Raw genomic sequence first — 56,098 nt, 5'->3', positions numbered from 1 at the left:
TCGGCGGTACCGCGCACTTTTTCTGCTGCAGCTTTGAAAGTTCCATGCGCCGGTTGTATGAAAAAGTGGACACCGTGATTTTTGAAGGCCCCCTGGACCAGGAGAGCCTGGACCACGTCGCCCGGATCGGTCAGACCCCGGACCCGGACTCTCCCCGACTGATGGAGGCCATGACCGAGGACGAAGTGCGCAAACTGGAGCGGGTGGTCAACGGACCGCGCGGCTTCTGGGCCAGACTGCTGGGCACGGAGGATCCCAACCCCATTGACATCCGGCACTACCTTGCCGACAAGCGCCACTGGTACGCCTTTTTCTCGCTCTGGACCCACTTCCTGCGCCGCAACGACTGGAACCACTCCGTGGACCTGGAGGCCTGGCACCTGGCCCATGACATGGGCAAGGAAGTCCGGGCAATGGAAACCATCCCCGAACAGATCGAAACCCTGGAAAGCGTGCCCGTGGACCGCATCGTACGTTTCTTTCGCCAGTGCGGCCTCTGGAAGGGGTTCATCCGCCGGAACATGCGCGCCTACCTCAAGGGCGACCTGGAGGCCATGATGGGCACCAGCGCCGAATTTCCCTCCCGCACGGATCTGGTCATCGATCGTCGCGACGCGCTGTTTCTGGAACGGATGCTCCCCCGCGTCGAAACGGGCCGCTGCGCCGTGTTCGTGGGCTCGGCGCACATGTTCAATCTGCAAAATATGCTGGCCGACGCCGGGTTTGCGGTTCGCAAGCTGCGAAAGATCTGATGATCGGCCCGGACCGTCTGGATCATGTTGCCGCGGATGCCGTGGTTCCGGAACAGCTTGTCTGCTACGTCCGGGCCGTGGCCGGCAGCACGCCGCGCCGGTTCGATTCCTGCCTGGGCTACGAATCCCCTGACGACCTGGTGCTCATCGGCTATCCCCTGCACGATCCACAGGACGAACAGGCTCTGCTTCGCTCGGTGGATCTGGCCCTGGAATCCGCTCCGGCTCCGAAGATTACTGTGCTTGCGGCCACGCGACCAAAACAGGCCCCGCCGCAATCAGCGGACCATGATCATGCTTCCCGAAGTTCTGAAGAAGAAAATGACGCCTACCTGTCGTTGCCCATTCCCGCGCCGCTTCCGGGCCAAAAGCTGCGCAACCTGCTGCGCCGGGCCCAGCGGGAGGTGGTTCTGGATCAAGGCCAAACCCTGGACCAAAGCCATCTGGCCCTGATCGACCGCTACCTGGAAACCCGTGATCTGGAATCGGGAATCCGCCACATTTATCGCCGCATTCCGGAGTACGTACAATCCTGCCCGGGCGCTCTGGTCGTCTCGGCCCGCATGTCGGATCAAGAAGCGTCCAGGGCGACTGATATCCAGCCGCTGGCGGGCTTTGCCGTGGGAGACTTCACTTCCCTGAGCACGGCCTTCTACATGTTCGCCTTTCGCAACCCGGACCTCGCCCCGCCGGGCACCGCGGACCTGCTCCTGCACGCCCTGCTCCAGGAAGGCCAAAACCGCGGCCAGACACGCATGAACCTCGGCCTGGGCATCAATCCGGCCATCCGCTTCTTCAAGCAGAAATGGGGGGCAGAGGTCTTTCTGCCCTGCGTGGAAACGACCTGGAACCTCCGCCCGAAAGGATGGCTGGCGCGGTTGCGACATTGGGGAAATTTGTGAGGCCGCAAAATCAAGCACTCGGACCTCAGTTCAATAGTACAAGCTGAAAAGGAGCAACAAGGCCCATGGCCACAGGCATCGAGCAAAACTACCAGATGATCTGGGATCATGAGCAGCGGTTCGCCAGGGAGCTGGCCCAACAGGTGGTGGAAAAGCCCAGGCTGACCATCTGGCGAGTCCTGTTCCCTCCTCTGTTGATCTATCATTACCGCAAGATCCAGGAGTACAAGTCGGATCTGGAGATCTTCAGCAAGGGAGTGCTCCGATCCAAAATCCTGGCCATGGAATCAGCCCTGGAGGAGATGACCACGGGCAAGAAAGATACCGGATACAAAAGCGCCTTTGTTGCCATGGGACCGGAGGCGGCGCCCGGCGAACTTCGCCTGCGAAACGCCCAGATCGCCGAAGTGGAGCTGCTCAAGGGGCATTACCTGCGGATTCTGCGAAATCAGGGTTCTTCCTTCCCGACCCTGATCCGGAAGACATACAAGACCAGCGGCGAATACCGCCGGTTTCTGACCGATCTGACCCAGGCCGAAAAGGCCGTCCAGAAAGAGGTCCTGCACCTCCACCAGACCAGCGAACCAGCCCGGGACGTCAGCCGCAAGATGCGTGAGATTGCCAAGACCTTGCGGGACGCGGAGGTGAAAACCTTCTTCGGGTGATCCAGAGCTTCATTAAATGATGAGGTGGCGCAGTCGAAACAGGCCTGCCGGAATCGTTGGATTGTGATTTTATGAAGGGAGATGGAACAAAACCCAAATCCTTCTTATTCCAACTCGCATTTGACACATCTCTGACACATATTAAATGCATACTTGAAGCATATATCAAAGGAGTCCCTAATCATGCGAACGACTTTGAACATCGAAGACGCTCTGATTGAAAAAGCATCCAAGCTGACGGGAATAAAGGAAAAAACGACCCTGGTTCGCAAGGGTCTCGAGACCCTGATCAGTCTCGAGAGCAGCCGGCGTCTGGCTGAACTCGGCGGGACGGAGAAAAAGATTGATATGCCGAGACGCCGAAGGTCAGAGTCTTGAAATGATCCTTGTAGACACAAGTGTTTGGATCCACCACTTCAGGAAAAAGGATCTGGAGCTTGTTGATCATTTACATACCGGATCGGTCGCATGTCACCCTTTCATTATCGGAGAATTGGCTTGCGGCAACTTTGGCAACCGTTCGGAAATTTTAATGTTGCTTCGAGCCTTGCCTCCCACGCCAGTTCTTGAGCCCAGCGAAATTCTTTATTTTATCGAAAAAAACTCGCTCATGGGTCGGGGACTTGGCTATGTAGATATTCATCTCTTGGCTTCCGCAATTCTTGGGAATGTTGTTTTATGGACTGCTGATCGTCGTCTCCGTGAAGCCGCAACGGAACTTGGGCTCTCGTTTCCAACTGGCTGACAAGGTTTCCTCCGCAACTCCTTTCCTTCCTGATGATGAAACCGGCCGTTTTTAGTCCGGCAATAACGAAGCATTTTTCTCTGGTTCTTCTACGTTTGATTGTGGAATGAGCGTAGAATCCGACATTACGCTATCCCTGTTCGAAGCCCCTCCAGATGCATCCCCTACATGGGTAGTCCTATCTCCCGATTTGGCATCTCAAACCTTCATGAACGGCAATCCGGGCCGCATGATCTTCGTCGTCGAACAGCACATCGATCTCTTTGCGCCGCTGGAAAGGCCCGTTCTATCCGATTTCTAACCAAGGTTATGGCACAAGGATATGACATTCAGAAATGAGAAACGGCAGACGCGATTACAGCATACTATAGCCCATAACCATTCCCTACATAAAGAGGAGAGTAATGATGCGGAAAACAAGATGTTTACTGGTCTCTGCTTTTTTTGCTTTTTTCATGTTATTTTTTTCATTCCACAATTCAAATCTGTATTCAAGTGAGTATTGGGAACTCGTAGAAACACAATATCACGCATCTGGTAATTATGCGAACTATGGCTACAACTGGAATCGTCCACCTGTTTGGTCCGATACGCAGAATTGGGCACCTCAAGGTGTTCTTCTTGGAACAACCAATGTAAGTGCTAGACCTGGAAGCGTAGAGGTTTCTCTAAGAGGTTACCATGCGCCTAGCAACCCGGATATGCTTGGAAAGTTTACATGGAGTGCCCCACCTCAAAGAGTCTACCCTGGACAGTTCGTTTCTATTCCTGTAAATTTGCAAGTTTTCCGTGATTTCACCGCTACTCCTGGTAACGGAGTTCCTCATGCAGCCATTTCGCTTCAGGTAAGCACGACCCCTCTTCGCAACACTATTGCAAGTCATAAACCTTACATAAGCTCTCCTAGTGCCTGTTCCTATAAAAATAACCCGGCAATGTCAGAATACATTTGGTTTGGAAACTCTTTTAATTTGACTGCTTGCAATCACAATTCGTTGCCAAACGGCAATGCGGTTTATACTCTCCAAGAAACTTTTGACAACAAACGCGAAGTAAACATAGATGTCTGGATTAACGCTGGCATGATCAATGTAACTGAGCGATACAGGTACGAATTGCGGGAAGCTCGGTTTACGGATCGAGAAAAGGCGGACATGTTGTTCAACTGGATCGAGTCCCTGGCACCGCAGATGCTGCCTTCGGGTTTTCCGACATTGACGCTTACTGGTATCATTTATCGACATTATCCAAGCAGCAATGTCTTCCTGGCAACCTACCAAGGCAAGCTGTTTTTTATCGACCCACATGGAAGGACGCTTGACTTCGGTGATGTAGATGACTGGCTGCCTTATGTGATGGAAGCTCCATAGCCGTAGTCCGCTTACCTGGTAGGCAAGAACAAGCAGGGCATCTGCTCTAGGGGGTAGGGAAGGATTTCTCCTCCCCTCCCTCCGAACCGTACGCGCGGTTCTCCCGCACACAACTCCAGTCGGTCCTTTCCTCATCGGTATTGGCTTGCCAAGACTCGGGCTTCTTTCACGGTGAAAAACCCAAGCTTGGTGAAAAAGCTATTCTGCCAGCTTTTATGATTTTTCAGGCATCTTCCCGTTCCTCGGCTCTGTCTTTATGTTTCCGGAGCATCGAACATAATCATCGTTTTGCAAAACCCTCGACGATGGAAACGTTGGTATCAGCCTGCTCGGAGTATCCAAACCAGCCACGCAACATTGAATCCCAGACTATTAAAGGCCCGCTCCCTCATCGCTTCATACGCCACAGCCAGCGTGAGGGCGATTTTCGGACTACGTCACGAATGGGAAGACTCGTTCGCACTGCAAACCAAACAAGGCTTATTGAAGGACCGCCAGTTCGTCTCCGGTTGCTCTCCACCCCACCTCACGGTGACGCAGTTACATTCGACATCGGGGAGTGCCATACCCCAAGGTGGACTTGCACCACCTGACAAAGCGCCATCACGGGGCGCACTCAATCCCGCGAAGGCGGGAATCCGGAACATGCTTGCCATGATTCTTGAAAGCTGACTTTTTCCAGCCCAAGCTGAGTTTGCTGGAATTAGGATTGCATTTCCAAAAAAATGCCCATATTTCATGAATGCAATCCTAATAAGGAATTTTCTTCAAGGATGAGGTGACGCATGTCGAAACAGGCTGCCGGACTTATCTATGCGGTGCGCTTTACGGTCCTGGGCAAGTACTTTGGACAGCTTTGTCTCGTCGTTGCCGTATTGACCCTGTTACCGCTCCTGGTATCGCTGGGCTATGGTGAGACGCATATCTCCATACGCTATGCGATTGTCATTGGAATCTTGGCGGCATGCGGCGTAGTTCTCGGGAAAATGCAGGCTCCACGCGCGGTGCAGGTCAATGAGGCTATGGTCCTGGTGGCCCTGATGTTTCTCTTCATCCCGCTGTTGATGACGTTTCCCATGATGGCTTCCGGGTTGAGCTTTTCCGATGCGCTCTTTGAAACCATTTCGGCAAGCACCACCACCGGTCTCACAACGGTGACGGATCTGGAGAGCATGACCCGAACGTTTCTGGTTTCCCGGGCCTGGATGCAGTGGTATGGGGGACTGGGAATCCTGGTTTTCTCCCTCGCCTTGCTTTTCCGGCCAGGACTCGCGACGAAGCAACTTGCCGTCACCGAGGCCAAGGATGAGGGCCTGGTCGGTGGTACAAAGATTCACGCCCGCCACATTCTGATCATCTATTCCACCCTGACGGGAGTCGGTCTCGTGTGGTTGCTGGCCCTCGGAGTCAGGCCATTCGATGCCGTTCTCTTCATCATGGCTTCCGTCTCCACAGCCGGTTTTGCGCCGTATGACGCCAGTCTCGCCGCATTGGACAGCGGAATCGCTCAATACTCGGTTATCCTGATTTGTGTCCTGGCCGCGATCCCCTTGATTTTCTACCGCCGCCTGTTTCTGAAGAACAGGCAGCCCACCACGGATGGTCTGCAACTCGCCTGGCTCCTTGTCTTGGGAGGTTTCGCGAGTCTGCTGCTTGGCGTTTTCATGATCGCGTTGCAGGATGCCGAGTGGCTGGATGCATTGTATCATGCTCCCCTCCTTGCTTTTTCCGCGCAGTCCACGGCAGGCTTTGCAAGCACGGATCTTTCGGAATTTCATGCTGCTTCCAAGCTTGTGCTGATCATGGCCATGGCTGTGGGCGGCGGTGTCGGTTCAACATCCGGAGGGCTGAAGATCCTGCGCTTGCTGATGTTGCTCAACCTGCTCCGGTTGCTTCTCCGAAAATTATCCGCCACCAGACATGCGGTTGTTACCCCCAGTTTGGCCGGCAAGCGAGTTGAAGACGCGGAAATTCAGGAAGCGTTGCTCATTATCGGGCTCTTTGCACTGGTAATAATTTTTTCATGGCTGCCCTTCGTGGTGATGGGTTATGATCCCATGGATTCCCTTTTCGAAGTGGTATCAGCCACCGGAACGGTAGGATTGACCGTCGGCGTGGTCGACTCAGGAATGCCGATTTTGCTCAAGGGAATCCTTTGCGTGGACATGCTCCTGGGAAGGTTGGAAATCCTTGCCTGGTTGGTGATGGTCTATCCGAAAACATGGATTGGCAGGAGGTTGCAGGGATGAGAATCGCTTTTGTCGGTGCCGGAGAAGTCACCATCAGGACGACGGAGTTATTGACGGCGAGGGGTCATGAGGTGGTCATCATTGAACATGACCAGTCGAAAATTGATGATGTTTCCGAATCGTTGGATTGTGATTTTTTGAAGGGAGACGGAACAAAACCCGAAATCCTTCGCGAGGTAGGACCAGAACAGACGGATGTGCTCTTCTGTCTGACGGACAGCGACCAGACAAATTTGATTGCAAGCCTGGTTGGTCGAACCTTGGGCTTCGCGCGGGTCATTCCAAAACTTCAAGATCCTGAATTTGAGGAAATCAGCATTGAACTGGATCTCAAAGATGCAATTCTGCCTTCTCGGACCATCAGCCGATACCTGGCCGACATGGTGGAGGGCATGGATATCCTGGAACTTTCCACGGTGATCAAGGGAGATGCCAGATTTTTCACCTTCATCGTCGATGCGGAAAAAGGAAAGTCCATAGCTGAACTTGATCTTCCCAAGAATTCCAGATTGATATGTTATTATCGCAAAGGGCAGTTTAACCTGGCCGAAGAGAACGACACGCTTCGCAAGGGAGATGAAGTTGTCATTTTGACCACGAGTGATTCACTCCAGGATTTGAATGACAGGTGGCGTCCAAAACAGGCAAACCATGATGAAGATGAGGAAACAGAGTCATCCCGCAACAATGCTGGTTAACTCGCCTTGCAATGGAACTATCTCTTCAATACCTGACCATCCCTCATGGGCTTTCGGAAGCTTTTTCCTTTTCCTCGCCGACGATCTTCTCCTGCTCCTGGACGGCCTGCTGATGCTTGATTTCTCCTTGCCTCCCCTTTCTGCGCTGGTCTATGTCCTTGATGGCTTGAATCCGGCCGTAGATGACCAGGCTGTCCCCTTCCTCGATGGAGTCATCCCCTCCAATAACGCCTATATAGGTCCCGTCGGGTTTCTTGATCCCCAGCACATTGATGCCTTCCTCCCGCAATCTGGCCTCGGCGAGTTTTTTTCCCTCTATCCAGTCGCCTTTTTCAATTCTCAACTCCGCCAGACGGTAATCGCCGGTCAGTTGAAGAAGATCCGCATAATCCGTGACATCCAGAGCAGTGTACTTTTTCAGAAGCTTGGTGACGGCTCGAGCGAGCAGATGGTCGACCCACCTGCTGGTGGCCAGGGCCCACAAAAGCACGATTCCGGTGACAAGCGAGACGATACGGAGGGTCAGGCTTGCAGCGTCCCCCTCCTGGACGAACGTCAGGATAAGAGTGGAGATGGCGGCCACGATTCCGGCATTGCCCGCGAGAATGAGCATCATGACAATTTTTCGCCGCACCGGGTGATTGACCACGGATTCTGATTCAGCGGTCGTGAAGCCCGCTCCGGAAAAGGCCGAGCGGGCCTGAAACCTGGCCGAGGCCCGGGTCATGCCCGTATGTGTGAGAGCAATGCTGGCGATCCGGGTAAAGAGGAGCGACAGAAAGATCACGATCAACAAGGATACTATGGCGATCAAAACGTATTCCTGGGGTTGCACGGTTGATTGTAAAACTGAAAATGTAACAACTCAGTACACGCTCTTTCTCTGGTACTCGGTATTGGGGTCGGGGTCGGATTTGGTTTGCAAAACATTTGATGTCCCCCCCACTTTGGCTTCGCTTCGGATACCGACTCCGATACCGACACCGATTTCGATTTCGATTTCGATTTCGATTTCGATTTCGATTTCGATTTCGATTTCGATGCCAACAACGGTATTATTGCTGAATAGGTAACTAATCAGCAAATACGGTGCATGATCATTCTCCAGCACTGGATTCCGGCTTTTGCCGGAATGACGTATCTGGGCAAGCCTTTCCCACGCTAGTCATACCGGCGAAGGCCGGTATCCAGGTCTTTTTCTGGCTCTGCTGAGAAGTTATAAATCAAGTAACATGGGCCATGTCCGCAACCTAACTGGAAGTATTGAAACCCGCCCGCTGTTTTCTGTACTGAAAAAATTCACCTCTTCCGCTTCGGACAATTCCGACAGATGGCCGCGGGGTGGTTCTTGTTCAGGCCTTCCCGGAACTGCTCGTATGGCTTGCTTCGCCAGATTGCGGGCAACAGTTCGTTGTTGACGTTGCCGAAGGTCACCCGACTGTACGGCGCGGGCTGGCCTTGGCGGGCGTATTCGGCATGGTCCACGGGCACGTTGGCGTAGACGCAGGGAGAGACTTCCCCGTCCGCGGAGACGAACAGGGCCCGCTGGACGTTCTCGGCGCAGACCGGCTCGTCTTCCCCCTTGGGGGCAAAGCTTGGAGTGTGGATGATCACGCCCAGTTGGGCGGCTGCTTCGCGCAATTTGGCGAACCGCTCCTCCAGGGCATGGCGTTCCTGTTCATCTTTGGGCGCGAGCACCTCCGCGGACAGTTCCACGCCCGGCTCGAAATCCAGCACGCTGACGACAGCCTGTTCCGCGCCATGATCCACCATCAGCCGAGGCAATCCTTCCAGGTCGTCCAGTCCGGAACGCAGCAGCATGTAGGCGATATGCACCGCAGGTCTGGAAGTGTCCCGCTCCTGCTTGATTCGCCGGACCATGTCCATTCGCTCCAGCACCTTGACCAGGGGCGCTCCGGCCCGGGCCGGATCGTTATGTTCCGGGGTCGTCCCGGTCAGGGAAAAAGCCAGAATGTCCAATCCCGCATCCATGACCTGAATCAGTCGTTTCTCGGTCAACAGCATGCCGTTGGTGGTCACGCCCACGGTACAGCCGGCTTCCTTGGCCAGGCGGACCATGGTCGGAAACTCCGGATGCAAAAAGGGTTCGCCCCACCCCTGGAGATAGGCCAGTTTGGTCTTGCTCAGAGCCGGCAGGAGACGATGAAAGGTTTCCAGGGGCATGAACCGGTCATGCCACTGATCGAGGTAGACGGTCCGGGGACAGTACGCGCAGGCCGCATTGCATTTGGACGTCACCTCGATCTGCATCCAGTCCTTGGGGTCCAACAGTACTTTGTGTTCCCACCATTGGCGTACTTTACGGACAAGTGAGTCCTGCCCTGCCTTATCCAGATCGGATCTTTCCATGAAGATACCCCCGTTCATGCTTGTCCCAGCTTCCGGCACAATCAATTTGTGCCTGTGAAGGCGCTAATTTTGCCTTTCCAGTTGAAAAAGACTATCCTTTAGTTTGTGTAACAGGCTCGACAACCCACCTCAACACCTTCCAAGGAGACTCCCTTTGCCACTGAGTTTACAGGAAAAATACGACATCATCCTTGGTCATGAACAACAGTTCGCCTACCGGTTGGCCAAGGACGTGGTCAAGAAACCCGAAGTTTCGGTCTGGATGATCCTGTTGCCGATTCTCTTCGTCCACCACATGATGAAAATTTCCCAGTACAAGCAGGGAATACATGATTTTGCGAATAATATTTTGGGCACTAGAAAGAAGGCTCTGGACAAGGCTGTCAAGGATATCGAGTCCGGGAAGGTTCAGGAATATGGTCCTGAAGAATATTTTCCCCAAGTCCCGCTGGAGTCCAAGCAAGAAATTGAACTGGCCGAAAAACAAATCATCGTTTTGAAGCTCATGGAGGAACACTACCGTGAAATGCTTGGTCAACAGGGCACCACCCTGGAGGAACTGATCCGCGGTGCATACGGATCATCCGGTGCATATCGATACTATCTCAACAAACTCATCGCGGCCGAGGATGAAATCAACAACCATCTGCGGAAAAACTTCCATACTTCGGAAGAGTCGGGGTCCGTCATGAACCGGATTGAAAAGCGGATGGCAGAGTTGCGGGAGGAGGAACTGCGATTTTTCTTTCAGGGAGAGGCGGTTTGAGGGAAAGATTGTAGTCAGAAGTCAGAAGTCAGAAGTCAGAAGTCAGAAGACGAAAGGCGAGGACGGAGAAAGTCAATATCCGGGGGAACCGTGTTTCAAGTTGGAGCACGGTTTTCTTTTGGAAATGCATGCTCAATCAGAACGCGTCTTCGAGTTCCCGTTTGCGGACGTCTCGGATCGCCTTCTGTTTGCTCTGGATGTACGGATCAGGCCAGTTCATTCCCATGGCCTCCACCAAGCCCTTATCAATAGCGTGTTCAACCTGCTCCATACTGGTCAAAAACTCTTGGTAGATGGCAGAATTACGATATGCCTTACGGACCATGGACAGATATTCCCGCTCTTCGGTCTGCAACAATCGAAGATAGTGATCCAGCAAAAGATCCATCATGGTCGACAGGTTTTCATAGACAGTTCTGGACTCCAGTTTCTGTTCATGCATCCAGAACTCCCGCAGCTCTCCTTTCATCGCCTGCCGAGAGCGTTCCGTATTGCCGGATCGTACGGCTTCCTCGGCCGCCCGCAAGGCCATTTCCTTGAAGCCCAGATGCTTTTGGGAGAATTGAGACGTCTCTTTTTTTCGACCAAAATACTCGACCAGAAACTTGAAGGGAATGAAATTGTGCCACCAAGCCGGGGCAGACTGGGCGCGTCGGTAGTAGACCACTCGGGAAGCAAATTCCCGTTCCTCTGCCAGAATCGCCTTGGACTGAGTCTTTAGAAGTTTGGATTTGGAATCAGCGGGCACGGGAGATACTCAGTTTTTGGAGATTATTGAAAAGTGTATCTATTCAGCAAAATTCGAGAAGAAGACCTGGATACCGGCGTTCGCCGGTATGACTGATGTGGAAACGGCTTGCTGCGACACGTCATTCCGGCGAAAGCCGGAATCCAGTGCAGATGGACGAGTGAACGCTGGATGTGCTGAATAGATACTGAAAAGTTACCTTTTATCCGCTTGCCGCTCTGTAGCCGGTTTCCGGCTGCTCAAGAACATCTGTCAGCACATCCGGAAGACGGGTTTGAATGCGGTTTTCGCGTCAATCGTCTCTCTTGCCGCCTTTGCCTAAAGCTCCGCGCATGAAACTCATGGCTTCCGAGACCTCTTGAATACTATCCCAATACCAGGCTCCGACATAGATGTCCCGCTCCCGCAACGTTTCGAGGGTCTCGCTTTTCCCGGTCACTCGTTCCAGGTTGTTCAGAAAACCGATGAAACCGATGATCAGGGCGATGCCCAGTCCGAGACGCAACAGACGGCGCAGACGGGAAACCGGGGACGGTCTCCCGTCCCCGGTTTGTTGTTTGTTGGAGGGCAATGTTTCCTTCTTCATGTGAACCAATTGGTTACAGCCCCATGCCCATCAGCCTGTCGGTGACGTCGCGGAAGAGGACCATGAACATGATGTAGGCCACGAAGGCGGTGAGCATCAGGTTGAAGCCCTGACCGCAGACGTACAGGATCAGCGCCTTGCCGCCGCGCAGAGGCTCCTTGAGTTCGCGGTAGCTGATGCTCAGGCCGATGCTCACGAAGGCGATGGCGAAGAACCAGTCACGGAACCCGTTGGCCCAGGCCAGGACCCCGTTGCGGATCATGGCTTGCGCCCAATCCTCACCCATGCCCGCGCCCAAGGCGGAGAAGATAACCGAAGCACCGATGAAGCCCAGGATGAACTTGGGAAAGCGGTACCAGATTTCGGACAGGGCGCCGGCGGCGGTGAACTGCATGGGGGCGGCACCAGCGGCGCAGGCCCGATCCGGCTCAACCTTCAAGCACCAGTAAGCGGCAACGCCGAAGGCCATCACGCCGATCATCACGTTCTGGATCATCTTGATGGTCGCGGCCACGTACATGGCTTCCGGACCGATCAACTCGCCAGCTGCGACCACGGACCCGGTGTTGTCAACCGTGCCGCCGATCCAGGCCCCGGCCCAGACCGGATGCATGCCCACCCAGTTGGCGAAGGTCGGCAGGGCGAAGATCATGACCACCACGAAAATCATGGACATGCCGATGGCCAGGGTCAGTTCTTCCTTCTTGGCCCGGGAGGCCGCCGCCGCCGCGATGGCCGCGGACACGCCGGAAACGCTCATGTCCGACGAAACCGTAATGTTCAACTGCTTGGATTCCATCTTGATTACGTTCTGACCGAACCAGTAGGTTCCGATGAGCACGATGGGCGTGACCACCCAGGTGACGAAGATGCCCGGCAGACCGACCATGATGATCAGGTTGATCAGGATGCTTGCGCCCAACAGGACCAGACCGGTTTTGATGAAATACTCGGTCTGAGCCGCGCTTTTCAGAAACTTCGGCGTGCCGACCGTATTGGAGATGACCATGCCCAAGACAATGCCCCACAAAACATAGGAAAAACCATAGGCATTTACAGTCTGCTGGTTGGCGATGACGTAGGACAACACAGCCAAACCGAAGACAATGGGAAAGCCGATGAAGAACGTTTTCAGGTTATAGCCCATGAACTTGCCGCCGATGGAGAAGATCAAGGCCATGACCACCATCAACCCCAGCAGGGTGGGAATCCGGTTGAATGGCTGAGTGTTGGCCGCGCTCCGGGCGCTGGCATGGCTGCTTCGTGCAGCGCGCCATTCACCGAGAAGGGCACGGGCTTCCTGGTTGAGCTGTGTATTCTGAAAGTTGGCTTCCCTGGCCCGATCTTCCGCTTCCTCGGCGTTGGCACGAGCCACGTTCAAACGCTCCGTGGCCCGCTCCAGACGCTCTTGATTGGCCGCCCGGATTTCAGCAGCCGCCGACTCGCTGCGATACAGGGAATCCAATGGATTGGTGGTCCAGCGACCTGGCCTGGCCATCAAGTCGTTGATGGTCTTCAAAAAACCGCTGTCACGGGCCCTTACGGCATTCAACCTGGCCTCTGCTTCGGTGTAGGCGATGGTCCGGAAGCCGGCCATTTCCTGTTCCTGTTCCATGATTGCCCGGTATTCGGCCATGCTTTCGACGTTCGGGCGCGCGGCCATGGCCGCAATCATGGCAACAATCAGAATGATGCCCGCCAGCCAGATGGCCCACCAATCCTCGGTGGTGTACATCTGGGTTGTCATGGGGATTTTGGTTTCGGTAACCACATTATCCGTTTGATTTTCCGCCATGAGCACAAACCTCCTCACAAGTTAAAGGATAATTGCGACAACTCATGCAGTTCTCCCGCGCATTTTCCGGAGAGTTCCGAGCAAACCGGAATTGAGCGAGCTGCACACAAAGCGAGTGAATTATTTCTCATTAAAGCAAGATCCAAACCAAAAGCGCTTGCGAACACAATATTTCAAATATTACAGAATGTTAAATTGCCAAAAGAATATTTGGATCAGTCTCAAACAGAAACCATTGCTTGACAGCGTTAACGCCAGTTAGCACAAAACTGCTAACGCAAGATTGCAATGCTGACATGGTTCGGCATATCCTTCACATTGTCCCCCAGGCTCACCTGTAAAATATTCATTCCCTCTGCACCCGGCTGCCGGGTCGCCGGGTAGATTTTTTGGATTATTCAGGTATTTCGTTTTGTAACTACTCAGCATAAGTTTTTACTCCGATAATCGGTATCGGGGTCGGTATCGGAATCGGTATCGAAAACATTGTATTGCCCTTACACATGGCTTCGCTTCGATACCGACCCCGACACCGACCCCGATACCGGTGTCAAACTCGGCAACAGCACGAGTTTGCTGAATAGTTACTTTGTTTTTTAAATTACGATTTGGCCTTGTCAGGTGCTGTTGCCTGGTCGACTGGCTTCAGCCGGCGAGAAGTGTTGCCGTTCAAGTGTAACTATTCAGCACATACTCTGTGGTCACTCGCCAGAGCTGGATTCCGGCTTTCGCCGGAATGACGTATAATAACCACGTTCTTTGCAAGTTAAGTCATACCGGCGAAGGCCGGTATCCAGTCCGATTTTTCACGGATGAGCTGAGTAGTTACTTTCAAGTTAGGAATATTGAGGTTTTCCCATGCACGAGTTGAACTCCGCCGGTCAGGAAGGTCGACCCGGCAAAAGTCATTTTTTTCAGAAATCATTGGGTTTCCGCTCCAGATTTCTGGTGGCCACCGGCCTGTCTCTGCTTCTGGTCTGCTTCGCCGGCGCACATTTGATCTATTTGCGCGAAAAGGCGCAGATGGAAGCACATGCCTATGAAAAAACCATGATGGTCATGGCTGCCGTGGAAGCCAGCCGGAAGTACGTACGGGATGAACTGCGACCCAGGATGAGCCGGGAATTCGGCAACGAGTTCTTCATGGTCGAGGCCATGTCCACCTCCTATGTCGGACGGGCCGTAATGGACAACTTCAACCAGGTTCTGCCCCATTATGAATACCGGCGGGTGGCGCGCAACGCCCGCAACCCCCGTTCCGAGGCCAACAACCTGGAACTTTCCATGATCAACTACTTCGACACCAACCGGGATCGCCAGAACTGGCAGGGAACCTTGAACGTCGATGGGGAGCAGCATTTCATGCGCTTCAAGCCGGTTTTTTTCGAGGAGTCCTGCATGAGTTGCCACGGCGATCCAGCCTTCGCCCCCCAGGACATGCTGGACATGTACGGCACGGAACGCGGTTTCTGGAACCAGCCCGGCGATCTGGCCGGCGTGATGGCCGTGGGCATTCCGGTGCACAAGGCCCTGGCCGCGATCCGGGATCAGGCGGCCTCGGTCTTTTTCTCGCTTTTTCTGGGAGCAATCCTGTTTTTTCTGCTGCTGGCCTTTATCTTCAATCGGGCCGTGGTCAACAACCTGAACGGCGTGTTGCACATTTTCCGGGAAGAGGCCGAGGAGAAAAGCCTGCGGGAATTCCTGCCCAAACCGAATCCCATGGATCCGCGGGATGAAATCCAGGAACTGACCGAAGCCGCGGTGAGCATGTCCGAGCACCTGCGTCGCACCAAGCAGGAATTGAAGGAATATGCCCTGGACTTGGAAGCCAAGGTCGCCCGCAGAACCAAGGCCTTGCAGCAATCCGAGCAGATGCTGCAGGAGAAGGTCCAGGCCCGGAAAGAGGAACTGCAGACCCTCAATGCCCTGGCGGAATTGACTACCGCGGCCGAATCCCTGTCCCAGATCCTGCCTCAGGTGCAACAGCGGACCCTCCAGGTCTTCCCGGCCCAGGGTTCGGGCATCTATCTCTACGACAAGACGCACCAGCAACTGGTGCTCACATACCAGGAAAACGCCGCGGAACTTCCCGTGGCGGTCCCCTTGCGCCATATCGTTCCCGCGGTTCTGGAAGCCAGGCCAAACCGGCTGATCGATGCCGTAGCCCAGGCCGCAATGGGCCAGCCAAGCTGTTTCGAACGGCGCGGAGCTGCCGGCAACCTGAACATCCCGCTGCTCTGCCGCGGAGAAATTCTTGGCGTGCTGTCCTTTGTCGGGGTCGACTGCAAGCAGGTATCTCCGGAACAGATGGAACTGCTGTTGTCCATCGGCCGACAGGTGGGCATTGCCGTGGAAAGCCTGCAGAACATGGAAAAACTGATCCAGAGCAAGGATCTGCTGCAATCCGTTTTTGACGGGATCACCGACCAGGTGGTGCTCATGGACAGCGAATTTCGAATCCGGATGGTCAACAAGGCCTACACCAAACGCTATGATGTGAACACGGAAGATGTCATCGGGCGCCGATGCTTTGAAATCCACGGCAGCGGAGCCAGCCCCTGCAAGGAGTGCGGACTGAAAACAGCTATGCAGACCAAGACGGCCGTGGTCTATGAAAGCAGATGCCCGGCGCAGCAGGGGATTTTTCAGGTCCACTGCTATCCGGTCACAAACGAGCAGGGAGAAGTGGAAAGCGTCATCCGCTACGTCAAGGAGATCACTGACCAGAAACATATGGAACAAAAGATCCAGCAGACCGAGAAGATGGTGGCCATGGGCCAGCTGGCATCCGGCGTGGCCCATGAAATCAACAACCCTCTGGGAGTGATCCTCTGTTACGTGGAACTGCTCAAGCGGCAGCTTTCCGACTACCCGCAAGGCCTCAAGGATCTGAGCACCATTGAAAAGCAGACCCTGAACTGCAAGAGGATTGTCGGCGACCTGCTCCACTTCGCCCGCAGCCGGGAAACGAAAAAACAGCCGGCCTCATTCAACCAGTGTCTGGAAGAGGTGCTGGTCATGGTCAGCGAGCAATTCAAGAAACAAGGACTTTCCGTGGAGTTGCACCTGGATCCGGATCTGCCGACATTGCACATGGACGTCCATAAAATGAAGCAGGTGGTTCTCAATCTGATGATGAACTCCCGCCAGGCAATGAACGGCAAAAAAGGCCAAATCACCTTGCGGACCGAGTATCATGAGGCCCGAAAAACCGTGGCCTTCGCCATCCGGGACAATGGCCAGGGCATCCCTGAATACATCCAGGACAAGATCTTCGATCCCTTCTTCAGCACCAAGCGCACCGGCGAAGGCACCGGCCTCGGGCTCTCGGTCAGCTACGGCATCATCCGGGACCACGGCGGCGAGATCAGCGTGCAAAGCAAGCCCGGAGAATGGACCGAATTCCGGATCGAGCTGCCGCTGGACGGGGTTGCCGCGTGATGGCCAAGCCGGTGATTTTTTTTGCAAGTTCGAAAACAAGGATGATCCGGCCCACGGTTTACGTTGGAAAACGGTAACTACACAGCTTGATAGAGCGGGAAAGGTAGCTACCAAAAAATTAAGGCAAGCATGACCTGGATTCCCGCCTTCGCGGGAATGACTTTTTTTATCATGCCGTATCCAAGTAAGTCATACCGGCGAAGGCCGGTATCCAGGCCGCATTTTTCGGATCAGCTGAACAGTTCACTTGAATAGTCAATATAAAAGGATGATTCGGACCAAGCTTTCGCTGGTAAACGAAAGTAAATAAACGTTATCCATTGCCACAAGGAAACTCCATGGATCAATTCAACGTGCTTATCGTGGACGATGAGCGGGACATGCTCGACGGCTTGCGGCGCATTTTGCCTTACGAGCTGGAAAAGACGAACATCGTGGTCACCCACAGCCCCTTGCACGCACTTGAGCTTGCCGCGGCCTCCCCCTTCGACCTCATCCTGATGGATGTCCGCATGCCGGAAATGAGCGGCATGGAACTTCTGGAGCAGATCAGGGCCATGGATTCCAAGGCAACCGTGATCATGATGACGGCTTACGGGAGCATCGAGACAGCGGTGCAGTCCATCAAGCTGGGGGCCTACGACTTCATCACCAAACCCTTCGACATCCCGGATCTCGTTCGACTGATCAAGAAAGCCCTGGAGCGCAGCGGCCTGATCCGCGAGAATCAGAGCCTGCGCCAAAAAATATCCGAAAAGACGGTTCTGGAGGAATTCGTAGGCCAGAGCCCGCCCATGCAACAGCTCTACGCGACCATCCGCTCCGTTGCCGGAACCGACTATCCGGTGTTGATCCGAGGTGAATCGGGCACCGGCAAGGAACTGGCGGCAAGGGCCATCCACGCACTCAGCCGCCGCAGCGAGAGGAACCTGGTATCCGTGAATTGCCCGGCCATTCCGGAACACCTTCTGGAAAGCGAACTGTTCGGACACAAGAAAGGTTCCTTCACCGGAGCCTTGAAGGACCACAAGGGGCTTTTCGCCGAGGCCAACGGATCCAGTCTGCACCTCGATGAAATCGCGGACATTCCCGTGAGCATCCAGACCAAAATGCTGCGAGCCCTGCAGGAACAAGAAATCCGGCCCTTGGGCAGCAGCAGGAACTACAAGGTGGACGTCCGGATTCTGTCCACCACCAACCAGAACCTGGAGACCAAGATCCTGGACAAAAGCTTTCGGGAAGACCTGTTCTACCGCTTGAATGTGGTCAGCGTGGAAACCCCGCCGCTCCGGGAGATACCCGAAGACATCCCGCTGCTCGTACACCACTTCAACCGCCTGGCGGCACTGGAACTGAACTGCACCCCCAAGCTCATTGCGTCGGAAGTCCTGGAGGCCTTGATGCAGCGGGAGTGGCCCGGCAATGTTCGAGAGCTGAAAAACTTCGTGCGCCGGCTGATCATCTTCTGCCCTGGTGGGGAGTTGAACCAGTCCGTGCTCAAGATGGTGGACGGCCGGCATGCAACACGACCCGTCCCGGAGAATATCAGCGGAAACCAGGAAATCGAGCCTTATGCGGAAGCCAAAAACAAGGCGATCAACGCCTTCACCGAGGAATATGTGCGCGACCTTCTGTCCAAAACAGGCGGCAATGTCTCCCAGGCCGCCAAAATGGCCGGTCTCAGCCGTGTGGCCCTCCAGAAAATCATCCGCAGAATGAACATGACACCCGGTGAATACCGCGCGGAGTAACTGGCTTGGATGGTAAGTCCCCTCTGCGTGCCTGTTCCGGGTGATGAAGTCTTTGCCAGGATTTACGCGCGGTACGCAAGGTGAAATTCACCTTCCACCCCGAGGTGGGGTGCATCCGCTGCGAGCGGGAACATTTTTTGATAAAAATGCGTGACTGCTCAAAAAGATCGGGCGATGAAGTTTCCTGTGCAAGGATTCCCTTTGACGCGGAGTTTCGTGACCTAGCATACCGTGTGCAGCGATGACTGCCAGTTCTGGCCCACCCAGCAAACCAGAGCCCGCTCGCTTGGTTAGGAATAGGGTAGCAAAACAAAAAGGGGTTGCCGGCTTATTGCCGGCAACCCCTTGAATTTGCTGGTCGGGATGAGAGGATTTGAACCTCCGGCTTCAGCGTCCCGAACGCTGCGCTCTACCAAGCTGAGCCACATCCCGTAAAAAAGTAAATTTATCCGTTTTTGAAAATAATGCAAGCTGTTTTTCATTGTTCGGCCATGGTACGGCTGAGCTTGATTTTGCCGACTTTGCGGTTCAATACTCCGTCATCGGCTTCGCAGCACTACGTTCTGCTGAATTTACGTCCTTAATATTCCATTTTCTATTAGTTGACGTACATTGATCCATTTTATGGACATTTAATCTCTTATATCGGCCTTGTCTTCAATCTACATGCAGTGTAACAAACCCGAACCAACACTGGACACGCAAATTCCGTGTCACGTTATAGCAATATTGAGGAAATTATGGTTGCGCATGATGAACCCAGAGCGAGCATCCTGATTGTTGACGATGAACAAAGTCTTTTGGACATTTGTCAGGAATCCCTGACCGAAGCCGGATTTTCCATCCATTTAGCCCATAATGGGGCAATCGCTCTCAAAATGCTGGAGCATCTTCCCGGGCTGGATCTGATCATCTCTGATCTGCGGATGCCGGGCATGAGCGGACTGGACTTGATGAAGAAGCTCAAGGAAAGCGCATCCGAGGCTGATTTTTTGATCATGACCGGCTTTGGAAGCATTGAAACGGCTGTGGAGAGCATTCGCCTCGGCGCCGCGGATTATCTGCCTAAACCGTTCAATATCAGCCACCTGTTGCTCAAAGTCGAAAAAATCCTCCAAAACCGGCGTAATCGGGAAGATCGCAAGAAATTAAGCAACATCGTCCGGGTTCTCAATCTCAGTCAGGCCATGAACACCAAGCTGGACATGAAATCCCTGACCAACGAGTTCCTGTCGCAGATCCAGAAAAATTTTAACCCTGACGGAACGGTGTTTCTTCTTGAGGACGGCACCGGCCTGCAATCCAAGGCCATGCGCGGCGCCCTGCTCCGCAACAACCCGCAGCTTACCACCTGGGTCAAGCAGTTGGGTGACCGGGTTTTCCGCCAGCAGTTGCCCGAATTGATTCTCCTGAAGAACAAGAAGTTTTCACCCATGTGCACCGAGGGCCCCCCGCCGGATGCATCCATCACTTCCGTCATGGTCGCTCCAATGACCACCCGCATGAAAAGCATCGGCGCCATCGTCCTGTTGCGCAATTCCAGCAAGGATGAGTACTCCCGCGAACAATCCCAGTTGTTGAACGTTTTTGCCGCCCATACCGCCTCTGCGTTTGAAAATGCACGACTCTACGGACAGCTTTGGGACATGAACCTGGAGGTGATCCGTTCCTTTGCCCAGGCCGTGGAAGCCAAGGACGTCTACACCCGGGGCCACTCCGAACGTGTAGCCATCTACGCCACCCATCTCGGCAATCGCCTCAACCTGTCGCGACAAGAACTACACCTGCTCTACACCGGTGGAATTCTGCATGATATCGGAAAAATCGGCATTCCGGACGTCATCCTGAACAAACCCGCGAAATTGACCAACGAGGAGTTCGAGGTCATGCAGCGCCATCCGGAGCTGGGCCGGGCTATCCTCAATCAGGTCAAATCCTTCAGTGATATATTGCCCATCATCTTTTATCACCACGAACGGGTGGACGGGACCGGGTATCCCATGGGACTGCAGCAGGAAGAAATCCCGTTGCTGGCCAGAATCCTCAGTGTCGTTGACGCCTTCGAGGCCATGACCTCCGATCGGGCCTACCGCAAGGCCCTGCCCATGGATGTTGTCCGCGACCTGTTGCAAAATGGCGCTGGGCGGCAATGGCAGGCGGACCTTGTCGACATCTGGCTGGAGGAAGTCAGCAAGCCGAGCTTTGCAAATTTGCAGCAGGTCAATGTTGCCGGACATGTCGCTTTCGATGAGTCGTATGATGCGTAGAACCAGCGTCGATTCCACCTCAAAGCCCCCTGGAAGATCATGATCAAGGTACTCGTTGTTGACGATTCCGCCTTCATGCGGAAGGCACTCAGCACGATGCTGGGCAACGACCCCGAAATCCTGGTCGTTGGTACGGCACGGGACGGCGCCGAGGGACTGGATAAAATTCGAGAGCTGCAGCCCAACGTGGTCACTCTGGACATTGAAATGCCACGCATGGATGGCTTGACCGCGCTGCGGCACATCATGATGGAAATGCCCCGGCCCGTGATCATGGTCAGTTCCCTGACCACCGAAGGCGCCGAGGCCACCTTGAAGGCCATGGAACTGGGTGCCGTGGACTTCATTCCCAAACAGCTCGCCAGAGTCTCGCTGGACATCATCAAAATTGAAGAGGATCTGCGCGCCAAGGTCAAGAACGTGGCCAGACGCAGAATCAGACCGCTGCGCATGCCGCGCAAAGTTGACGTGGTAACGCAGCCGGCTCTTCGTGAAATGCGTTCCGCTGCTCCCGTGACCCCAAATCGACGTCAGCTCCGCGACATCGTTGCCATTGGTGTTTCCACCGGCGGACCGCCGGCGATTCAGAAAGTGCTTGCCAAGCTTCCCGCAAATTTTCCAGCCTGCATCCTCATCGCACAGCACATGCCCCAGGCCTTTACCGGTCCCTTTGCCAAAAGGCTGGACGCATTGTGTCAGATCAGGGTCAAGGAAGCCGAAGCCGGTGACCGGGTTCAGCCGGGGGTGGCCTTTGTCGCCCCGGGGGGCCAACACCTCTCCATTGATCAGAAGGTCAGCAGGATCGACCTGGTGATCAGCCCTGACCCCCGGGATGCGCTCTACAAGCCTTCGGCCAACGTCCTCATTTCTTCCGTAGCCGAAGGAGTCGGCAAACGCGGCGTGGGCGTGATCTTGACCGGCATGGGCAGCGATGGGCTTGAAGGCGTCAAGCACCTCAAGCAAAAAAACGGGTACATCCTTGCCCAGGATGATGCCAGTTGCGTTGTCTACGGCATGCCCAAGGCTGTTGTTGATGCCGGTCTGGCTGACGAAGTGCTTGACATCGAAGACATGGCCCAGGGCGTGATGAACGCCCTGTTTCACTGACCGAGAATCGGACGCTATGGACATTTCCACTTTGCGCCGACACCCGGGCATCAGTTGCTGCCTGTTCAGGCATTGGTTCGATGTCGAATCCCAACGAAGCGGTTTGCAAGGTTCCAGAAATACAGGCAAGCAGGACCTCGGCCGAGTCGGCACGGAGCTACTGCCTCTTGGCAGCGTTGAAACTTTGTGCTATAAAGCACAATCTGTTTTTTCATTGATCAGAGTCCCCAAACCCCACAAGTATTTAACAGAGGAGGTCGTGAATGGCTGTTTATGTTGTAGGACACAAGAGTCCCGATACCGATTCGGTATGCGCTGCTATCGCCCTTGCTGACCTGAAGAGCAAGCTCGGCGTTGAATCCAAGCCGGCTACCCAAGGCGAACTCAACCCGGAATCCAAATTCGTTCTGGACAAGTTCGGCGTCAGCGCTCCTGAAATCCTGACGGATGCCACCGACAAAAAGCTCTTTCTGGTTGACCACTCCGATTTGTCCCAGAGCCTGGACAACCTTGCCAAGGCCGAAATCCTGGGGGTTGTGGACCACCACAAGCTCGGCGACGTGACCACTCCCAATCCCATTGAAGCCTGGATCTGGCCCGTGGGCTGCACCTGTACAGTGGTCAAGGCCATGTACGACTTCTACGGCGTGGAGATTCCGAAAAACATCGCCGGAATCATGCTCTGCGCCATTGTCAGCGATACGGTTATTTTCAAGTCCGCTACCTGCACCCCCAAGGACGAGGAAGTTGCCGATGCTCTGGCCAAGGTTGCCGGCGTTTCCGACACCAAGGCGCTGGGTCTGGAAATGTTCAAGGTCAAGTCCGCGGTTGAAGGCACTCCGATCCGGGAACTGGTTTTCCGTGACTACAAGGACTTCAACATGAGCGGGACCAAGGTCGGCATTGGTCAGCTGGAAGTCGTCGATCTTTCCCTCCTGGACAGCGTCAAGGACGCCCTCTATGAAGACATCCAGAAGGTCAAGGCCGAGAAAGGCAATCACAGCGTATTTCTGCTGCTCACGGACATCATGAAGGAAGGCACCGAGATGCTTATCGCCTCCGATGATCCTTCCGTGGTCCAGAAGGCCTTCGGCAAAGCTCCCGAAGGCCACAAGGTCTGGCTCGACGGCGTGATGAGCCGCAAAAAGCAGGTCGTGCCCAACTTTGAGAAGGCGTTTGCCGGCTGATACGACTGAAACACAGCAATAAAAAAGCCCGGACTTTGTTCAAAAGTCCGGGCTTTTTTATTTCCTGCGCAGCCCAAAGATACAGCCATAGATGCGGCCAAACAGGATCACTCCACCGTTATCAGATCCTCAAATTTCGCATACGTCGCTTCACCGATTCCGCTTACTTTTTTGATGTCTTCTTTCTCTTCAAAAGGATTTTCTTCCCGATAAATTATGATCCGTTCCGCAAGGGCGGGGCCAATGCCGGGCAATGTCTGCAACACTTCCGCGGGAGCCGTGTTGATATTGACCTTCTCATCAGCATACACCGTGGACGTGCCCATGATAATGCAGATTACCATGGCTCCAATCCATAAGCCAAAAACACTTTTGAAAATTCCCTTCATGGAATTCCTCCGCGTTAGAGGTTAATGAGAATGATCTGCCTCATGTCAAATATCAGAACCTGATACAATTACGAAAAAAATAATGCAAGACCGGAAATGCTATTTTTTCACGAATAATCAAAAAGCAGCTCGGTACATCGTGACACTTTTCTCACGGAAAGCACCTGTTCCTTCCCAGTAATGCCTCGGCGACCATCCCAACTCGTCATCCTGCCCGCCCTTATTCCAAGTACTCCGAATCGATCTCAAGGCGTGCTGATCTGGACGGTCAGCGAATCTTCCGTCCCTTTCAGAAAATGCCAACATTCAAATGAGACTATCCGGCACATGCCATCATGACATTGAGAATATATCTTATGTGGCAAGGGTGCGGATACAAATCGTCGCTCTGAGCGTCTGCCGCATTGCCCGCCAGCGGATTGTATTTTGGGAGACGAGAATGTAACCGTTCATCATCTGCGCTGCTGAACACGGCATTGATGCAAGTGTCGACCGATAGTGGCACAGCGCAGATCCCACAGCCTTCCACTTCGACCCCCAAGAGGCTGTCATCAACCGCATACTCCGCTTCTACGCCCTGGACCGGCTGCTTCGCACGCACAGACAATGCGTCCCCCGCCTCCTGATCGAGCAGGAACTGGAATGCTCCAGAGCCACGGTCAAACGGATCATCACGGAAATGCGCGACCACTTGGGCGCACCCATCGTCTATGACCGTGCCGAAGGAGGCTACTGCTACGACACGAGCGCGGGCAACTTCGAGCTGCCCGGCTTCTGGTTCAACGAATCAGAACTGCATGCCGTGCTGGCGGCCATCCAGTTCCTGGAAGCCACCCAGCCCGGACTGCTCCGGCAACCCTTGCGGGAACTCCTGAGGCGCCTGCGCCGGGCCGTGCAGGACATGGGAGTCAACGTGAACGACCTGTCCAGCCGAATCCTGCTCCATCCCATGCGCCACCGCCCGGTCCGTCCGCCGGTCTTCGAAGCGCTGGCCTCCGGACTGCTGGGCACACGCAAGATCCGGCTGGTCTATCACGGGCCGGACAAGCAGGCTCCAAGTCCGCGAGTCATCCACCCCTTCCGCCTGCTCCGCTACCGGGACGCTTGGTACCTCCTCGCCCACTGCGACCGGGCCGACGACCGCCGCACCTTCGCCCTGGATCGGATCGTCGAGGCCCAGGTTCTTCCCGAACAGGCCGACATGCCGGACAACACGATCCTGGACGCCCTGATGCGCGACTCCTTCGGCATCTTCCTGCGCAACCCGAACCGGACCGCAACCCTGCGCTTCACCGGCCAGGCGGCCCGCTGGGTGGAAAGCGAGATCTGGCACCCGGACCAGAAGGGGATCCGGCGCGACAACGGCTATGAACTGGACGTGCCCTACGGCGACCAGCGCGAACTGATCATGGAGATCCTCAGATACCTGCCGGACGTGGAAGTCCTGGCCCCGGAGGAACTGCGCCTGGCCGTGCGGGAACGGATTCTGGCGGCAGCGGAAAAATATTTTTGAGGGGATCAGTTTTTGAGCCTGTGCTGGTGGTAAAGGGAAAACCACTCGCCAAATCATGGGTAAGGAAACGGAACAATCCAAACCTTGCATGGGAGGAGAAACATGACGGACCTTGTTCCCTTGGAATCCATTGCCGGAAAAATCCTGTTGCTGCGCGGCACGAAGGTTATGCTGGATCGGGACTTGGCGGAATTGTACGGGGTTGAGACGAAAGTTCTCAAGAGACAGGTACGCAGAAATATCGATAGGTTCCCGGAAGATTTCATGTTCGAATTGTCAACCAATGAGCTGGAAAATTGGAGGTGCCAATTTGGCACCTCCAATTCCGACAAAATGGGCTTGCGTTACCCGCCCATGGCTTTCACCGAACAGGGCGTGGCCATGCTTTCCTCGGTCCTGAACAGCAAACGGGCCATCCAGGTCAACATCCAGATCATGCGCGCCTTCACCAAGCTCCGCCAAATGCTGGCCACTCACGACGACCTGCGCCGAAAGATCGAGGACATGGAAGCCAAATACGACGAACAATTCCGCGTCGTGTTCGATGCGTTGGGGCAGTTGCTGGAAACTGAGGAACATCCGGAGCGGAGGATTGGGTTGTGAGGGAGGATGTGAGGCGGTTTGGGGATCAAGAGGGCCACATCATCCGGTGAAATTGGTAGGATGGGTGGTGTGCATATCAAGTGCGGAAAATCAATGAGGATGGGAGCCTCAGATCAATGCATGACGTAACCGAGACATTTTACGGCTATTGGGGAAAAACCGGCCCCGACGACAGCTACCATCTTTTACCGTATCACTGCCTGGATGTGGCTGCGGTTCTTACGGCCATGATCGAAAAAGACGATCGAATCAAATTGCGTCTCACCGGCATTTCCGGTCTCAATGTTGATGCCCTGTTGCCATGGTTGACCTTTTTTGCCGCGCTTCACGATATTGGCAAGTACTCCTTGGGTTTTCAGGAAAAATCACCTGAAGTCATGGCCCTGCTGGGCAAACCGCTAACCGGGGCATGTTGTGGCGATCACCATACGACTCTGGGCATGTGGTTTTGGCAAAACAAATTGGCCAGAAGCCTTACCCAAGGGCCGTTTTCCCTGAAACCACGCCAAGTCCGATGTCTCGCTCCACTAGCTGAAGCGGCTTTCGGTCATCATGGTCAGCCAGCCTCACTCGAGTGCGGTCGCAGGCTTTTTTCAGGCTCTGAAGCCGACGTTTTCCGCTTGGTCGATATTCTTGCCGGACTTTTTCTGAGCAATGCCGTCCCGCCTACCGAAGAAGAATCAGCTTGGCGAACACTTTCCTGGCTGTTTGCCGGACTTCTGGTGGCCGCTGACTGGATTGGCTCCGCCTCCAGATGGTTTCCGCTGCGTAACGACGTTGTTGCACTGGAAACATATTGGTCGCTTGCCTGCAAAAAGGCCTGCATTGCCGTTGAAGAGAGCGGCCTGCTTCATCCATTCCCCTCTCCCTTGCGGGATTTTCATGCCCTGGTTCCGAACATCCCGACTCATTGCCCACCCAGCCCATTGCAAGAGCATGCCTTGAACCTTGCACCGACCCAAGGCCCGCAACTGCACATTTTCGAGGACCTGACCGGCGCTGGAAAGACCGAGGCGGCCTTGCTCTGCGCGCATGGCATCATGAGCCAGGGCGAAGCCGGTGGGCTGTTCATCGCTTTGCCGACTATGGCCACGGCCAATGCCATGTATGCTCGATTGGCCAAGACTCATCGTGCTCTGTTCGCCAAGGAGTCCCGTCCTTCGTTGATGCTCGCGCATGGTGCGCGACGTATTCATGAGGATTTTCTGGAAACCATCGCCTTGGAGAGAAGTCAGCCCGCCAGAAAGGATTGGAGTTTGGAAAACAGTCGTGCTGAATGTTCGGCTTGGCTTGCTGACAACCGCAAAAAGGCTCTCTTGGCCCCTTGCGGTGCGGGAACGCTGGACCAGGCCCTGCTGGCCGTTTTGCCCACACGCCACCAGTGTTTGCGACTGCTGGGGCTGAGCAGGGTTGTTCTGGTGGCCGATGAAATCCATGCCTATGATGAATACACCGGGGAGCTGTTACAGAAATTGTTGACCTTTCTGGGAGCGCTGGGCGCAAGCGCTATCCTGCTCACGGCCACCCTGCCCCTGGCCCTGCGGCAAAAGCTGGTGGAAGCTTATTGCGTGGGCCGGGACTGGGACTTTGATGTGTTACGGGAAAGCGCCTTTCCCCTGGCCACACGGGTTTGCGCCGAAGGTATCCGGGAAGTGCCGATCCAGGCCTCGCGCTTCCTGGATGTGGCCGTTGAGCTGGCCCATGATTCCGAGCGTATGTTTACAGCTCTCTTGAAGGCCCGAAGTAAAGGGGCCTGCTCCTGCTGGGTCAGAAACACTGTGGATGACGCGATTGAAACGTATCAATATCTTTTGGAAGCAGGTATTCCGGAATCCGACATAATTCTCTTCCACGCCAGATTCGCCATGGCGGACCGTCTACGCATCGAGGAACAGGTTCTGACTTTGTTCGGAAAGCAAGCGTCGCCCCAGGACCGATCCCGAAAAATCGTTATCGGCACGCAGGTTCTGGAGCAAAGTCTCAACCTGGATTTTGACCTGATGCTGTCCGACGTCGCGCCCATGGACTGCCTAATTCAACGTGCCGGGCGCTGCCATCGATTCGGCGAGACCATCCACCGTCCCGAAGGATTTGCGAAACCGCTGCTTCTGGTGCTCACCCCACCACCAGACTACGAACCCGCCAAAAACTGGCATCCGCGCATGTTCCCCAGAGCCTGCTGGGTTTATCCGCGCCAAGCCGTGCTGTGGCGGACGGCCAGACTGCTCCAGGAAAAAGGTCGGCTGGCATTGCCGAAAGACGCTCGTGAACTCATGGAGGGGGCCTATGGCCGCTTTGAGGCTCCGGATGTTTTTCTGGATGTGGACATGACTCCCGAAGGGGAAGCCCGGGCCAAAGCGGCCATGGCTCACCGCAACTCCCTTGCTTTCGACCTGGGGTATCGGCTGGATGCCGCTGAAACCATGTGGACATCAGATGCCCGGGTTCCCACAAGACTTGGGGAAGATACGGTACGTGTCCGGCTATGCCGCATGGTCCAAGGCAATATACATCTCTGGGCTGGCCTCGATATATCGCCTTTGAACTGCGCGCGATCCGAAGTCCCAATCAATGCCGACAGGCTGCGCTCCGTCTGGCCGGATGATCCTGAGATGTGGGCGGCCACCGAAGCTTTTGCCCATACCATGCCGGATGAAGGCAGACATTGTCTGGTCCTGGTTTTGCGCCCCGGGCCGGGCGCTGATCAATGGCAAGCTCTGGGACTGGACCATAAGGAACGCCCCGTTCGGATCAACTATGACCGCATGGGGTTACAGCTGGTAAAAGAATGAAATTAAAGATAAACAACTTCTTTGTGTTCCTCGTTTTCGGGGATGGACCGATTGGCATTTTGCCAAATGGGTCAAGGCCAAGAATGTTCCCCACACCCGTGGGGACGCGACAACTAAAAGATTGGAATTTTAATTGACAGCACAAACGAGCTTGGCTACCAACCAACTTGACATCATGATCATCCTGTCGCGTCGTGATGGAAATCGAGAAGCTGTTAATAAAACAAGGAGGTGATATGCATTTCAACCTGTTGCAAGAACGCTGGCTGCCCGTCCGTCTCGCCGACGACACGATGCGCCGGATCACCCCGTGGGAGATCACCGGCAAGGAGATTCCCATCCTTGAACTTGCTCCGGTCAGGGCGGATTTCCGGAGCGCCTTGTATGAATTCCTGATCGGCTTGTTGCAAACGACCTGCCCGCCCAGGGACGTTACCGATTGGGAAGAGCGGTTGGAGCGCCCCCCGGATGAACACGTATTGCGCGAGGCAATGCTTGGACTTGCGGGATATTTCAATTTACTGGGGGAGCGCCCTCTGTTTTTGCAGGATTTATCCATCGAACCGGCACCCAAACTGGCCATACCGGTTAGTGCGTTGCTTATCGACGCCCCTGCCGAGTTTTTCATCAAGCCTGGACAGGTTGACGCTCTTTGCCCGGCTTGCGCGGCCATGGCCCTGTTCACCATGCAGGCCTTTGCTCCATCCGGAGGAAGGGGCAACCGCACCTCCTTGCGCGGTGGAGGACCACTGTCCACCATTCTTCTGGGCGACAACCTCTGGAAAACACTCTGGTTGAATGTCATGCCTCTCACGGAACGCGGTGCGGCACCGAAACCAGTGGATGCCGACCTTCCGGGCAAGGTTTTTGCCTGGGCAGCGCCAACCCGTACTAGTGAAAAGGAAGGCTCACAGATCTGGCCCCAGGATGTCCATTTCCTGCATCCCTACTGGGGCATGCCGCGTCGCTACCTCCTCCTGCCGGAGCAGACGGAACGGCCTGTTCCCTGTTCGCTCTGCGAGACCGAAGGGCGTACTGTCGTCCGCAAGGTTCAGCAGCGTCCTCATGGACCAAACTACGGAGACACCTGGAGGCACCCCCTGTCGCCGTATCGGGACCAGGGCGTCGACAAACCAATGCTGAGCATCAAAGGCACGGCGCATATTACCGGATACGTCCACTGGCTTGGACTACTCCATGGCGACTCCGACAACGTGCAGGGGAGAATCCTTCCGGCCCGCTGTTTGGCTTGGCATGCCAGGGCCGGCTTCCTGGACGTCCAGGACCAGGCACGACGGCTCTTGGCCAGCGGTTATGACGTCGAAAACATGAAACCTCGACAATGGTGCGAAGGCGAACTTCCCATCGTGGTTGTCCCCCCCGGCCTTCAGGAAGATTTTCGTCGCGAAATCGCGGCGCTTGTGCAGGCCGCCAACACTGTTCGCGCCCACCTTGTCGTGGCCCTGAAAGAGGCTGTCTATTATGCCGACAAATCCGTATCCGCCGATGCTTCCCGTCTTGCCAACGCGACAACCGATTTTTGGGGACGGACCGAAATGGCTTTTTACCGGACTGTTTCCGAACTACCGGGCATGATGAAAATGGAAGACCAGGAAGGATTGCTTCAGTTACGGCAAAGCTGGGCTGATTCGCTGATCAATGAAGCCTTGGAGATATTTTACGGTGAGGCGGAAACGGGACGCTTCCACCCGGACCAAGCGCGACGAACCCAGAAAGCCCTGAGGAAAATGAAAAATTTTAACAGGAAAAGGCTGCGGGACATTCTGGAACTTCCAAAGAATTGGAGGATGTCATGAACGAAAACCACAAATACCTGAATCAGGATGCGTTTTGGACTGTGCTGCGGGATTGGTTTGACGCCCTGGCCGGCAATCTTGGCCAGCGCGCCCGATTGCGTCGGGCGAAGGAGCCTTTTGAGGTCTTCATCTCTCCGGCCATGCAGCGAGATCTGCGCATCAGACTGATCCAGGCCGGCTTTCCACTGTCCAACCAGGCATTGGAACGACTGGCCCTGGGCATCGGCGTCGTGTCCCATGCCAAGGCTCTGCTTGGCGAAGGCCATTTCGCCCGCCAGCTGGCCAGGGCGGACAAAGGCAGCCAGGACGTGCGGGATGTACGTTTCCGACGTCTGCTCGCCGTGGAAGACCGGGAGGAATTGTACACCATGCTTGTGCGACTGGTCCGTTATCTGGACGGCGTCGTGCATCTGGAAAGTCTGATCAAGGGAACCTTTTGGTGGAACGAGAAAACCAGAAGGGAATGGGCCATGCACTATTACACCGTGACCGACGCTCACGAATAGGGAGACAAAATCATGAGCAGATTCATCCAACTGCACCTGTTGACCAGCTACCCCGCCTCAAACCTGAACAGGGACGATTTGGGCCGCCCCAAGACAGTGATCATGGGCAATGTCCAACGTTTGCGCGTCTCCTCCCAGGGCCTGAAACGCTGCTGGCGCACATCCGAGATTTTTCAGAAGGCCCTGGCGGGCCGCATCGGTATCCGGACCAAGGAAATGGGCAAATACGTCTACAGTGCCCTGATCTCTGAAAAACCATTGTCCGCGGTGATCACCCCTCCCGACCTCTCGGCCATTGCCGGAATCACACCGGAACAGGTCAACAAGAAGGCCCACGCCATCAGCCAAGCAGTCGCCGGGGTGTTTGGACAAGTCAAACCACTGCCCAAGAAGGAGGCAGACATTGCCAAGGATCCTCTGATTGACCTGGAGATAGCTCAACTGGCCCACTTGTCCCCAACGGAGATCAACGCCGTCGGCGCCTTGACCGAAAAATGCCGCCAGGGGCTGACCATTCCCGGCGCCGCGGACCTAAACCTTCTGCGCAAGGAAAACCAGGCTGCGGACATCGCCATGTTCGGCAGAATGCTGGCTGCCAGCAAGGAGTTCAACGTCGATGCCGCCGTACAGGTCTCCCATGCCATGACGGTGCATAAAGTCCTTGTGGAGGATGATTTTTTTACTGCGGTGGACGACCTGAACGTGGACGACTCCGGAGCCGGTCACATGGGAGTCGCCGAGTTTGGCGCGGGCCTTTTCTATCTCTACGTGTGCATTGATCGGGAAATTCTTCGGGAGAACCTGGGCGGCGACCAGGCCTTGACGGCCAAAGTCCTTGGGGCGCTGTGCGAAGCGGCCTGTACGGTCAGCCCTACGGGCAAGCAGAACAGTTACGCTTCCCGTGCCCGCGCTTCCTACTGCCTGGCTGAAAAAGGGGACGAGCAACCCCGGCAGCTGTCCGTTGCCTTTCTCGACCCCGTGGACACGTCCGTGAACATGCTCCCAAAAGCCATAGAAAGACTTGAGGGCATGAAAAAGAACATGGATGCCGTTTACGGAAGCGCCGTGGAAGATAAATCTTTCAACACCCTGACGGGCACCGGCAGCATGGATGACGTCCGGTCGTTCATCACGAGGTAGCCCATGCAAGACCATCTTTGCTTTCAACTATACGCGCCCATGCAAGCCTGGGGGGCCGTGGCAGTGGGAGAAGTCCGACCCGTGGTCGACCATCCCACACGATCCGGCGTCCTTGGGCTGCTGGCCGCCTGTCTTGGCCTGCGACGCGACGAAGAACCACGTCTTCAGCACTTGCGGCAACAGTGCGGACTGACAATCCGAGTGGATGCACCCGGACGACGCATGACGGACTACCATACGATCCAGGCCCCAAAGATCCTCAAGCGCCGAACATTTTACACGCGACGGGACGAGTTGGGGCAGAAGCTGGACCTATCCGAAACGCCTTCCACCATTCTCTCGCGTCGTGAATATCTGGCCGATGCACTGTTCACCGCCTGCATATGGCTTCGGACAAGCGACGGGCCTTTCACACTGGAACAGATGCATGACGCATTGCGCAAACCCAAACTGACGCCCTACCTGGGCCGCAAGTCCTGTCCTCCAGGTATTCCGTTCCACCCAAGGCTCATCCAGGCAACAGGTCCCATGCAAGCCCTGCAAAATTACAGCACGGATGATCTGTTGGATTTGCTCCGGAACACTAGTGATGACGCAGCCATTTTTTCCGACCTTTCAGATATGCTTCCTGCCCAGGGCCATGTCGCTTCGTCGAGGGATGAGCCACTGCATTTTGGCCGCAGGCAGTTCACCACCAGAAAAGAGGCTGCGTTCCGTTGGAAGCTCGATAACGCCACCAAGGAGGCGGATCATGTACATGAGCAAGCTCAACCTTGACCCCCGAACAGCGGCAAGAATGGGTATTTACGAGGAACATCGGGCCTTGTGGGACATTTTCTCCGACGGACCGGACCGGAAACGGGATTTTCTGTATCGCAATCAAGGAGAAGGAGCATACCTGACGGTTTCCAGCCGCCCTCCACGGGATGCCCAAGGCCCATGGCGGATCCAAATCAAACCATACGGTCCGGTGCTGCGAGGCCATGAAATTCTGGCATTCTCCTTGCGTTTGAACGCCGTACGTAAGGTCCGCGACGAACAAGGGCGGCAGCACCGCCATGACATCGTGCAGGACTTGCGAAAACGCCTGATGAGTCAGGGCCAAACTGGAAATGATCTGCCCAGCCGAACCGTCCTGGCCGAACAGGCCGTATTGAAATGGTTTGCCGCAAGAGAAGAGGAACTGGGCTTTTCTCTGGTCAAAGGAACGTTGGTTGTTGAAACCTACCATCAACAGACTGTTCGAAAAGAAAAAGGCAACAGGCCGATCCGCTTCTCTACCTTGGATTTATACGGCAAAATCCAAATTCACGATCCGGTCTTGACTAAAAAGTGCCTCATGCGCGGAATCGGGAACGCTAAAGGATTAGGGTGCGGCCTGCTCTTGGTAAAGCGTATTTAACTTCAACAAGAGTGGCAGCTTGGACGATTCGCCTATCACCATCAGAATCGAGTTGATTTGTTCAGCGGATGAATGGAAAGCTGGATCTGTTCTGCAAACCTGTCATTCAATATGGAGCCCCAATGCCCACCTTCAACCGTTTCGAAGACCTTCCGGTCTGGAAGGAGGCCATCCGGCTGGCGGAAGGCGTGTACGACATGACCGAGTCGAATGAATGGCGGAGCAGTTTTAGTTTGCGGGATCAATTGGAGCGGGCGGCCTTGTCGGTTTCCAACAATATCGCCGAAGGGTTCGAGCGCGGGACGACCAATGAGTTGTTGGCCTTTCTGTACATCGCCAGGGGGTCCGCCGGGGAAGTCCGGTCCATGCTCTGCTTTCTCGAACGCCGTAAGGGCTACGTCCATTTCAAATCTCAAATCTCAAATTTGAAATCCATCGCCGAGAGTTGTTCCCGGCAATTGCGGGCCTGGGCGGATCATCTGCAGAATTGTGAAATCAAGGGCCAGCGCCACCTTTCGGAGAAATCTCGAAAACAGTATCACGCAAAAAAGGACGCCGATGACTTCATGCGCGAACTCAGGGACAGATTGCCCTCGCATCACTCCTCACGCATGAATGCTAAAGAATGATCAGATTTCACGGTGATTTTTCATTGGAGCAACATGATCATGAACTACGCCAGACGCTATAGTTTCAAATCAGAAACTGAAAACTACCTGAATGGACTTGGCCTTATATCAATCTCTTCCATGAGCCCACAATTATCCTCCTGTTCCTGCATTCAGGAGCACCTTGCTTGAGCGTGTAATCATGAGCCACCCAATACTTCCCCCCCTCAAGCCAATACCCATCAAAGACCGCGTTTCCGTTCTCTTCGTGGAAAAAGGAAATCTGGACGTGCTGGACGGCGCGTTCATGGTCGTGGACAAACGCGGAACGCGCACCCACATTCCCGTGGGCGGCGTGGTCTGCCTGATGCTCGAACCGGGCAGTCGGGTTTCCCATGCCGCCGTGGCCCTGGCATCTCGCGTAGGTTGCCTTTTGATCTGGACCGGTGATTCCGGAGTCCGACTGTATTCCGCGGGCCAGCCGGGCGGGGCCAGAGCGGACAGGCTGCTTTACCAGGCCAAGCTGGCCCTGGACGACGATGCCCGGTTGAAGGTGGTACGCAAGATGTACGCCATGCGGTTCAAGGAAGAACCTCCTGCCCGGCGCAGCGTGGAACAGCTCCGGGGAATAGAGGGCGTGCGGGTGCGCAAGATGTATGAGCTTTTGGCCAAGCAATATGGCGTTACCTGGAGAGTACGCAGCTACGATTACACGAACTGGGGCAGCGGCGACATTGCCAACCGATGCCTGAGCTCAGCCACAGCCTGCCTCTACGGCATCACCGAGGCGGCAATTCTGGCTGCGGGATACGCCCCGGCCATCGGTTTCATCCATACCGGCAAGCCACAATCCTTCGTGTACGACATCGCGGACATTTTCAAATTCGAAACCGTGGTTCCCGTCGCCTTCCGCATTGCCGCCAAAAATCCCCGTGACCCAGAGCGGGACGTACGCCTGGCCTGCCGTGAGGTGTTCCGTCAGACGCGCCTGCTGCGCAAGATCATCCCATCTATCGAGGAAATACTGACTGCTGGCGGCTTGAAGCTCCCCGACCCTCACCCCGAAGCCGTTCCACCGGCCATCCCCAACAAAGAGAGCATTGGCGATGCTGGTCATCGTGGTTGAAAACGCCCCACCACGACTTCGCGGCCGACTGGCCTTGTGGTTGCTGGAGGTCCGGGCAGGAGTGTATGTGGGGAAGGTATCGCGACGAGTTCGGGAAATGATCTGGGCCAATGTAGAAGACGGAATCGGCCAGGGCAACGCTATCATGGCCTGGTCCACGAACACCGAATCCGGTTTCGATTTTCAAACCCTGGGAACCAATCGACGTATTCCCGTGGAAATGGATGGAATCAAACTGGTTTCCTTTCTTCCAGAAAATGGAGAACCGCCAGGCAATGACACATGCAACCGCAATAATTGAATTAAATTCGGTAGACTTGAACTCACTAAAAATCACCTAAAAATTCAACACAGTACAGGAAGTCCGTTCCCCACACACGTGGGGATGAACCGGTGGGAAATTCGTTCAACAAGTGATTGCAATTCCGTTCCCCACACACGTGGGGATGAACCGGCATGGGGTGAAAAAGGAAAAGGCAAGGGTGGCCGTTCCCCACACACGTGGGGATGAACCGAGCGTTTCGTCCATTGGAAAGCCGGTGGCGTGCCGTTCCCCACACACGTGGGGATGAACCGGATCCCCCGGTTCCCACCCAGGTGGAGGCTCACCGTTCCCCACACACGTGGGGATGAACCGCTGTTCGATGCCTTGGGATTCAAGGTATGCCGCCGTTCCCCACACACGTGGGGATGAACCGACATGATCCCCGCTGCGCATGATGACCTGGTACCGTTCCCCACACACGTGGGGATGAACCGTTGCTTCATCCATTAGCGCAACCTCGGAATAACCGTTCCCCACACACGTGGGGATGAACCGCGCTGAGTTTCCGACCAAAAAGAGACTCGCCCCCGTTCCCCACACACGTGGGGATGAACCAGGTAGGCCCAAACTGAAAAGCGGTCATGGCACTCCGTTCCCCACACACGTGGGGATGAACCGTACTCCAAATACGGACTACAGAGGATGGCCAGCCGTTCCCCACACACGTGGGGATGAACCGATGTTCGTGGACCTGTGGCGCAATATGTTCAGCCGTTCCCCACACACGTGGGGATGAACCGGCGGAGCTGCTTCAACCACCACTTCAGCTTCTCCGTTCCCCACACACGTGGGGATGAACCGGCGTGGCCAGATGAGGTGCTGGCAGTAAATCCCCGTTCCCCACACACGTGGGGATGAACCGGACGCTGGCGAATCGGTCAACCATCAAATATCCCGTTCCCCACACACGTGGGGATGAACCGTCGGTTCCGGCGTGCTGCGGCATGACTACGATCCGTTCCCCACACACGTGGGGATGAACCGCCCACGGACATGACCACCGGCATCCGCGTGTCCCCGTTCCCCACACACGTGGGGATGAACCGTAGAAAATTTTCTTAAAAGATACAATATGACCCCGTTCCCCACACACGTGGGGATGAACCGCTGTTTCAATGACGCCGGTTCACGCATCCACCCCGTTCCCCACACACGTGGGGATGAACCGTTCGCCGTCCCGCCATATCGACCAGAGGCACGCCGTTCCCCACACACGTGGGGATGAACCGGAACAGAAAGATTCTGAAGAATACTCAAGGCTCCGTTCCCCACACACGTGGGGATGAACCGGTCAAAGAGGCCATGGAGCTGGCGGAAATTGACCGTTCCCCACACACGTGGGGATGAACCGTCATGCTGGACGACCTGCACCGCATAGTCCCGCCGTTCCCCACACACGTGGGGATGAACCGTATCCATGTTCTGGCAGGATTGGGCATCCGGCCCGTTCCCCACACACGTGGGGATGAACCGTCCTCATTTGCAGTTGCAGTCCCGGCCTTTTTCCGTTCCCCACACACGTGGGGATGAACCGGCGTCATTGTGGGCGACAGCTTCAAAGAGAAACCGTTCCCCACACACGTGGGGATGAACCGGCATGATGAAGCAAGCCGAGCGCGTCAATGACCCGTTCCCCACACACGTGGGGATGAACCGTTGCTGGACGACGCTTTTAATGTCTGGCGTCACCGTTCCCCACACACGTGGGGATGAACCGTAATATTGCGATACCTGCACCCAATGTTAAAGCCGTTCCCCACACACGTGGGGATGAACCGGCCATATTCCCCAAAACCTTCAACCTGTACCTCCGTTCCCCACACACGTGGGGATGAACCGCTCCGGGAGTGGACTGTGTTCTTTGCGGAAGTCCGTTCCCCACACACGTGGGGATGAACCGGCTCGCCGTTGATTTATGAACTGACAGTGAGGCCGTTCCCCACACACGTGGGGATGAACCGGACTACGCAAGCCGGATCGTGGAGATAATGGACCGTTCCCCACACACGTGGGGATGAACCGGATTCGGCGGGGAATGTCCGGGAGTATCTGCCCCGTTCCCCACACACGTGGGGATGAACCGGTCACGTCCTTTTGTGGCGCAAGATTGTCAAGCCGTTCCCCACACACGTGGGGATGAACCGTTCCGCCAGATCGTCCTGGACGAGTTCGACAACCGTTCCCCACACACGTGGGGATGAACCGGCTTGATTGTATAGGCCCTGCTTGATTGCGATGAGAACGGCGCAGAGACCAGTTTCAGTTGTACGACTTTTTCGTACAACATATGGTATCCTTGCAAGAATCGCCGCGACCACATGACCGACCTGAAACTGTTTTCACCATGCACGGCGAAGCGGCTACGACCAAAATCGCCTGCAAAGGATGCGGAAGGCTTTATCGAAAACAAAGGCGCGGCCCGAAGGGGCGGGTGCATCGCCAGGGATGCCAGAGAAAAGCTTGAAGATTTAAAACGGAGTCAAGGTGGTCACTGGGGGACAATTACCTGACCGAACCAGAAAGCAGAAGCGGTTCACTGGAAAGAAATCCAAATGATCGACACGCCCCTGATTCCCGTGCGCATGCTCAACGAGCACGTCTATTGCCCCCGCCTGGCCTACATGATGTGGTTCATAGGGAATTCCGGCACAACGAGTACACCGTGGACGGAATCATCAAGCATCGCCGGGTGGACAAGGGGAGTGGCAGTCTGCCGGAAGCCCTGGAAGAGAATGGACACATCCATGCCCGGTTCGCGCCCCTGTCCTCGATAACCGGGGCTGATCGCCTGGGTGGATTTCTGTGAAAGGCGTAGGATCATCGACGTCTTCTCCGCGGACGTCTGTACTTTGGCCGAACTTGTTCTGAATTCCCGTCGGCGACAATGATCTGCTCACGCCGCGCCTCGACCTCTTGCCGCAAAGTCCGCCAGGGTTCGCTGCGGCTGAGGTCCTCCCCGGCAACGCGCAATCCCAGTTCATACAAGGCCAGTGTCTCCGGGAAACCCTCCTGGGCCGCGAATCCTCGTTTGGAGAACCGTTTTCGTTTATCCGGTACGAAACGTGATTGATTGGCCATTGCCTGAATGACCCGGCTCGACATCCAGCGGGGCATGCTGATGCGGGCGCACAGGGGAGCAAGGAAGTCGACCAGCAGCTCGTTGATCGAGACGCGTTCGTCTTTGGCCTCGCGTTCCGCTGCCTGCCCGGCAACAAGACGTTGCATTGGAGCGAAAAGAAGTGCCGCGAAAATCAGAACCGTCTCGAGTTGGCCCGTCTCTTTGATGCGGTCATCCAGGTGCCGCAACCATGACCACAAGATGGAATCCTGGCCGCCATCTTGGTCCAGGTATTCAGCGACTTCCGGGATCAACTCCCGCAAGAGCCCTGTTTTGTACAACAACCGAACAGATTTTTCGCCGCTGCCGTACGAGAAAAGCTTTTGTAATTCTTCGAAGATTCTTGCCGGCGATGACTTGCGAATCTCCGCATAGTGGCGCGTTATGGCATTATATGTTGCCGGTTCGATGTTGAAATCAAGTCGTGAGGCAAACCGAATCGCTCGAATCATGCGCACGGGATCCTCGCGAAAGCGGATATTCGGATCGCCGATACAACGAATCAAACGGTTTTCAATGTCACTGACGCCGCCGACATGATCAAGAATGGAAAATCTTCCAATCTCATAGAACAGCGCATTTATGGTAAAATCTCGGCGCAGGGCGTCTTCTTCCGGGGTTCCGTAACAATTGTCCCGAAATACGTACAATTCATCGCCCTTGTCTTCATCAGGCTCCGGACATCTCCGGAAGGTTGATGTCTCGATGATTTGGTCGCTGAACTTGATATGGGCCAATCGAAACCGACGCCCGATCAGAAAACAATTCCGGAAAAGTTTCTTGATCTGGTTCGGCGTGGCATTGGTGCTGACGTCAAAATCCTTGGGAGTTCGCCCAAGGAGCAGGTCACGCACGCTGCCTCCAACGAGGTAGGCGGTGTAACCTCTGCGCACCAGACGGTACATGACTTTGAGAGCGTCGGGGTGGATATTTTTTCGAGAGATGGGATGTTCTGGTCTCGGAATGCGTATTACTTCCGTCACTTTGCGGGTAATCCTTGAAATGAGTTAAACATGATGCAGGTACATAACTTTCCGGCTGTCAACCATGGCCGGCATACAGAGGCAGATATGGTGGCAGAAGAAATTTGGTGCAGCTACCCAGCTTCAGAGCGGGCAAATGTTCGTCTTTCGTAACTATCCAGCAGACGCAGACTGTTGCCGAGTTCGGCATCGGAGTCGGGGGCGGTATTGAAACGATGCCACCTGGAAAGGCAATCCTTTGTTTCGTGTAACTTCTCAGCTCATCCGAGAAAAGCGGGCTGGATACCGGCCTACGCCGGTATGACTAAACTGTGGAAGGACGAGCACGATATGTCATTCCGGCGATAGCTGGAATCCAGGTCTTTTCCTCGATTTTGATGAATAAATGCGAATTAGGCATTCCTGCTGCCCATTCTGCGACACCGAGAAAACACCCCCCCGGGATCTGTTTCCGGCTGACATCTGTTTGCTGAGCAGTTCCCTGGGTAAACTAGCCGAGAACCAGGCGGGGCATCCCGGGTTCATGGGGCAAAACCCGCCCAACGACATCAGCATTATCCCCGCCTTTGAGAAGCAAATCACGGGCTTCAGCCAAATGATGTTCCGGCACGCCAAGAACCAGGCCGCCGGATGTCTGGGCATCAAACATCAAATCCGCCCGAACGAGATCAACGCTGGATTCCACATGGACCTGAGCGGCGCAGTATTTTTTGTTGGCGAAGCTTCCCGCGGGGAGCATCCCCATGTCAACCAACTCAAGAGCCTTTTCCATGATCGGAACCTTGCCCACATCCAGTTGGATGGACTTGTTGGACGCCTTGGCCATTTCCAAAAGGTGACCGCCAAGGCCGAAACCCGTTACGTCCGTGGCTCCTTTCAAGCCGAGCTGCGCAATGACTTTCCCACCAACACGGTTCAGGCGGGCCGCCCAATGATGCAACTGTTCTTCAAGCTTGTCGGCGCCGGGAAGAGCAGCCTTGAGGGCTGTCGCCAAAACTCCGGATCCGAGAGGCTTCGTCAGAATCAGCAGGTCGCCGGTCTGCAAACCGCCATTGGTTGCAAACTTGTCAGCAGCGACAGCACCTGAAACGGACAATCCATATTTGATTTCCTGATCCTCCACGCTGTGCCCGCCGGCCAGAACCGCGCCGGCTTCCTGGATTTTGCTCAAACCGCCCCGCAAGATCTCCTTCAGAATATCCTTGGACATCGTCTTGATGGGAAAGCAGACAATGTTCATGGCACACAGCGGCTCCCCCCCCATGGCATATATATCCGAAAGGGAATTCGCGGCGGCAATTTGGCCAAACCAGAACGGGTCATTGACAATGGGCGTGAAGAAATCAACCGTCTGCACCAGGGCCATGCCTGATGGAAAGCGCACAATCGCGGCGTCTTCGGCATTCGCCGTTCCAGAGATCAAACGCTCATCCTGCTCACTGACCAGACCATCCAGAATGCTCTCCAGGTCCCCTGGAGACAATTTGGAGGCTCAACCAGCGGCGGATACGGTTTGAACAAGATTGAAGGTGCTGGAAGTCGTCATCGCATACCCCTCACATTAGTGACTTATTCCTGATAGCCTGCAAGAAAATACAAGTTATGAACCGCCCCCACACTCACTTTGCCCTGGCTGTCCGTGGCTAATGACAACTTTCCTGAACAAAGTGAGGGCGGGGCGAGGGCCGCTTCGCTCATGGCGCAGGTGACGCCAAGGAAACATTTTGGAAAGCAAAATTCATCCGAGTCACGTCACCGGCAATGAAGTCGGCTTCGCCATGGTGTCAATCAAAAATTTAAGAAAAAATCTGACCACGGGAAACTGGTGGCGGTGTGGATTGTGGACAACATAAAAACTGCGCTGGAATTGCAACTCGGGGACATCAAGAACAATGAGTTCTTTACGCTGGATGTAATCGCGTGCCGCCAGTTTGGAACTGACCGCAATTCCAAGGCCGCACCGGACAAACCGCAGCAACGATTCGGTACTGTCCACAATGCTGGCCACCTTTAGCATCCTGGGAGAGAAACCGGCTGTCTGAAGAGCCGATTCCGTGGCAAGCCGTGTTCCGGAACCAGCTTGTCTCACGATCCATGGCATCCGTGTTATGCAATCAAGTGAAAGAGGCGGCTCATACGCCTGAAGGAAATCAGGCGCTGCCAATACAACCAGAGAATCCTCAAACAAGGGCACAAATTCAAGTTCAGTAACATTTTCCTGGGCCCCAACAATCCCTATGGAAACATCTCCGTGCAGGATTTGTTTCACAATTTCTCGCGAATCACCTTGAATCAGAGATATGGTAACATCAGGATATCGTATCAAGAACTTGTTCAGCACCGAGGGAAGCAAGTAGTTGGCGGGGATGGTGCTGCCGCCCAGAACCAATTCGCCCGAAACCTTGTTCGAGAGCAACCGGATTTCCGTCTCGGCCTGGTCCAATGCGGCAAAGACCGTCTCGCAATGGCGGTACAGGATATCAGCAGCCTGGGTTGGCTGAATCCCACGCCCGAGCCTGTCAAAAAAAGAAACCTCCATGAGTTGTTCCAAAGAGGCCACATGCGCGCTGATGGTGGGCTGAGATAAAAAAAGATCTTCGGCGGCCCTGGAAAAACTTCTTCGCTCGTAAACTTTGCTGAAGGCTCTGAGTTGACGGATATCCATGGATTAAATGGAGACTAATAGTTTTTATCTATCAGTAGGTGCAAAAAAAAGCAGAGCCGAAGCTCTGCCGTATAATTTCTACTTGTCGGCGGCTTCTGGCTCAGTTTGATCAGCTCCGCCGGCATCCTGCGTGGTCGGTACGCCAATTTCAGCATATTTGGTAAATTCAATCATGGCCAAAGGAGCGCAATCGCCTGGTCGAGGGTCGCCGAACTTGAGTACACGGGTGTATCCACCGGGAACACCCTGGTACAAGGGAGCGATCTCCTCAAATAATCTTTTGACAAGCGTATGGCTGCCCAATGCCTTGTAAACCAGTCGTCGGGAGTGCAAATCATTACGTTTTGCAGTGGTGACAAGCTTTTCAACAACGCCGCGCAACTCTTTTGCCTTGGCTTCCGTTGTTCGAATGCGACCATGCGTAATCAGTGCCGTGGCCATATTTCGAAACATGGCTTTGCGATGTGCCGGTGTCCGGTTGAATTTTCTACCGCTCTTCCTGTGTCTCATTATTCTCTTCCTTCTTCAGCCATTCTTGATATTTCTCTTCAAAATTGGGCACGACAGTACCAAAATCAAATCCCATTTTATTGACCACGCGCCGAATTTCCTCAAGAGATTTGCGGCCAAAATTGCGGGTCTCAAGGATTTCATGTTCCGATTTTTGAACTAGCTCGCCAAAAATGGCGATGCCGGCACTTTTCAGGCAATTTGTCGCCCGTACCGAGAGTTCAAGGTCTTCTATCGATTTGAACAGCAACGGATCAATATCTTGATGTGACTGGCTCGAAGTTCCCTGTTCGTCTTCACTGTCGTCAAAGGTAATGAAGACGGACAACTGGTCTTTGAGTATTTTTGCCGCATAGGCAAGGGCATCATCCGGCCGGACCGAGGCGTCCGTCCAGATCTCCATGACCAGTTTGTCGTAATTGGTCATTTGACCAACCCGAGCCTGCTCGACGGAATAGGCGGCCTTAACGACAGGCGAGAAGCTTGCATCAATGGCGATTAAACCGATTTCCTCACCCAGTCCCTCGTGGATGTCAGCCGGGACATATCCCTTCCCCATGCGCACTTCAAGTTCGAGCTTGAAGTCAATGTCGTCAGTGAGGGTTGCGATGACCTGGTCAGGGTTGACGATCTTGACCCGCTGATTCTCCTGAATGGACGCTGCAGTGATTTGCCCCTTGCTGTTCGCAGTGAGCTGAAGACGCTGCGGCTCTTCAGTGGTCATGGCCAATCGAACCTGTTTCAGATTAAGAATAATATCCGTTACATCTTCAAGTACGCCGGGAATGGTCGTGAATTCGTGCTGCACACCCTCTATGCGAACTGCGACGATGGCTGCGCCCTGCATGGAGGAAAGCAGCACACGCCGAAGAGCATTGCCAATGGTTGTCCCAAAACCCCGCTCCAATGGCTCGCAAACAAATTTGCCATAGGAGGAGGACGAACGCTTGTCCTTGACAAGCTGGTCCGGTCTGACCAGTTCCGTCCAATTGCGGGTATTGAGTAACTTGTCGCCTTTTCGAATGAACATTCTTTACACCTGCAAAGATTATTTTGAATACAGTTCGACAATGAGCTGTTCGTTGATCTGAAATGATATATCTTCGCGTGTCGGAACGGCGACCAACTTGCCCTTGTATTGCGATCCGTCAACTTCAAGCCAGGACGGAGTGCCGCGACGGGCAATAACCTGTTGCGCTTCCTGAATAACCGGTACCTTGCGACTCGGTTCCTTGACCATCACCTCATCGCCGATGCGCATCCGGAGTGAAGGAATGTTGACCTTATGTCCGTTCAAGGTGAAATGGCCATGACGAATCAATTGCCGGGCCTGATCCCTGGAATTGGCGTAGCCCATTCTGTAAACGACATTGTCAATGCGCGTTTCAAGGAGCAGCAGCAGGTTTGTACCTGTTACGCCACGCTGTTTGTCGGCCTTGTAGAAATAGTTGCGGAACGGTTTTTCCAAAATACCAAAGGTTCGACGCAATTTTTGTTTTTCACGCAACTGAAGGGCATAGTCACTGAACTTTTTGCGCGCTCGGCCGTGATCCCCGGGAGCATATGGACGTCGTTCATAAGCACATTTATCGGTAAAACAGCGATCGCCTTTCAGAAAAAGCTTTGAACCTTCCCGGCGGCATATGCGGCACTTAGCATCTGTATATCTGGCCAAAATCTATAACCTCCACTAAATCTGCGTTAAACACGTCTTCGTTTGGGCGGACGGCAACCGTTATGGGGAATCGGTGTGATATCCCGAATGTAGGTAACCTGGAAACCAACCCGATTTATAGCTCTCATGGCTGCTTCGCGTCCTGATCCTGGTCCTTTGACAAGAACACCGACCGTGCGCATTCCCTGTTCTTGTGCTTTGCGTGCAGCTGTTTCCGCTGCCAATTGCGCGGCAAAGGGAGTGCTTTTCCGTGACCCCTTGAAGCCGGCCATTCCAGAACTGGCCCAACTGATGACGTTTCCTTTCTGATCGGTGAAAGAAATAATGGTATTGTTGAAACTGGCCTGGATATGAGCGATTCCCAGTGGAATATTTTTTTTCTCTTTCCGCTTGCCGACTTTACGAGCAGGTTTTGCCATGCTGATTATGCTCCTGTCCCTGGTATGTCCAATGGGTTAATATCTGGAAACAAGGTTCTTACTTTTTCTTCTTGCCGACGATAGAGCGACGAGGTCCTTTGCGTGTTCTCGCATTGGCGTGCGTGCTCTGGCCACGAACGGGAAGCCCCTTGCGATGGCGCAGTCCCCGGTAGCATCCGATATCCATAAGTCGCTTGATGTTGCTGGTCACTTCCCGACGCAGGTCACCTTCGACTTTATAATTTGATTCGATAATCTTTCGGATGTCGTTGACCTCGTCAGCCGTAAGATCATCTGTTTTTTTGGTCCAAGCAATGCTTGTGGCATCCAGGACTTTTAAAGCAGTAGTTCGGCCTATGCCGTAAATATACGTCAAGGCAATATCCATCCGCTTGTTTTTGGGTAAATCAACCCCGGAAATTCGTGCCACGTTTCCTCCATTATCCTTGTCGTTGCTTGTGACGTGGGTTTTCGCAAATAACCCGTAAAATGCCATTGCGACGTATGATCTGACACTTGTCGCAAACTTTCTTCACAGATGGTTTAACTTTCATAGCTCGCTCCACATATTTCCGTCAGAAGGTGTTGAATATTCTTGGTTCATCACGTTGGGCAATACAATGCTTGAATGATCAATAACGAACTTGCCGCAAATAATGGTTTGAATCGCGACTCAGGTATCTCACGCTTGAACGTATTCGGCTTGACTTCTGCTCAATATTTCCGGTCCGTTGGAAGTCAAGGCTATTGTGTGTTCAAAATGAGCGGCAAGACTTCGATCTTTTGTGATGGCTGTCCAACGATCAGGAAGAATTTCCACTTCATCTTTACCGGCAGTAACCATTGGCTCAATTGCTAGCACCATGCCGGTTTTCAATGGTATGTCATTATATCTTTGAGGAACGAAGTTTGGAATTTCGGGTTTTTCATGAAGACTTCGCCCAATTCCATGTCCGACAAATCGTTTTACAACCGAACAACCTTCTCCCTCTACATAATTCTGAATCGACCGGGATATGTCATAAAGTTGATTCCCGACCACCGCTGACTGTATTCCGATATCCAGGGCGGTACGGGCGACATCGATCAATTTTTGAGAGCTGGGCGAAATGTTTCCGACAGCAAACGTGCGTGCCGAATCACCATAAAACCCCTGATACACGATTCCAAAGTCAAGACTGACAATGTCGCCTTCGTCAAGGTATCGATCCGAAGGAAAACCATGCACAACCTGGTCGTTCACGGAACAGCACAAGGCATAGGGAAATCCGCGGTAACCAAGAAATGCCGGTTTGACGTTAAATCTGGAACACCAGGTTAACGCGATTTCTTCGAGTTCCAGGGTTTTGATACCAGGTCGTATACTTTCCTGCAGTGCATCAAGAATAATGGAAACGATCCGGTTTGCTTCACGAAGGATATTTATCTCATTCTCGTTCTTGAGATAAATACCGAGAAACTTCTTCACTAACGCCTGCCTTTAATCCGTGTCTTTTGCATCAATCCTTCATATTGATGAGTGATCAAATAGGAATCCACCTTGCTCATGGTGTCCATCGCGACGACGACGGCAATCAGGACACCAGTTCCGCCGAAATAGAACGGAACGTTGAACTGGGATATGAGCAGCATGGGGAGAACACAGATCGCTGATATATATAAGGAGCCCCACAAGGTGATCCGGCTCAGAACGGTATCGATATATTCTCGGGTCTTCAATCCAGGACGGATTCCGGGGACGAAACCGCCCTGCTTGCGAATATTCTCGGCGATATCCTTGGGATCAAAGATGATAGCCGTATAGAAATAGCAGAAAAAGATGATCAAGGCCACGAAAACAGTGTTATATATAATGCTCGCCGGATCGAAGACAACTGAAATCCTGTTCAGAATCTCTGATTGCGAGAAAGAAGCCAGCGTTGCCGGAAACATCAGCATTGAAGATGCGAAAATGGGTGGAATAACACCGGCGGTATTGATCTTCAACGGCAGATGGGTCGTCTGCCCACCGTACATTTTACGGCCAAGCATGCGTTTGGCGTATTGGATCGGAATTCTGCGCTGTCCACGTTCCATGAAGACGATGAATATCAGAACAGCAGCAACCAGCACCGCCAGCAGAATCGCGACGAACAAGGAGATCTGTCCCGCGCTCATCAGGCGGAATGTATTGATAATGGCACCTGGCAACTGGGCAACGATACCTGCGAATATGATCAGGGAAATGCCGTTGCCGATACCATATTCGGTAATCTGTTCCCCAATCCACATCAGGAGAACCGTGCCGGAAACAAGAGTGATGATTGTCGTCAGTCGAAAAGCCCAACCTCCCTCAAGGACGACGGGAACTCCGGCCGGACTGGTCATGTTTTCAATTCCAATGGCGATGCCGAGCCCTTGAATGGCGGCGATGAGCACAGTTCCATATCGTGTATACTGGGTGATTTTCTTGCGACCGGCAGCTCCTTCTTCCTTCAACCTTTTCAATTCAGGACTGACCACCGTCAAAAGCTGAATAATGATGGAAGCGGAAATGTAGGGCATAATGCCCAAGGCCATGATCGACAGGTTGCTCAACCCCCCGCCAGCAAACATGTCGAACATGCCGAAGAGCGTACCTTGCATACTGGCAAAAAAATCCACCATTGCGCGTGAATCGACGCCTGGCACAGGAATATGGACCCCGATCCGGCATGTTGCCAGTAACAAAAAGGTAAAGAGAATCTTGCGTTTGAGTTCCGCAAGCCCTCCTGCTTTACTCGTTGTCTGCTGCACTCTGCTCGCCTTCCATGGCAATGGCTTGGCCACCGGCTTGAGTAATTTTATCTATAGCCTGTTTGCTGAATTTGTGGGCCTCAACACGGACGGATGTGGAAACAGTTCCCCGGGCAAGAACCTTCACCGGCATTCCCTTCTTGCCAAACCCGGCATTATACATTTCTTCCAGGGAAATGGATTCGGCGTTGGGAAACGTTTCCAAAAGGCGATCAAGATTCACAACCGCATATTCGACACGGAACGGATTCTTGAAGCCGCCCTTGGGGAGCCTGCGCTGCAAAGGCATCTGTCCGCCCTCGAATCCGGGAGCCTTCGTGCCGCCGCTACGGGATTTTTGTCCTTTATTGCCTTTACCGGAGGTACAGCCGGTTCCGCTGCCGGAACCGCGACCTACTCGCTTGCGCGATTTCCGTTCTTCTAAAAATGGATACAGCTCGTGTAATCTCATGATGTCCTTCCAAATATGTTACAACCGGAACATGCCTCGACAGTGGAGGCGCATGCCGGAATAAGGAATCAACGTATCAGCTTGACGGATTGGCCGCGCAGATTGCTGACCTGTTCGGCGGATCGCAAGGATACCAGGCCCTGCACTGTCGCTTTAAGCACGTTGTGAGGGTTGTTTGTTCCAATAGCCTTGGTCAATATGTCGCTGACACCAACAGCTTCCATCACGGCTCGTACGGGACCGCCGGCTATGATGCCCGTTCCCTTGGAAGCGGGTTTCAAAACTACCCGTCCTGCGCCGTATTGACCTTCGACCTTGTACGGAACCGTCCCGTCGACCAGGTTGATCTTCTGCATCGACTTGCGAGCGCGTTCCGTTGCCTTGCGTATGGCTTCAGGGACCTCGTTGGCTTTGCCCAGGCCATAGCCGATGGAATCCTTACCGTTGCCCACAACCACCAAAGCGCTGAAACTGAAACGGCGTCCGCCTTTGACAACCTTGGCCACGCGGTTCAAATAGACAATCTTCTCAATGAATCCTAGTTGCGTCTGTTCCATGAAGGTCCCCATTAAAATTGAAGTCCGCCCTCTCGAGCGCCGTCGGCAAGAGCCTTGATTTTACCGTGATAGATGTATCCGCTGCGATCAAAAACAACTTGGAGAATTTCCTTGGACTTCGCCTTCTCGGCGAGATCCTTTCCAACTTGAGTGGCAACATCTCGGTTAAAGGCCGTGGAACCGTTTTCCTTCGCCATGGCGAATGAGGATGCCGACACGAGCGTGTGACCTTTCTCATCATCAATGAGCTGGGCATAGATGTACGCATTGGAACGAAACACTACCAGGCGTGGCCGTTGAGCAGTACCGCTGATTTTTTTACGAATACGTTGCCTGCGCCGCATTCTGGCTTGAGATTTCGTGTATTTCATGGATCAAACCTATTTTTTACCAGTTTTACCGGCCTTGCGGCGGATGACTTCATCAACATACTTGATACCTTTGCCCTTGAATGGCTCTGGTGGGCGAAAACGCCGAATCTGCGCGGCAACTTCGCCGACTTGCTCCTTGCTGATGCCGCTGATCGTCAACTTGTTTCCTTCAGCCTTGGCTGTCATCCCTGATGGCAGGACGTATTCAACGGGGTGCGAAAATCCGACGTTCAAGGTTATCTTTGAACCTTCGACCGCAACCTTGTAACCGACCCCAATCACCTCAAGAATTTTTTGAAAACCATCCGTGACGCCTTTGACGGAATTCGCGAGCAATGTTCGACGCAGGCCAAATTGTTCACGAGCTGTTCGCGAGTCGTCAGCACGTGACAAGTGAACGGCATTATCCTTCAGCTCATATTGAATTGCCGGATGCGTCGGCGTCTGCAATTCACCTTTCGGTCCCTTGATGTTGATCAGATCTTTCTGGAATCTGATCTCTACGCCCTGAGGCACGGGAACCGGATTTTTTCCAATGCGTGACATCGTTACTTCTCCTTACCAAATTTCGCAGAGCAGTTCCCCGCCGACATTATTGCCCTGGGCATTGCGCCCTTCCAGAACACCTTTCGGTGTGGAAAGGATGGCGATACCCAGTCCGTTTTGTACGGCAGGAATGTCTTTAGCGCCGACATAAATCCGCAAACCAGGCTTGCTCAGTCGCCGTGACCCTGAGATGGCGCCTTTGGAAGAAAGATATTTCAGGACAATCCGAAGCTTGCCTTCTTCCCTGGAGACATCTGATACAAATCCGTGTTCCTTCAGGATGACGGAAATTGATTCAGTCATCTTTGAAGCAGGAATAAATACATCTTTATGCAATGCTTTTTGCGCATTACGAATACGTGCAAGCATATCCGCTATGGGATCATTGAGCAGCATGGGCAGTCCTCGTTACCAACTTGATTTTCTTACCCCAGGCAACTCACCGGCCAGGGACATGTTTCGGAAGCAAATTCGACAGAGACCAAAGCGTCTTAAAAATGCTCGCGATCGGCCACAGACAGGGCACCGGTTGTAGGCGCGCGAAGAAAATTTCGGCTTTCTGGCAGCCTTGATGATGAGTGCAGTTCGAGCCAAAGCATCCTCCTTAAGTTATTTTTTAAATGGCATGCCCAACAACTGCAGAAGGGTCTTGCCCTCTTTGTCGGTGGAAGCAGTGGTCACTATGGTGATATTCAAGCCTTTGACACGATCAATGCGATCCATGTTGATTTCAGGAAAAATCGTATGTTCTCGGATTCCCATGGTAAAGTTGCCTCTTCCGTCGAATCCGCGATCAGGTATGCCTCGAAAGTCGCGAACGCGCGGCAGTGAAAAAGAGACCAGCTTGTCCAGGAAGTCCCACATGCGTTCCCGTCGCAGGGTAACACGACATCCCACGGGCATTCCTTCGCGCAGCTTATAAGCGGCAATGGATTTTTTCGCCCTGGTGACGACTGCTTTTTGACCGGCAATCTGGGTCAATTCAGTGACGGCATCTTCGATCAGCTTGTTGTTCTGGGATGCTTCACCAAGACCGATATTCAAGCTGATGCTTTGTATACGTGGAATCTCCATCACTGAAGAGTACCCAAACTCCTTCATCATCTCAGGAGCGACCTTGTTCTTATAATTTTCCTGCAACCTGGACATGACGCACCTTGTTTAAGCAATAATTTCGTTACACTTTTTACAAAAACGGACCTTTTTGTCTGCATCGATGTGCTTGTAGCCGACGCGTGTCGGCTTGGCGCAATTGTCGCAAACAAGATTCACATTGGACAGGTGCAAGGGTGACTCTTTTTCTTTGATTCCACCGGTTTCACCTTTGTAGGGGTTTCCCTTGGAATGTTTCTTCACCTTGTTCACACCCTCGATGAGGATCCGTTCTGTCTTAGGAAAGAGTTTTAATACTTTACCGATCTTGCCTTTATCTTTCCCAACCATAACCATGACTTTGTCGTTCTTCAAAATTTTTCGATTCTTCATGGCATATACCTACAGAACTTCGGGAGCCAGCGAAACAATTTTCATGAAATTCTTGGAACGCAATTCACGGGCAACCGGTCCAAAAATGCGTGTTCCAACAGGCTCGTTCTGCTTGTTCAAAAGTACGGCGGAATTGTTGTCGAAGCGAATGAATGAACCATCAGGACGATTCACTTCTTTTTTGGTGCGGACGATCACGGCACGCATTACTTCGCCTTTCTTGACCTTGGAATGCGGCATGGCTTCTTTGACGGAGACGACAATTATGTCTCCAATAGAGGCATATCTGCGATGACTGCCGCCAAGCACCTTGACGCAGAAGACTTTCTTTGCCCCGGAATTGTCCGCGACATCAAGCATCGATTGAACTTGTATCATGATTGCCTCTTATACAGCTCTTTCCAGCACTTGCTTGAGCTGCCAGCATTTGCGTTTACTCAAAGGACGACTTTCAATAATCTCAACTTTATCCCCGATGTTGCAAACATTTTGCTCATCATGGGCCATCATCTTCTTTCTTCGTCGAATATATTTCTTGAACAAAGGATGCTTTTCCAGTTTATTGACAGAAACGACAATGGTTTTCTCAGCCTTGTTGCTCATGACAACGCCGATTTCTGTGCGTTTCGTCTTCTGCTTGAGTTCAGTATTCATGACCTTGCTCCTGCGTTTTGTTCACGCATAACCGTCAAAATCCGCGCAACTGTTTTTCGGACAAATGGCAATCGCTGCGTATTTTCCAACTGAGCGGTTTTGTGCTGAAATCGAAGATTGAACAGTTCTTTCTGAAACTCAAGAAGTTTATCTTGAAGCTCTGTGCTAGAAAGTTCACGAAGTTCAGATGTTTTCATATTTTTACGCCTCCCTCAGGACGATACTCGTCTTGATAGGCAACTTGTATGCAGCAAGGCGCAGTGCTTCGGAAGCCAGTTCAATGCTGACGCCCTTGATTTCATAAAGCACGCGTCCTCTGCGTATTGGTGCGCACCAGCCAACAGGAGCGCCCTTGCCTTTCCCCTGACGGGTTTCAGCGGGCTTGGCCGTGACGGGTTTGTCCGGGAACACGCGAATCCAAACTTTTCCGCCACGTTTGATGTGACGCATCATGGCAATACGTGCCGACTCTATCTGCTGGTTGGTCAACTTACCCGGCTCAAGAGCCTTGAGACCTATATCGCCGAAAACAACACTGCTTCCTCTCAGGGCCATGCCCTTGATACGATTCTTCTGTTGTTTTCGAAATTTAACTTTTTTGGGACTCAACATTACTGAATCACCTCATCAAGTATCTCACCTTTGAAAATCCAGACCTTCACGCCGATCACACCGTACGTTGTCTTCGCAATGGCCTGCCCATAATCGATATCCGCCCGCAGCGTATGCAGCGGAACGCGTCCGTCGCGATTCCACTCGCTTCGGGCAATTTCGGCGCCGCCAAGTCTTCCGGCGACACTGATCTTGATGCCCTCGGCGCCAAACTTTCGTGCCAGTCCGACGGTGCGTTTCATTGCCCTCCGGAAAGCGACTCGACGTTCCAGCTGCAGGGCGACGTTCTCGGCAACCAGTTGCGCATCTGTTTCCGGACGACGAATTTCGATCACTTCAAGAGCAAAATCTTTTTGAAATCGCTTTTTCAACGTTGCTCTCAAGTTTTCGATCTCCACACCCTTTCGTCCAATGACGATTCCAGGTCGTGCGGTAAAGAGGATAAGCCGAATCTTGTTTGCGGCACGTTCAATTTCAATTTTGGAGATGCCGGCATGATACAGAGTTTTCTTCAAAAAATTACGGATCTGCTTATCTTCATAGACAAAGGCTGCGTAATCCTTTTTGCTGAACCACCTGGACTGCCAATTCTTGGTATAACCAAGACGGAAACCAATGGGATGCGTTTTCTGGCCCAATTATCTATCCTCCTACGCTTCCTCAACAATGATGGTAATGTGACTCGTCCGCTTCAAGATCCGATAGGCGCGGCCCATGGCTCGAGGACGGATTCTTTTCCAAGTCGGACCATCATTGATAATGATGTTTTTGACATACAAGGTATCCACATCCACACCACCGAGTTGCTCGGCATTGGCAATTGCGGAATGAAGGATCTTGTCCAGAACCGCGGCTGCCTTCTTGGGGGTAAACTTCAATATTTTCCGTGCTTCTTCAATATTCTTGCCCCTGACATTGGCGGCAACAACTCGAGCTTTTTGCGATGAGATGCGCACGTACCGTGCAACAGATTTAGCTTCCATGATCACAGGCCTCCAGAACTACTTTTTGCCTTTCACGGCACTCTTTTTGCCACCAGCATGGGCATGAAACGTCCTGGTGGGTGAAAACTCACCAAGCTTATGACCGACCATGTTTTCCGTCACAAAAACAGGAATAAATTTTTTCCCGTTGTGCACGGCAAATGTCATACCGACCATTTCCGGGACAATCGTCGAACGCCGGGACCAGGTCTTGATCACTTTGCGATCGTTCGTTTCCTGGGCCTTCGTCACTTTCTTGAGCACATGCTCATCTACAAAAGGGCCTTTCTTAATTGACCGTGGCATATCCGTGACTCCTATTTCTGGCCGCGTCGTTTAACGATGAGTTGCGAAGACTGTTTTCTGCGGTTGCGGGTCTTGTATCCCTTTGTGGGTTTGCCCCAAGGGGTACAGGGGTGACGTCCGCCTGAGCTCTTGCCTTCACCACCGCCCAAGGGATGGTCGACCGGGTTCATCGCAACGCCGCGAACCTTGGGACGACGACCAAGCCACCGATTCCGACCGGCTTTGCCGATGGAAATCTGTTCATGGTCCGTATTGCCGACCTGGCCAACCGTTGCCCGACAGGTGACGAGGATCTTGCGCACTTCACCGGAGGGCAAACGCAGGAGTGCATATTTGTCCTCCTTGGCGACGAGCTGGGCATATGTCCCGGCACTGCGGCACATTTGCCCGCCTTTGCCTGGAGCCATCTCAATATTGTGGATGATCGTGCCCACGGGAATCCGGGAGAGGGTCATTGCGTTTCCAGGGAAAATATCGGCATTGTTGCCCGCCAAAATTGAATCGCCGACATTCACGCCGTTGGGTGCAAGGATGTAGCGTTTTTCCCCATCCGCATAATGGAGCAATGCTATCCTGGCACTTCGGTTGGGATCGTATTCGATGAAGGCGACCTTGGCAGGGATATCCCACTTGTCACGCTTGAAGTCGATCATCCGGTAGCGGCGTTTATTTCCAGAGCCTCGACGCCTGGATGTGATACGCCCCAGATTGTTCCGCCCGCTTTTCTTGGAACGGCCTTTGGTCAGCGATTTTTCAGGGGTGCCGCGATTGATTTCTTCGAATTCAGAAATTGTCTGAAAACGCGTTCCCGGAGACGTTGGTTTAAGCTTGCGTATAGACATTGACTAGACCCCTTCAAAAAAATCGATTTTCTCGCCTTCGGCCAGGGTCACGTATGCTTTGCGAAAACCGGGAGTCCGAACAAGTCGGCGATTGGCCTTGCGCTGGGTAAGCGTTTTTTTGCGTGCGACATTCACCTTGGCCACCTTCACGTCAAAGGCTTCCTGAACTGCCTGCTTGATTTCAATCTTGTTGGCGTCAGGATGAACCTGAAACACAACCTGATTCGCAAAGCTTTTGACCTGCGTCGCCTTTTCGGAAACATGCGGTCGAAGCAATATTTGTGTATAGTTCATGATTATTTCAACCTCTTCTGAAAAGACTCGACAGCCGCGGAAGAAACCATGACATGATGATGACGAAGCATCTCGTAGACATTGACCCCATCGGCGGTCTGCACGGAAACACCGGGAATGTTTCTCGAGGAAAGGGCGAGATTGGTATCGACTTGGGAAACGACAATCAAGACATTCCTGAGATCAAACCTCTGGATGAATTCGGAAACCTGTTTTGTTTTGATCTGATCAAGTTGAAATTCCTCGACAACCGTCAAATCCTTGTCAGCCAGGCGGGATGAAAGCGCCATGCGCATGGCCAGCTTCTGGACCTTCTTATTCACCTTGAATGAATAATCCCTGGCCATGGGACCATGCGTGACCGCTCCGGAACGCCAAATGGGCGAACGGTTCGAACCAGCGCGTGCACGACCGGTACCTTTTTGCCGCCACGGCTTTCGCCCGCCTCCACGGATTGTGGAGCGCGTCTTGACACCAACGGTACCTGATCGTTTTGCGGCCAGATGTGACCGTACTACCAAATGCAGAATCTCTGGACGAGCTTCAATTTCAAAGACTTCCGGATCCAGCGTTATTTCACCCACAATCTGCCGCTGCTGATTGAATATATCGACCACAGCCATTTCATCCACCTTTTAAATTTACGCGCGTTGCTTTCTTACAATAACAAGACCGTTTTTAGGTCCGGGAATTTGGCCTTTCACCAGAAGAACATTGTCGTCAGCCCGTATGGCGACAATCTCAATGTTCTTGTATGTCGTGCGACGAGCACCCATGTGTCCGGCCATTTTCTTGCCCTTGATGACACGTCCGGGCTTGGTATTGTTGCCGATGGCGCCGGCATTGCGATGTACCTTTTCATGGCCGTGGGACGCCGGAGATCCGCCGAATCCCCAACGTTTCATGACTCCCGCAAAGCCTTTGCCTTTGGAAGTGCCGGTAATCTTGATTTTTTCACCTGGAGCAAACATGTCCAGGTTCAAGGCTTGACCGATTTCATAACCATCTACGGAGTCGATTCGGAATTCTCGCACATGACGAAAAAAACCAGCACCGGACTTGTCCTGATGACCTTTTTGCGGTTTGTTCAATTTTGCAACCGGCACTTCTTGATATCCGACCTGCAGGGATGCGTATCCATCCTTTGCTTGATCCTTCACCTGCAAAATCGGACAAGGTCCAGCCTGAATCACCGTGACGGGAATGATCATTCCATCACTCCCGAATATGCG

65 protein-coding genes, 1 tRNA gene and 1 CRISPR repeat array (2 of these 67 only partly in view) are annotated in these 56,098 nt (G+C 53.7%); of the genes, 27 read left to right on the top strand and 39 right to left on the bottom strand.

The window, feature by feature from the left end; genetic code table 11:
* The 9 genes from ACYQ15_RS20550 to ACYQ15_RS20510 all read left to right on the top strand — a co-directional run.
* Positions 1-752, top strand: partial view of a TraB/GumN family protein gene (locus ACYQ15_RS20550; RefSeq protein ID WP_459939336.1) — the 3' portion only. The gene continues 976 nt to the left of window position 1, outside the view; the window shows 752 of its 1,728 coding nt (coding positions 977-1,728); its start codon lies beyond the left edge, outside the window; the stop codon is at positions 750-752.
* The gene (locus ACYQ15_RS20545; protein WP_459939335.1) at positions 752-1,654 is read left to right on the top strand and encodes a translation initiation factor IF-2; all 903 of its coding nucleotides are present in this window, start codon (positions 752-754) and stop codon (positions 1,652-1,654) included. Before ACYQ15_RS20550 ends, ACYQ15_RS20545 begins: the two co-directional genes overlap by 1 nt.
* Positions 1,655-1,719: 65 nt before the next feature.
* Complete coding sequence (locus ACYQ15_RS20540) at positions 1,720-2,319, top strand: NF038143 family protein (RefSeq protein WP_459939334.1); 600 nt, start codon at positions 1,720-1,722, stop codon at positions 2,317-2,319.
* A 183-nt stretch (positions 2,320-2,502) separates the two neighbouring features.
* Positions 2,503-2,697, top strand: a complete 195-nt coding sequence (locus ACYQ15_RS20535; protein ID WP_459939333.1) for a type II toxin-antitoxin system VapB family antitoxin — start codon at positions 2,503-2,505, stop codon at positions 2,695-2,697.
* Position 2,698: 1 nt separating this feature from the next.
* The gene (locus ACYQ15_RS20530; RefSeq protein ID WP_459939332.1) at positions 2,699-3,064 is read left to right on the top strand and encodes a type II toxin-antitoxin system VapC family toxin; all 366 of its coding nucleotides are present in this window, start codon (positions 2,699-2,701) and stop codon (positions 3,062-3,064) included.
* A gap of 106 nt (positions 3,065-3,170) precedes the next feature.
* A complete protein-coding gene (locus tag ACYQ15_RS20525) occupies positions 3,171-3,365 on the top strand; it encodes a hypothetical protein (protein WP_459939331.1) in 195 nt (64 codons plus the stop codon).
* Positions 3,366-3,468: 103 nt separating this feature from the next.
* Positions 3,469-4,434 carry a hypothetical protein gene (locus ACYQ15_RS20520; RefSeq protein ID WP_459939330.1) on the top strand — a complete coding sequence of 322 codons (966 nt, stop codon included), beginning with the start codon at positions 3,469-3,471 and terminating at the stop codon, positions 4,432-4,434.
* Between the two features lie 785 nt (positions 4,435-5,219).
* Positions 5,220-6,683, top strand: a complete 1,464-nt coding sequence (locus tag ACYQ15_RS20515) for a TrkH family potassium uptake protein (protein ID WP_459939329.1) — start codon at positions 5,220-5,222, stop codon at positions 6,681-6,683.
* Positions 6,680-7,381 carry a potassium channel family protein gene (locus ACYQ15_RS20510; protein WP_459939328.1) on the top strand — a complete coding sequence of 234 codons (702 nt, stop codon included), beginning with the start codon at positions 6,680-6,682 and terminating at the stop codon, positions 7,379-7,381. The genes ACYQ15_RS20515 and ACYQ15_RS20510 overlap by 4 nt, the downstream gene beginning before the upstream one ends.
* 43 nt (positions 7,382-7,424) lie before the next feature.
* Here ACYQ15_RS20510 and ACYQ15_RS20505 read toward each other — a convergent pair whose 3' ends face one another.
* The 3 genes from ACYQ15_RS20505 to ACYQ15_RS20495 form a co-directional block, all read right to left on the bottom strand.
* Positions 7,425-8,195 carry a TrkA C-terminal domain-containing protein gene (locus ACYQ15_RS20505; protein WP_459939327.1) on the bottom strand — a complete coding sequence of 257 codons (771 nt, stop codon included), beginning with the start codon at positions 8,193-8,195 and terminating at the stop codon, positions 7,425-7,427.
* A 51-nt stretch (positions 8,196-8,246) separates the two neighbouring features.
* Entirely contained in the window at positions 8,247-8,492 is a 246-nt protein-coding gene (locus ACYQ15_RS20500; protein ID WP_459939326.1) for a hypothetical protein, read from the bottom strand.
* A gap of 188 nt (positions 8,493-8,680) precedes the next feature.
* The gene (locus tag ACYQ15_RS20495; protein WP_459939325.1) at positions 8,681-9,751 is read right to left on the bottom strand and encodes a radical SAM/SPASM domain-containing protein; all 1,071 of its coding nucleotides are present in this window, start codon (positions 9,749-9,751) and stop codon (positions 8,681-8,683) included.
* Between the two features lie 154 nt (positions 9,752-9,905).
* On the opposite strand from ACYQ15_RS20495, the gene ACYQ15_RS20490 reads away from it, so the two are divergent.
* The gene (locus ACYQ15_RS20490) at positions 9,906-10,517 is read left to right on the top strand and encodes an NF038143 family protein (protein WP_459939324.1); all 612 of its coding nucleotides are present in this window, start codon (positions 9,906-9,908) and stop codon (positions 10,515-10,517) included.
* A gap of 136 nt (positions 10,518-10,653) precedes the next feature.
* Here the strand turns inward: ACYQ15_RS20490 and ACYQ15_RS20485 are convergent, their stop codons facing one another.
* The 3 genes from ACYQ15_RS20485 to ACYQ15_RS20475 form a co-directional block, all read right to left on the bottom strand.
* Positions 10,654-11,265, bottom strand: coding sequence for an NF038143 family protein (locus ACYQ15_RS20485; RefSeq protein ID WP_459939323.1), 612 nt, complete (start codon positions 11,263-11,265; stop codon positions 10,654-10,656).
* A 292-nt stretch (positions 11,266-11,557) separates the two neighbouring features.
* The gene (locus ACYQ15_RS20480; protein ID WP_459939322.1) at positions 11,558-11,836 is read right to left on the bottom strand and encodes a hypothetical protein; all 279 of its coding nucleotides are present in this window, start codon (positions 11,834-11,836) and stop codon (positions 11,558-11,560) included.
* A gap of 28 nt (positions 11,837-11,864) precedes the next feature.
* Complete coding sequence (locus ACYQ15_RS20475) at positions 11,865-13,646, bottom strand: YeiH family protein (RefSeq protein ID WP_459939321.1); 1,782 nt, start codon at positions 13,644-13,646, stop codon at positions 11,865-11,867.
* 858 nt (positions 13,647-14,504) lie between these two features.
* Here ACYQ15_RS20475 and ACYQ15_RS20470 point away from each other — a divergent pair.
* Entirely contained in the window at positions 14,505-17,087 is a 2,583-nt protein-coding gene (locus ACYQ15_RS20470; RefSeq protein ID WP_459939320.1) for a c-type heme family protein, read from the top strand.
* A 338-nt stretch (positions 17,088-17,425) separates the two neighbouring features.
* On the top strand, positions 17,426-18,838 hold the full coding sequence (locus tag ACYQ15_RS20465; protein WP_459939319.1) for a sigma-54-dependent transcriptional regulator: 1,413 nt from the start codon (positions 17,426-17,428) through the stop codon (positions 18,836-18,838).
* 355 nt (positions 18,839-19,193) lie between these two features.
* On the opposite strand, the gene ACYQ15_RS20460 is transcribed toward ACYQ15_RS20465, so the two are convergent.
* Positions 19,194-19,270, bottom strand: a tRNA-Pro gene (locus ACYQ15_RS20460).
* 308 nt (positions 19,271-19,578) lie between these two features.
* Here ACYQ15_RS20460 and ACYQ15_RS20455 point away from each other — a divergent pair.
* The 3 genes from ACYQ15_RS20455 to ACYQ15_RS20445 all read left to right on the top strand — a co-directional run bounded on the left by ACYQ15_RS20455 (position 19,579) and on the right by ACYQ15_RS20445 (position 23,399).
* Positions 19,579-21,105, top strand: a complete 1,527-nt coding sequence (locus ACYQ15_RS20455) for an HD domain-containing phosphohydrolase (RefSeq protein ID WP_459939318.1) — start codon at positions 19,579-19,581, stop codon at positions 21,103-21,105.
* A 39-nt stretch (positions 21,106-21,144) separates the two neighbouring features.
* Positions 21,145-22,212, top strand: coding sequence for a protein-glutamate methylesterase/protein-glutamine glutaminase (locus ACYQ15_RS20450; protein WP_459939317.1), 1,068 nt, complete (start codon positions 21,145-21,147; stop codon positions 22,210-22,212).
* Positions 22,213-22,475: 263 nt separating this feature from the next.
* The gene (locus ACYQ15_RS20445) at positions 22,476-23,399 is read left to right on the top strand and encodes a manganese-dependent inorganic pyrophosphatase (RefSeq protein ID WP_459939316.1); all 924 of its coding nucleotides are present in this window, start codon (positions 22,476-22,478) and stop codon (positions 23,397-23,399) included.
* A gap of 107 nt (positions 23,400-23,506) precedes the next feature.
* Here the strand turns inward: ACYQ15_RS20445 and ACYQ15_RS20440 are convergent, their stop codons facing one another.
* Complete coding sequence (locus tag ACYQ15_RS20440; protein ID WP_459939315.1) at positions 23,507-23,788, bottom strand: ComEA family DNA-binding protein; 282 nt, start codon at positions 23,786-23,788, stop codon at positions 23,507-23,509.
* Positions 23,789-24,104: 316 nt separating this feature from the next.
* Positions 24,105-24,479: a hypothetical protein gene (locus ACYQ15_RS20435; RefSeq protein ID WP_459939314.1), complete on the bottom strand. Its 375-nt coding sequence runs from the start codon at positions 24,477-24,479 to the stop codon at positions 24,105-24,107.
* Between ACYQ15_RS20435 and ACYQ15_RS20430 the strand changes: the two genes are divergently transcribed.
* The 12 genes from ACYQ15_RS20430 (at position 24,468) to ACYQ15_RS20375 (ending at position 38,426) form a co-directional block, all read left to right on the top strand.
* A complete protein-coding gene (locus ACYQ15_RS20430) occupies positions 24,468-25,301 on the top strand; it encodes a helix-turn-helix transcriptional regulator (RefSeq protein ID WP_459939313.1) in 834 nt (277 codons plus the stop codon). The genes ACYQ15_RS20435 and ACYQ15_RS20430 overlap by 12 nt on opposite strands.
* A 102-nt stretch (positions 25,302-25,403) precedes the next feature.
* Positions 25,404-25,904, top strand: coding sequence for an ORF6N domain-containing protein (locus ACYQ15_RS20425; protein WP_459939312.1), 501 nt, complete (start codon positions 25,404-25,406; stop codon positions 25,902-25,904).
* 116 nt (positions 25,905-26,020) lie between these two features.
* Positions 26,021-28,696, top strand: a complete 2,676-nt coding sequence (gene cas3 / locus ACYQ15_RS20420) for a CRISPR-associated helicase Cas3' (protein WP_459939311.1) — start codon at positions 26,021-26,023, stop codon at positions 28,694-28,696.
* 236 nt (positions 28,697-28,932) lie between these two features.
* Entirely contained in the window at positions 28,933-30,513 is a 1,581-nt protein-coding gene (gene casA, locus ACYQ15_RS20415; protein ID WP_459939310.1) for a type I-E CRISPR-associated protein Cse1/CasA, read from the top strand.
* Positions 30,510-31,019 (top strand): type I-E CRISPR-associated protein Cse2/CasB, encoded by a 510-nt coding sequence (gene casB / locus ACYQ15_RS20410; protein WP_459939309.1) that lies wholly within the window; start codon positions 30,510-30,512, stop codon positions 31,017-31,019. Before casA ends, casB begins: the two co-directional genes overlap by 4 nt.
* A 12-nt stretch (positions 31,020-31,031) precedes the next feature.
* Positions 31,032-32,159, top strand: coding sequence for a type I-E CRISPR-associated protein Cas7/Cse4/CasC (gene cas7e / locus ACYQ15_RS20405; protein WP_459939308.1), 1,128 nt, complete (start codon positions 31,032-31,034; stop codon positions 32,157-32,159).
* 3 nt (positions 32,160-32,162) lie between these two features.
* Positions 32,163-32,936, top strand: a complete 774-nt coding sequence (gene cas5e, locus ACYQ15_RS20400; RefSeq protein WP_459939307.1) for a type I-E CRISPR-associated protein Cas5/CasD — start codon at positions 32,163-32,165, stop codon at positions 32,934-32,936.
* Positions 32,911-33,561 carry a type I-E CRISPR-associated protein Cas6/Cse3/CasE gene (gene cas6e, locus ACYQ15_RS20395; protein WP_459939306.1) on the top strand — a complete coding sequence of 217 codons (651 nt, stop codon included), beginning with the start codon at positions 32,911-32,913 and terminating at the stop codon, positions 33,559-33,561. The genes cas5e and cas6e overlap by 26 nt, the downstream gene beginning before the upstream one ends.
* A gap of 122 nt (positions 33,562-33,683) precedes the next feature.
* Positions 33,684-34,190, top strand: coding sequence for a four helix bundle protein (locus ACYQ15_RS20390; protein ID WP_459939305.1), 507 nt, complete (start codon positions 33,684-33,686; stop codon positions 34,188-34,190).
* Positions 34,191-34,371: 181 nt separating this feature from the next.
* Entirely contained in the window at positions 34,372-35,295 is a 924-nt protein-coding gene (gene cas1e, locus ACYQ15_RS20385; protein WP_459939304.1) for a type I-E CRISPR-associated endonuclease Cas1e, read from the top strand.
* Complete coding sequence (gene cas2e / locus ACYQ15_RS20380; RefSeq protein WP_459939303.1) at positions 35,276-35,596, top strand: type I-E CRISPR-associated endoribonuclease Cas2e; 321 nt, start codon at positions 35,276-35,278, stop codon at positions 35,594-35,596. The genes cas1e and cas2e overlap by 20 nt, the downstream gene beginning before the upstream one ends.
* A 63-nt stretch (positions 35,597-35,659) precedes the next feature.
* Positions 35,660-37,825: direct repeats of the CRISPR family, unit length 29 nt; unit sequence CCGTTCCCCACACACGTGGGGATGAACCG.
* Positions 37,826-38,282: 457 nt separating this feature from the next.
* Positions 38,283-38,426, top strand: coding sequence for a hypothetical protein (locus ACYQ15_RS20375; RefSeq protein ID WP_459939302.1), 144 nt, complete (start codon positions 38,283-38,285; stop codon positions 38,424-38,426).
* 11 nt (positions 38,427-38,437) lie between these two features.
* Here ACYQ15_RS20375 and pcnB read toward each other — a convergent pair whose 3' ends face one another.
* The 30 genes from pcnB to rplC all read right to left on the bottom strand — a co-directional run.
* Positions 38,438-39,721: a polynucleotide adenylyltransferase PcnB gene (gene pcnB / locus ACYQ15_RS20370; protein WP_459939301.1), complete on the bottom strand. Its 1,284-nt coding sequence runs from the start codon at positions 39,719-39,721 to the stop codon at positions 38,438-38,440.
* Between the two features lie 490 nt (positions 39,722-40,211).
* Positions 40,212-41,267, bottom strand: a complete 1,056-nt coding sequence (selD, locus tag ACYQ15_RS20365) for a selenide, water dikinase SelD (protein WP_459939300.1) — start codon at positions 41,265-41,267, stop codon at positions 40,212-40,214.
* A gap of 201 nt (positions 41,268-41,468) precedes the next feature.
* The gene (locus ACYQ15_RS20360) at positions 41,469-42,386 is read right to left on the bottom strand and encodes a selenium metabolism-associated LysR family transcriptional regulator (RefSeq protein ID WP_459939299.1); all 918 of its coding nucleotides are present in this window, start codon (positions 42,384-42,386) and stop codon (positions 41,469-41,471) included.
* A 78-nt stretch (positions 42,387-42,464) separates the two neighbouring features.
* Complete coding sequence (rplQ, locus tag ACYQ15_RS20355) at positions 42,465-42,896, bottom strand: 50S ribosomal protein L17 (protein WP_459939298.1); 432 nt, start codon at positions 42,894-42,896, stop codon at positions 42,465-42,467.
* A complete protein-coding gene (locus ACYQ15_RS20350; protein WP_459939297.1) occupies positions 42,874-43,926 on the bottom strand; it encodes a DNA-directed RNA polymerase subunit alpha in 1,053 nt (350 codons plus the stop codon). Before ACYQ15_RS20350 ends, rplQ begins: the two co-directional genes overlap by 23 nt.
* Before the next feature lie 18 nt (positions 43,927-43,944).
* Positions 43,945-44,571, bottom strand: coding sequence for a 30S ribosomal protein S4 (gene rpsD, locus ACYQ15_RS20345; protein WP_459939296.1), 627 nt, complete (start codon positions 44,569-44,571; stop codon positions 43,945-43,947).
* 26 nt (positions 44,572-44,597) lie between these two features.
* Entirely contained in the window at positions 44,598-44,990 is a 393-nt protein-coding gene (gene rpsK / locus ACYQ15_RS20340; RefSeq protein ID WP_092118222.1) for a 30S ribosomal protein S11, read from the bottom strand.
* 58 nt (positions 44,991-45,048) lie between these two features.
* Entirely contained in the window at positions 45,049-45,420 is a 372-nt protein-coding gene (gene rpsM, locus ACYQ15_RS20335) for a 30S ribosomal protein S13 (RefSeq protein ID WP_459939295.1), read from the bottom strand.
* A 10-nt stretch (positions 45,421-45,430) separates the two neighbouring features.
* Positions 45,431-45,544, bottom strand: coding sequence for a 50S ribosomal protein L36 (rpmJ, locus tag ACYQ15_RS20330; protein WP_084031770.1), 114 nt, complete (start codon positions 45,542-45,544; stop codon positions 45,431-45,433).
* A 128-nt stretch (positions 45,545-45,672) separates the two neighbouring features.
* Positions 45,673-46,458 carry a type I methionyl aminopeptidase gene (map, locus tag ACYQ15_RS20325; protein WP_459939294.1) on the bottom strand — a complete coding sequence of 262 codons (786 nt, stop codon included), beginning with the start codon at positions 46,456-46,458 and terminating at the stop codon, positions 45,673-45,675.
* Positions 46,458-47,765 carry a preprotein translocase subunit SecY gene (gene secY / locus ACYQ15_RS20320; RefSeq protein WP_459939293.1) on the bottom strand — a complete coding sequence of 436 codons (1,308 nt, stop codon included), beginning with the start codon at positions 47,763-47,765 and terminating at the stop codon, positions 46,458-46,460. The genes map and secY overlap by 1 nt, the downstream gene beginning before the upstream one ends.
* Complete coding sequence (gene rplO, locus ACYQ15_RS20315) at positions 47,746-48,216, bottom strand: 50S ribosomal protein L15 (RefSeq protein WP_459939292.1); 471 nt, start codon at positions 48,214-48,216, stop codon at positions 47,746-47,748. Before rplO ends, secY begins: the two co-directional genes overlap by 20 nt.
* 68 nt (positions 48,217-48,284) lie before the next feature.
* A complete protein-coding gene (gene rpsE / locus ACYQ15_RS20310; RefSeq protein ID WP_459939291.1) occupies positions 48,285-48,773 on the bottom strand; it encodes a 30S ribosomal protein S5 in 489 nt (162 codons plus the stop codon).
* An 11-nt stretch (positions 48,774-48,784) separates the two neighbouring features.
* Entirely contained in the window at positions 48,785-49,144 is a 360-nt protein-coding gene (gene rplR, locus ACYQ15_RS20305) for a 50S ribosomal protein L18 (protein ID WP_459939290.1), read from the bottom strand.
* Between the two features lie 9 nt (positions 49,145-49,153).
* Positions 49,154-49,690 carry a 50S ribosomal protein L6 gene (rplF, locus tag ACYQ15_RS20300; RefSeq protein WP_459939289.1) on the bottom strand — a complete coding sequence of 179 codons (537 nt, stop codon included), beginning with the start codon at positions 49,688-49,690 and terminating at the stop codon, positions 49,154-49,156.
* A gap of 12 nt (positions 49,691-49,702) precedes the next feature.
* A complete protein-coding gene (gene rpsH / locus ACYQ15_RS20295) occupies positions 49,703-50,083 on the bottom strand; it encodes a 30S ribosomal protein S8 (protein WP_459939629.1) in 381 nt (126 codons plus the stop codon).
* Between the two features lie 15 nt (positions 50,084-50,098).
* Entirely contained in the window at positions 50,099-50,284 is a 186-nt protein-coding gene (locus ACYQ15_RS20290) for a type Z 30S ribosomal protein S14 (RefSeq protein ID WP_092118201.1), read from the bottom strand.
* Positions 50,285-50,299: 15 nt separating this feature from the next.
* The gene (gene rplE / locus ACYQ15_RS20285) at positions 50,300-50,839 is read right to left on the bottom strand and encodes a 50S ribosomal protein L5 (protein WP_459939288.1); all 540 of its coding nucleotides are present in this window, start codon (positions 50,837-50,839) and stop codon (positions 50,300-50,302) included.
* 12 nt (positions 50,840-50,851) lie between these two features.
* A complete protein-coding gene (rplX, locus tag ACYQ15_RS20280) occupies positions 50,852-51,175 on the bottom strand; it encodes a 50S ribosomal protein L24 (RefSeq protein WP_459939287.1) in 324 nt (107 codons plus the stop codon).
* 9 nt (positions 51,176-51,184) lie between these two features.
* Positions 51,185-51,553 carry a 50S ribosomal protein L14 gene (gene rplN, locus ACYQ15_RS20275; protein WP_031388519.1) on the bottom strand — a complete coding sequence of 123 codons (369 nt, stop codon included), beginning with the start codon at positions 51,551-51,553 and terminating at the stop codon, positions 51,185-51,187.
* A 9-nt stretch (positions 51,554-51,562) separates the two neighbouring features.
* Positions 51,563-51,829: a 30S ribosomal protein S17 gene (rpsQ, locus tag ACYQ15_RS20270; RefSeq protein WP_092118192.1), complete on the bottom strand. Its 267-nt coding sequence runs from the start codon at positions 51,827-51,829 to the stop codon at positions 51,563-51,565.
* A complete protein-coding gene (gene rpmC, locus ACYQ15_RS20265) occupies positions 51,826-52,026 on the bottom strand; it encodes a 50S ribosomal protein L29 (protein ID WP_459939286.1) in 201 nt (66 codons plus the stop codon). Before rpmC ends, rpsQ begins: the two co-directional genes overlap by 4 nt.
* 4 nt (positions 52,027-52,030) lie before the next feature.
* Positions 52,031-52,441, bottom strand: a complete 411-nt coding sequence (gene rplP, locus ACYQ15_RS20260; RefSeq protein WP_459939285.1) for a 50S ribosomal protein L16 — start codon at positions 52,439-52,441, stop codon at positions 52,031-52,033.
* Positions 52,441-53,079 carry a 30S ribosomal protein S3 gene (gene rpsC, locus ACYQ15_RS20255; RefSeq protein WP_459939284.1) on the bottom strand — a complete coding sequence of 213 codons (639 nt, stop codon included), beginning with the start codon at positions 53,077-53,079 and terminating at the stop codon, positions 52,441-52,443. The genes rplP and rpsC overlap by 1 nt, the downstream gene beginning before the upstream one ends.
* Before the next feature lie 12 nt (positions 53,080-53,091).
* Positions 53,092-53,424: a 50S ribosomal protein L22 gene (gene rplV / locus ACYQ15_RS20250; protein WP_459939628.1), complete on the bottom strand. Its 333-nt coding sequence runs from the start codon at positions 53,422-53,424 to the stop codon at positions 53,092-53,094.
* An 18-nt stretch (positions 53,425-53,442) separates the two neighbouring features.
* Positions 53,443-53,730: a 30S ribosomal protein S19 gene (gene rpsS / locus ACYQ15_RS20245; protein WP_459939283.1), complete on the bottom strand. Its 288-nt coding sequence runs from the start codon at positions 53,728-53,730 to the stop codon at positions 53,443-53,445.
* 11 nt (positions 53,731-53,741) lie between these two features.
* A complete protein-coding gene (rplB, locus tag ACYQ15_RS20240) occupies positions 53,742-54,572 on the bottom strand; it encodes a 50S ribosomal protein L2 (protein WP_459939282.1) in 831 nt (276 codons plus the stop codon).
* A 3-nt stretch (positions 54,573-54,575) separates the two neighbouring features.
* Positions 54,576-54,866, bottom strand: coding sequence for a 50S ribosomal protein L23 (gene rplW / locus ACYQ15_RS20235; RefSeq protein WP_459939281.1), 291 nt, complete (start codon positions 54,864-54,866; stop codon positions 54,576-54,578).
* 2 nt (positions 54,867-54,868) lie between these two features.
* Entirely contained in the window at positions 54,869-55,489 is a 621-nt protein-coding gene (gene rplD, locus ACYQ15_RS20230) for a 50S ribosomal protein L4 (RefSeq protein ID WP_459939627.1), read from the bottom strand.
* A gap of 18 nt (positions 55,490-55,507) precedes the next feature.
* Positions 55,508-56,098, bottom strand: partial view of a 50S ribosomal protein L3 gene (gene rplC / locus ACYQ15_RS20225; protein WP_459939280.1) — the 3' portion only. It continues 45 nt past the right edge of the window; only the last 591 of its 636 coding nucleotides appear in the window; its start codon lies beyond the right edge, outside the window; it ends in the stop codon at positions 55,508-55,510.

It is taken from the genome of Desulfonatronum parangueonense (assembly GCF_054656975.1).
Note: the sequence above shows the minus strand (reverse complement) of the source record. Positions and strands in the feature narration are given on the sequence as shown.

Excerpts from the sequence above, each read along its gene's own strand:
- ACYQ15_RS20425 (WP_459939312.1), top strand. The coding sequence starts at position 25,404 with ATGACGGACCTTGTTCCCTTGGAATCCATTGCCGGAAAAATCCTGTTG.
- ACYQ15_RS20465 (WP_459939319.1), top strand. The coding sequence starts at position 17,426 with ATGGATCAATTCAACGTGCTTATCGTGGACGATGAGCGGGACATGCTC.
- rplN (WP_031388519.1), bottom strand. The coding sequence starts at position 51,553 with ATGATACAAGTTCAATCGATGCTTGATGTCGCGGACAATTCCGGGGCA.
- rplF (WP_459939289.1), bottom strand. The coding sequence starts at position 49,690 with ATGTCACGCATTGGAAAAAATCCGGTTCCCGTGCCTCAGGGCGTAGAG.
- rpsQ (WP_092118192.1), bottom strand. The coding sequence starts at position 51,829 with ATGAATACTGAACTCAAGCAGAAGACGAAACGCACAGAAATCGGCGTT.
- ACYQ15_RS20470 (WP_459939320.1), top strand. The coding sequence starts at position 14,505 with ATGCACGAGTTGAACTCCGCCGGTCAGGAAGGTCGACCCGGCAAAAGT.
- rplE (WP_459939288.1), bottom strand. The coding sequence starts at position 50,839 with ATGTCCAGGTTGCAGGAAAATTATAAGAACAAGGTCGCTCCTGAGATG.
- rpmC (WP_459939286.1), bottom strand. The coding sequence starts at position 52,026 with ATGAAAACATCTGAACTTCGTGAACTTTCTAGCACAGAGCTTCAAGAT.
- rplD (WP_459939627.1), bottom strand. The coding sequence starts at position 55,489 with ATGGCTGTGGTCGATATATTCAATCAGCAGCGGCAGATTGTGGGTGAA.
- ACYQ15_RS20510 (WP_459939328.1), top strand. The coding sequence starts at position 6,680 with ATGAGAATCGCTTTTGTCGGTGCCGGAGAAGTCACCATCAGGACGACG.
- rpsK (WP_092118222.1), bottom strand. The coding sequence starts at position 44,990 with ATGGCAAAACCTGCTCGTAAAGTCGGCAAGCGGAAAGAGAAAAAAAAT.
- ACYQ15_RS20545 (WP_459939335.1), top strand. The coding sequence starts at position 752 with ATGATCGGCCCGGACCGTCTGGATCATGTTGCCGCGGATGCCGTGGTT.
- ACYQ15_RS20495 (WP_459939325.1), bottom strand. The coding sequence starts at position 9,751 with ATGGAAAGATCCGATCTGGATAAGGCAGGGCAGGACTCACTTGTCCGT.
- ACYQ15_RS20475 (WP_459939321.1), bottom strand. The coding sequence starts at position 13,646 with ATGGCGGAAAATCAAACGGATAATGTGGTTACCGAAACCAAAATCCCC.
- ACYQ15_RS20445 (WP_459939316.1), top strand. The coding sequence starts at position 22,476 with ATGGCTGTTTATGTTGTAGGACACAAGAGTCCCGATACCGATTCGGTA.
- ACYQ15_RS20535 (WP_459939333.1), top strand. The coding sequence starts at position 2,503 with ATGCGAACGACTTTGAACATCGAAGACGCTCTGATTGAAAAAGCATCC.
- cas2e (WP_459939303.1), top strand. The coding sequence starts at position 35,276 with ATGCTGGTCATCGTGGTTGAAAACGCCCCACCACGACTTCGCGGCCGA.
- casB (WP_459939309.1), top strand. The coding sequence starts at position 30,510 with ATGAACGAAAACCACAAATACCTGAATCAGGATGCGTTTTGGACTGTG.
- ACYQ15_RS20440 (WP_459939315.1), bottom strand. The coding sequence starts at position 23,788 with ATGAAGGGAATTTTCAAAAGTGTTTTTGGCTTATGGATTGGAGCCATG.
- rplV (WP_459939628.1), bottom strand. The coding sequence starts at position 53,424 with ATGGAAGCTAAATCTGTTGCACGGTACGTGCGCATCTCATCGCAAAAA.
- cas6e (WP_459939306.1), top strand. The coding sequence starts at position 32,911 with ATGTACATGAGCAAGCTCAACCTTGACCCCCGAACAGCGGCAAGAATG.
- cas1e (WP_459939304.1), top strand. The coding sequence starts at position 34,372 with ATGAGCCACCCAATACTTCCCCCCCTCAAGCCAATACCCATCAAAGAC.
- ACYQ15_RS20540 (WP_459939334.1), top strand. The coding sequence starts at position 1,720 with ATGGCCACAGGCATCGAGCAAAACTACCAGATGATCTGGGATCATGAG.
- rplW (WP_459939281.1), bottom strand. The coding sequence starts at position 54,866 with ATGAACTATACACAAATATTGCTTCGACCGCATGTTTCCGAAAAGGCG.
- ACYQ15_RS20390 (WP_459939305.1), top strand. The coding sequence starts at position 33,684 with ATGCCCACCTTCAACCGTTTCGAAGACCTTCCGGTCTGGAAGGAGGCC.
- ACYQ15_RS20520 (WP_459939330.1), top strand. The coding sequence starts at position 3,469 with ATGATGCGGAAAACAAGATGTTTACTGGTCTCTGCTTTTTTTGCTTTT.
- rplQ (WP_459939298.1), bottom strand. The coding sequence starts at position 42,896 with ATGAGACACAGGAAGAGCGGTAGAAAATTCAACCGGACACCGGCACAT.
- cas7e (WP_459939308.1), top strand. The coding sequence starts at position 31,032 with ATGAGCAGATTCATCCAACTGCACCTGTTGACCAGCTACCCCGCCTCA.
- rpmJ (WP_084031770.1), bottom strand. The coding sequence starts at position 45,544 with ATGAAAGTTAAACCATCTGTGAAGAAAGTTTGCGACAAGTGTCAGATC.
- rplX (WP_459939287.1), bottom strand. The coding sequence starts at position 51,175 with ATGAAGAATCGAAAAATTTTGAAGAACGACAAAGTCATGGTTATGGTT.
- rpsS (WP_459939283.1), bottom strand. The coding sequence starts at position 53,730 with ATGCCACGGTCAATTAAGAAAGGCCCTTTTGTAGATGAGCATGTGCTC.
- rplR (WP_459939290.1), bottom strand. The coding sequence starts at position 49,144 with ATGAAATACACGAAATCTCAAGCCAGAATGCGGCGCAGGCAACGTATT.
- ACYQ15_RS20530 (WP_459939332.1), top strand. The coding sequence starts at position 2,699 with ATGATCCTTGTAGACACAAGTGTTTGGATCCACCACTTCAGGAAAAAG.
- rplP (WP_459939285.1), bottom strand. The coding sequence starts at position 52,441 with ATGTTGAGTCCCAAAAAAGTTAAATTTCGAAAACAACAGAAGAATCGT.
- ACYQ15_RS20515 (WP_459939329.1), top strand. The coding sequence starts at position 5,220 with ATGTCGAAACAGGCTGCCGGACTTATCTATGCGGTGCGCTTTACGGTC.
- ACYQ15_RS20450 (WP_459939317.1), top strand. The coding sequence starts at position 21,145 with ATGATCAAGGTACTCGTTGTTGACGATTCCGCCTTCATGCGGAAGGCA.
- ACYQ15_RS20360 (WP_459939299.1), bottom strand. The coding sequence starts at position 42,386 with ATGGATATCCGTCAACTCAGAGCCTTCAGCAAAGTTTACGAGCGAAGA.
- cas3 (WP_459939311.1), top strand. The coding sequence starts at position 26,021 with ATGCATGACGTAACCGAGACATTTTACGGCTATTGGGGAAAAACCGGC.
- rpsE (WP_459939291.1), bottom strand. The coding sequence starts at position 48,773 with ATGGAACAGACGCAACTAGGATTCATTGAGAAGATTGTCTATTTGAAC.
- ACYQ15_RS20430 (WP_459939313.1), top strand. The coding sequence starts at position 24,468 with ATGCGCGACCACTTGGGCGCACCCATCGTCTATGACCGTGCCGAAGGA.
- ACYQ15_RS20455 (WP_459939318.1), top strand. The coding sequence starts at position 19,579 with ATGGTTGCGCATGATGAACCCAGAGCGAGCATCCTGATTGTTGACGAT.
- rplO (WP_459939292.1), bottom strand. The coding sequence starts at position 48,216 with ATGAGATTACACGAGCTGTATCCATTTTTAGAAGAACGGAAATCGCGC.
- casA (WP_459939310.1), top strand. The coding sequence starts at position 28,933 with ATGCATTTCAACCTGTTGCAAGAACGCTGGCTGCCCGTCCGTCTCGCC.
- rplB (WP_459939282.1), bottom strand. The coding sequence starts at position 54,572 with ATGTCTATACGCAAGCTTAAACCAACGTCTCCGGGAACGCGTTTTCAG.
- cas5e (WP_459939307.1), top strand. The coding sequence starts at position 32,163 with ATGCAAGACCATCTTTGCTTTCAACTATACGCGCCCATGCAAGCCTGG.
- ACYQ15_RS20350 (WP_459939297.1), bottom strand. The coding sequence starts at position 43,926 with ATGTTCATTCGAAAAGGCGACAAGTTACTCAATACCCGCAATTGGACG.
- ACYQ15_RS20525 (WP_459939331.1), top strand. The coding sequence starts at position 3,171 with ATGAGCGTAGAATCCGACATTACGCTATCCCTGTTCGAAGCCCCTCCA.